This window comes from Paraglaciecola sp. QJM3NY_14 (assembly GCF_056173245.1).
The window spans coordinates 2,595,215-2,652,885 of the sequence record NZ_CM149664.1; the positions used below are offsets into that span (position 1 = coordinate 2,595,215).

At 43.6% G+C, this 57,671-nt stretch carries 47 protein-coding genes (2 of these 47 running past the window's edge); 15 read left to right on the top strand and 32 right to left on the bottom strand.

The window, feature by feature from the left end; all coding sequences use genetic code 11:
- Nucleotides 1-457, bottom strand: partial view of an NAD(P)-dependent oxidoreductase gene (locus AC0VYA_RS10940; RefSeq protein WP_475488256.1) — the 5' portion only. It extends 416 nt beyond the left edge of the window; 457 of the gene's 873 nt are visible here — the first part of the coding sequence; the start codon lies at nucleotides 455-457; its stop codon lies beyond the left edge, outside the window.
- Between the two features lie 76 nt (nucleotides 458-533).
- On the opposite strand from AC0VYA_RS10940, the gene AC0VYA_RS10945 reads away from it, so the two are divergent.
- A complete protein-coding gene (locus tag AC0VYA_RS10945; RefSeq protein ID WP_473480602.1) occupies nucleotides 534-1,019 on the top strand; it encodes a glutathione peroxidase in 486 nt (161 codons plus the stop codon).
- Between the two features lie 14 nt (nucleotides 1,020-1,033).
- Here AC0VYA_RS10945 and AC0VYA_RS10950 read toward each other — a convergent pair whose 3' ends face one another.
- The 6 genes from AC0VYA_RS10950 to AC0VYA_RS10975 form a co-directional block, all read right to left on the bottom strand.
- Nucleotides 1,034-1,792 (bottom strand): methyltransferase domain-containing protein, encoded by a 759-nt coding sequence (locus AC0VYA_RS10950; protein ID WP_475488257.1) that lies wholly within the window; start codon nucleotides 1,790-1,792, stop codon nucleotides 1,034-1,036.
- Nucleotides 1,793-1,829: 37 nt separating this feature from the next.
- On the bottom strand, nucleotides 1,830-2,591 hold the full coding sequence (locus AC0VYA_RS10955) for a Nif3-like dinuclear metal center hexameric protein (protein WP_475488258.1): 762 nt from the start codon (nucleotides 2,589-2,591) through the stop codon (nucleotides 1,830-1,832).
- 160 nt (nucleotides 2,592-2,751) lie between these two features.
- Nucleotides 2,752-4,197, bottom strand: coding sequence for a cryptochrome/photolyase family protein (locus AC0VYA_RS10960; RefSeq protein ID WP_475488259.1), 1,446 nt, complete (start codon nucleotides 4,195-4,197; stop codon nucleotides 2,752-2,754).
- Nucleotides 4,198-4,420: 223 nt separating this feature from the next.
- Nucleotides 4,421-7,030: a TonB-dependent receptor plug domain-containing protein gene (locus AC0VYA_RS10965; protein ID WP_475488260.1), complete on the bottom strand. Its 2,610-nt coding sequence runs from the start codon at nucleotides 7,028-7,030 to the stop codon at nucleotides 4,421-4,423.
- Nucleotides 7,031-7,397: 367 nt separating this feature from the next.
- Complete coding sequence (gene sohB, locus AC0VYA_RS10970) at nucleotides 7,398-8,432, bottom strand: protease SohB (RefSeq protein WP_475488261.1); 1,035 nt, start codon at nucleotides 8,430-8,432, stop codon at nucleotides 7,398-7,400.
- Nucleotides 8,433-8,528: 96 nt separating this feature from the next.
- Nucleotides 8,529-11,147, bottom strand: coding sequence for a VolA/Pla-1 family phospholipase (locus AC0VYA_RS10975; RefSeq protein WP_475488262.1), 2,619 nt, complete (start codon nucleotides 11,145-11,147; stop codon nucleotides 8,529-8,531).
- A gap of 258 nt (nucleotides 11,148-11,405) precedes the next feature.
- Here AC0VYA_RS10975 and AC0VYA_RS10980 point away from each other — a divergent pair, with 258 nt between their 5' ends.
- Nucleotides 11,406-12,149: a YciK family oxidoreductase gene (locus tag AC0VYA_RS10980; RefSeq protein WP_475488263.1), complete on the top strand. Its 744-nt coding sequence runs from the start codon at nucleotides 11,406-11,408 to the stop codon at nucleotides 12,147-12,149.
- A gap of 111 nt (nucleotides 12,150-12,260) precedes the next feature.
- Here AC0VYA_RS10980 and glnS read toward each other — a convergent pair whose 3' ends face one another.
- Nucleotides 12,261-13,937: a glutamine--tRNA ligase gene (gene glnS, locus AC0VYA_RS10985; protein WP_475488264.1), complete on the bottom strand. Its 1,677-nt coding sequence runs from the start codon at nucleotides 13,935-13,937 to the stop codon at nucleotides 12,261-12,263.
- 285 nt (nucleotides 13,938-14,222) lie between these two features.
- Between glnS and AC0VYA_RS10990 the strand changes: the two genes are divergently transcribed.
- Nucleotides 14,223-15,242 (top strand): LacI family DNA-binding transcriptional regulator, encoded by a 1,020-nt coding sequence (locus tag AC0VYA_RS10990; protein ID WP_475488265.1) that lies wholly within the window; start codon nucleotides 14,223-14,225, stop codon nucleotides 15,240-15,242.
- A 44-nt stretch (nucleotides 15,243-15,286) separates the two neighbouring features.
- Here the strand turns inward: AC0VYA_RS10990 and AC0VYA_RS10995 are convergent, their stop codons facing one another.
- The 5 genes from AC0VYA_RS10995 to AC0VYA_RS11015 form a co-directional block, all read right to left on the bottom strand.
- The gene (locus tag AC0VYA_RS10995; protein WP_475488266.1) at nucleotides 15,287-17,017 is read right to left on the bottom strand and encodes an alpha-amylase family glycosyl hydrolase; all 1,731 of its coding nucleotides are present in this window, start codon (nucleotides 17,015-17,017) and stop codon (nucleotides 15,287-15,289) included.
- A gap of 22 nt (nucleotides 17,018-17,039) precedes the next feature.
- On the bottom strand, nucleotides 17,040-18,548 hold the full coding sequence (locus AC0VYA_RS11000; RefSeq protein ID WP_475488267.1) for an MFS transporter: 1,509 nt from the start codon (nucleotides 18,546-18,548) through the stop codon (nucleotides 17,040-17,042).
- Between the two features lie 360 nt (nucleotides 18,549-18,908).
- Nucleotides 18,909-19,997 carry a GGDEF domain-containing protein gene (locus AC0VYA_RS11005; protein WP_475488268.1) on the bottom strand — a complete coding sequence of 363 codons (1,089 nt, stop codon included), beginning with the start codon at nucleotides 19,995-19,997 and terminating at the stop codon, nucleotides 18,909-18,911.
- A gap of 212 nt (nucleotides 19,998-20,209) precedes the next feature.
- Complete coding sequence (locus tag AC0VYA_RS11010) at nucleotides 20,210-20,656, bottom strand: acyl-CoA thioesterase (RefSeq protein ID WP_475488269.1); 447 nt, start codon at nucleotides 20,654-20,656, stop codon at nucleotides 20,210-20,212.
- Nucleotides 20,657-20,858: 202 nt separating this feature from the next.
- Nucleotides 20,859-21,629: a rhomboid family intramembrane serine protease gene (locus AC0VYA_RS11015; RefSeq protein ID WP_475488270.1), complete on the bottom strand. Its 771-nt coding sequence runs from the start codon at nucleotides 21,627-21,629 to the stop codon at nucleotides 20,859-20,861.
- A 229-nt stretch (nucleotides 21,630-21,858) separates the two neighbouring features.
- Here AC0VYA_RS11015 and AC0VYA_RS11020 point away from each other — a divergent pair, with 229 nt between their 5' ends.
- From AC0VYA_RS11020 to AC0VYA_RS11035, 4 genes are read left to right on the top strand one after another with little or no spacing between them, the layout of a single operon-like run.
- Nucleotides 21,859-22,203, top strand: a complete 345-nt coding sequence (locus tag AC0VYA_RS11020; protein ID WP_475488271.1) for an ArsC family reductase — start codon at nucleotides 21,859-21,861, stop codon at nucleotides 22,201-22,203.
- Nucleotides 22,200-23,330 carry a succinyl-diaminopimelate desuccinylase gene (gene dapE / locus AC0VYA_RS11025; RefSeq protein ID WP_475488272.1) on the top strand — a complete coding sequence of 377 codons (1,131 nt, stop codon included), beginning with the start codon at nucleotides 22,200-22,202 and terminating at the stop codon, nucleotides 23,328-23,330. Before AC0VYA_RS11020 ends, dapE begins: the two co-directional genes overlap by 4 nt.
- Entirely contained in the window at nucleotides 23,327-24,028 is a 702-nt protein-coding gene (locus AC0VYA_RS11030; protein WP_475488273.1) for a M15 family metallopeptidase, read from the top strand. The genes dapE and AC0VYA_RS11030 overlap by 4 nt, the downstream gene beginning before the upstream one ends.
- Nucleotides 24,025-24,186 (top strand): DUF2897 family protein, encoded by a 162-nt coding sequence (locus AC0VYA_RS11035; protein WP_475488274.1) that lies wholly within the window; start codon nucleotides 24,025-24,027, stop codon nucleotides 24,184-24,186. Before AC0VYA_RS11030 ends, AC0VYA_RS11035 begins: the two co-directional genes overlap by 4 nt.
- A 68-nt stretch (nucleotides 24,187-24,254) precedes the next feature.
- Here AC0VYA_RS11035 and AC0VYA_RS11040 read toward each other — a convergent pair whose 3' ends face one another.
- From AC0VYA_RS11040 to AC0VYA_RS11085, 10 genes are all read right to left on the bottom strand, one after another.
- Nucleotides 24,255-24,581: a heavy metal-binding domain-containing protein gene (locus AC0VYA_RS11040; RefSeq protein ID WP_006993363.1), complete on the bottom strand. Its 327-nt coding sequence runs from the start codon at nucleotides 24,579-24,581 to the stop codon at nucleotides 24,255-24,257.
- 116 nt (nucleotides 24,582-24,697) lie between these two features.
- Complete coding sequence (gene astE / locus AC0VYA_RS11045) at nucleotides 24,698-25,750, bottom strand: succinylglutamate desuccinylase (protein ID WP_473480640.1); 1,053 nt, start codon at nucleotides 25,748-25,750, stop codon at nucleotides 24,698-24,700.
- A gap of 104 nt (nucleotides 25,751-25,854) precedes the next feature.
- On the bottom strand, nucleotides 25,855-27,177 hold the full coding sequence (locus AC0VYA_RS11050; RefSeq protein ID WP_011574997.1) for a putative bifunctional diguanylate cyclase/phosphodiesterase: 1,323 nt from the start codon (nucleotides 27,175-27,177) through the stop codon (nucleotides 25,855-25,857).
- A 161-nt stretch (nucleotides 27,178-27,338) separates the two neighbouring features.
- Entirely contained in the window at nucleotides 27,339-29,834 is a 2,496-nt protein-coding gene (locus tag AC0VYA_RS11055; RefSeq protein ID WP_475488275.1) for a glycogen/starch/alpha-glucan phosphorylase, read from the bottom strand.
- Between the two features lie 252 nt (nucleotides 29,835-30,086).
- Nucleotides 30,087-31,736 carry a phosphoglucomutase (alpha-D-glucose-1,6-bisphosphate-dependent) gene (gene pgm, locus AC0VYA_RS11060; protein ID WP_475488276.1) on the bottom strand — a complete coding sequence of 550 codons (1,650 nt, stop codon included), beginning with the start codon at nucleotides 31,734-31,736 and terminating at the stop codon, nucleotides 30,087-30,089.
- 13 nt (nucleotides 31,737-31,749) lie between these two features.
- Nucleotides 31,750-32,274, bottom strand: coding sequence for a Negative modulator of initiation of replication (locus AC0VYA_RS11065; protein ID WP_475488277.1), 525 nt, complete (start codon nucleotides 32,272-32,274; stop codon nucleotides 31,750-31,752).
- A gap of 163 nt (nucleotides 32,275-32,437) precedes the next feature.
- A complete protein-coding gene (gene rlmM / locus AC0VYA_RS11070; RefSeq protein ID WP_475488278.1) occupies nucleotides 32,438-33,508 on the bottom strand; it encodes a 23S rRNA (cytidine(2498)-2'-O)-methyltransferase RlmM in 1,071 nt (356 codons plus the stop codon).
- A gap of 3 nt (nucleotides 33,509-33,511) precedes the next feature.
- A complete protein-coding gene (locus AC0VYA_RS11075; protein ID WP_475488279.1) occupies nucleotides 33,512-33,883 on the bottom strand; it encodes a DUF423 domain-containing protein in 372 nt (123 codons plus the stop codon).
- Nucleotides 33,884-33,984: 101 nt separating this feature from the next.
- Nucleotides 33,985-34,608, bottom strand: a complete 624-nt coding sequence (locus AC0VYA_RS11080; RefSeq protein WP_475491060.1) for an alpha/beta family hydrolase — start codon at nucleotides 34,606-34,608, stop codon at nucleotides 33,985-33,987.
- Nucleotides 34,592-35,503 (bottom strand): transcriptional regulator GcvA, encoded by a 912-nt coding sequence (locus tag AC0VYA_RS11085; protein WP_475488280.1) that lies wholly within the window; start codon nucleotides 35,501-35,503, stop codon nucleotides 34,592-34,594. Before AC0VYA_RS11085 ends, AC0VYA_RS11080 begins: the two co-directional genes overlap by 17 nt.
- A gap of 219 nt (nucleotides 35,504-35,722) precedes the next feature.
- On the opposite strand from AC0VYA_RS11085, the gene AC0VYA_RS11090 reads away from it, so the two are divergent.
- On the top strand, nucleotides 35,723-36,007 hold the full coding sequence (locus AC0VYA_RS11090) for a hypothetical protein (RefSeq protein WP_475491061.1): 285 nt from the start codon (nucleotides 35,723-35,725) through the stop codon (nucleotides 36,005-36,007).
- Between the two features lie 140 nt (nucleotides 36,008-36,147).
- On the opposite strand, the gene kdsA is transcribed toward AC0VYA_RS11090, so the two are convergent.
- Nucleotides 36,148-36,999 (bottom strand): 3-deoxy-8-phosphooctulonate synthase, encoded by an 852-nt coding sequence (gene kdsA, locus AC0VYA_RS11095; RefSeq protein ID WP_475488281.1) that lies wholly within the window; start codon nucleotides 36,997-36,999, stop codon nucleotides 36,148-36,150.
- A gap of 432 nt (nucleotides 37,000-37,431) precedes the next feature.
- On the opposite strand from kdsA, the gene miaB reads away from it, so the two are divergent.
- From miaB to lnt, 5 genes are read left to right on the top strand one after another with little or no spacing between them, the layout of a single operon-like run.
- The gene (gene miaB, locus AC0VYA_RS11100) at nucleotides 37,432-38,865 is read left to right on the top strand and encodes a tRNA (N6-isopentenyl adenosine(37)-C2)-methylthiotransferase MiaB (RefSeq protein WP_033185277.1); all 1,434 of its coding nucleotides are present in this window, start codon (nucleotides 37,432-37,434) and stop codon (nucleotides 38,863-38,865) included.
- A 28-nt stretch (nucleotides 38,866-38,893) separates the two neighbouring features.
- Nucleotides 38,894-39,931 carry a PhoH family protein gene (locus AC0VYA_RS11105; RefSeq protein WP_475488282.1) on the top strand — a complete coding sequence of 346 codons (1,038 nt, stop codon included), beginning with the start codon at nucleotides 38,894-38,896 and terminating at the stop codon, nucleotides 39,929-39,931.
- Nucleotides 39,928-40,386 (top strand): rRNA maturation RNase YbeY, encoded by a 459-nt coding sequence (gene ybeY / locus AC0VYA_RS11110; RefSeq protein ID WP_011575009.1) that lies wholly within the window; start codon nucleotides 39,928-39,930, stop codon nucleotides 40,384-40,386. The genes AC0VYA_RS11105 and ybeY overlap by 4 nt, the downstream gene beginning before the upstream one ends.
- Nucleotides 40,387-40,419: 33 nt before the next feature.
- Nucleotides 40,420-41,280, top strand: a complete 861-nt coding sequence (gene corC, locus AC0VYA_RS11115; RefSeq protein WP_011575010.1) for a CNNM family magnesium/cobalt transport protein CorC — start codon at nucleotides 40,420-40,422, stop codon at nucleotides 41,278-41,280.
- Between the two features lie 14 nt (nucleotides 41,281-41,294).
- Entirely contained in the window at nucleotides 41,295-42,788 is a 1,494-nt protein-coding gene (gene lnt / locus AC0VYA_RS11120; protein WP_475488283.1) for an apolipoprotein N-acyltransferase, read from the top strand.
- A gap of 116 nt (nucleotides 42,789-42,904) precedes the next feature.
- On the opposite strand, the gene AC0VYA_RS11125 is transcribed toward lnt, so the two are convergent.
- Nucleotides 42,905-43,798: a DMT family transporter gene (locus tag AC0VYA_RS11125; RefSeq protein WP_475488284.1), complete on the bottom strand. Its 894-nt coding sequence runs from the start codon at nucleotides 43,796-43,798 to the stop codon at nucleotides 42,905-42,907.
- A gap of 550 nt (nucleotides 43,799-44,348) precedes the next feature.
- On the opposite strand from AC0VYA_RS11125, the gene AC0VYA_RS11130 reads away from it, so the two are divergent.
- Complete coding sequence (locus tag AC0VYA_RS11130) at nucleotides 44,349-44,909, top strand: type 1 glutamine amidotransferase domain-containing protein (RefSeq protein ID WP_011575013.1); 561 nt, start codon at nucleotides 44,349-44,351, stop codon at nucleotides 44,907-44,909.
- A gap of 159 nt (nucleotides 44,910-45,068) precedes the next feature.
- Here the strand turns inward: AC0VYA_RS11130 and greA are convergent, their stop codons facing one another.
- From greA to putA, 6 genes are all read right to left on the bottom strand, one after another.
- A complete protein-coding gene (gene greA / locus AC0VYA_RS11135) occupies nucleotides 45,069-45,545 on the bottom strand; it encodes a transcription elongation factor GreA (protein WP_011575014.1) in 477 nt (158 codons plus the stop codon).
- Between the two features lie 99 nt (nucleotides 45,546-45,644).
- Nucleotides 45,645-48,863 (bottom strand): carbamoyl-phosphate synthase large subunit, encoded by a 3,219-nt coding sequence (carB, locus tag AC0VYA_RS11140; RefSeq protein WP_473480670.1) that lies wholly within the window; start codon nucleotides 48,861-48,863, stop codon nucleotides 45,645-45,647.
- A 38-nt stretch (nucleotides 48,864-48,901) separates the two neighbouring features.
- A complete protein-coding gene (carA, locus tag AC0VYA_RS11145) occupies nucleotides 48,902-50,047 on the bottom strand; it encodes a glutamine-hydrolyzing carbamoyl-phosphate synthase small subunit (RefSeq protein ID WP_475488285.1) in 1,146 nt (381 codons plus the stop codon).
- 290 nt (nucleotides 50,048-50,337) lie between these two features.
- The gene (gene dapB / locus AC0VYA_RS11150) at nucleotides 50,338-51,141 is read right to left on the bottom strand and encodes a 4-hydroxy-tetrahydrodipicolinate reductase (RefSeq protein ID WP_475488286.1); all 804 of its coding nucleotides are present in this window, start codon (nucleotides 51,139-51,141) and stop codon (nucleotides 50,338-50,340) included.
- Between the two features lie 89 nt (nucleotides 51,142-51,230).
- Nucleotides 51,231-51,704, bottom strand: coding sequence for a winged helix-turn-helix transcriptional regulator (locus AC0VYA_RS11155; protein ID WP_006993387.1), 474 nt, complete (start codon nucleotides 51,702-51,704; stop codon nucleotides 51,231-51,233).
- Between the two features lie 176 nt (nucleotides 51,705-51,880).
- Nucleotides 51,881-55,687 (bottom strand): bifunctional proline dehydrogenase/L-glutamate gamma-semialdehyde dehydrogenase PutA, encoded by a 3,807-nt coding sequence (gene putA, locus AC0VYA_RS11160; protein WP_475488287.1) that lies wholly within the window; start codon nucleotides 55,685-55,687, stop codon nucleotides 51,881-51,883.
- Nucleotides 55,688-56,105: 418 nt separating this feature from the next.
- Between putA and AC0VYA_RS11165 the strand changes: the two genes are divergently transcribed.
- Nucleotides 56,106-56,795, top strand: coding sequence for a cytochrome b/b6 domain-containing protein (locus AC0VYA_RS11165; RefSeq protein ID WP_475488288.1), 690 nt, complete (start codon nucleotides 56,106-56,108; stop codon nucleotides 56,793-56,795).
- Between the two features lie 185 nt (nucleotides 56,796-56,980).
- On the opposite strand, the gene AC0VYA_RS11170 is transcribed toward AC0VYA_RS11165, so the two are convergent.
- Nucleotides 56,981-57,671, bottom strand: partial view of an SIMPL domain-containing protein gene (locus AC0VYA_RS11170; RefSeq protein ID WP_475488289.1) — the 3' portion only. Its footprint extends 11 nt past the window's final position; the window shows 691 of its 702 coding nt (coding positions 12-702); its start codon lies beyond the right edge, outside the window — the gene reads right to left on this strand; the stop codon is at nucleotides 56,981-56,983.

Here is a 57,671-nt window from a genome sequence, read left to right on the forward strand (position 1 = left end):
TGATAGGCTCCACTTGAGTAAAACTCGATTCGTCACCACCTAGCATGATTGTTAATTGCCCGTTTTCAGCCCCAGCTTGCCCGCCAGAAACGGGGGCATCTAAAAATGCTACCCCTTGGTGTGCCGATAATGTTGCAATTTCACGCGCCACATCTGCTGAAGCCGTTGTATGATCTACGATAATAGCCCCCTCTTTTGCGGTTGCTAAAATCCCTGTTTCTCCACAAACTACCGAACGCAAATCATCGTCATTACCAACACATATAAATATGATGTCAGCGTCTTTCGCCGCTTTTGCTGGGGTACTTTGTGATAGACCATCAAAACGCGCTAACCACTCCTGTGCTTTTGATTGAGTACGATTGTATACCGTGACTTTATAACCGGCTTTGGCAAGATGTCCAGCCATTGGAAAGCCCATTACACCGAGTCCAATAAACGCTATTTTTGTTGTCATAATGATGCTTTAAATCCTTGATAGTTTTCGTAAAAATGCCACTATATTACATCGCTTTGAAAACCGGAATTAAACCGTGAATAACATTTACCAATTTGCTGCCAAACACAACAACGGCCATGCCCTTTCAATGGATATATATCACGGTAAGGTGCTCTTGATTGTGAATACAGCAAGTAAGTGTGGATTTACGCCGCAATATGATGGATTGCAATCATTGCAGGAAACCTATGCCACGCAAGGGTTCGAGGTGCTGGGCTTTCCGTGTGATCAATTTGGGCATCAAGAGCCAGGTAATGATGAGGAAATTGAACAATTTTGTACAACTCAGTTTTCTGTTTCTTTTCCGCTATTTGCCAAGGTTGAAGTGAATGGCATTAATGCACACCCCTTATTCATGTACTTAAAGAAACATGCCCCAGGTATTTTCGGATCGACCCGCATCAAATGGAATTTCACCAAATTCTTAGTCGATTCACACGGTAACGTGGTTAAGCGCTATTCGCCTAAAACCAAGCCGGAACAGATTAAAAAGGACATTGAAGCGCTATTAAGCGCATAACAGTAACTTACTCTTCAGGCGTCTCTGCGCATAAGAATGTGGAAGTATTTGCCTAACCACATATAAGGCTCTTTATCACCGAATGCCATCTCGGCTTCTTTGAGTTGTTCATAGTGACTTTGTTGCATTGTGGGGTCTTTTAAGTAGTCGTGAAAGCAGCGGATCCCCCCCGTAGATATAATCGAAATGGGTTGTTTCTGCAAAAAATCAATCACAACTCTGGGTTGAAGCGGTTTGTTCGGACTCAGGCGTACCCGATTCCTCACCTTCATGCCTTGTTTAACGTAATCAAAATTTCCATAGAGTAAGTTGCCAAGCATTTGCGCATCTTTGTTAAAGAACGTTAGCGAGAAATAGCCGCCAATTTTCGTCATCGAAATTAGTTTTCGAACATTAACATAAGGATCATTTAACCATTCGAGTACAGCATGGCAAATGACTAAATCATATTCACAATCAGGTAAGCCTAATATATCGCTATGGATCACTGAAAGCGCGCTAGACTCACTGCATTTTTGCTTAGCGATGGCTAGTGCCTCATTTGAAATGTCACTCAAGGTTACATTCACCCCCGACTGAAGCAGTACCCGTGACATTTCACCTGTGCCACCACCGGCGTCAAGGGCGGTACTTAATGTTGAAAAATCAATATTTTTGCGTAAATGATATTGAAGTAACTCGTGGCGCAAGCGCCCTTTGCTTGTTCCATAAATGTTCTTTTCAAACTTATCTGCAATTGCATCAAAATTTTGATCACGCTTTTCGCTGTGCATCCGTATTCTCGTTAAAATGTGGTCAATCTATTAGGTGCTAAGCGGGATTGGGTATATCAATAAACTCTGCGTTCAGTTGTGTTTTGGCGTCGAGATACTCAGCTATCGCCTTTGCGCCATAGCGCTCTGTGGCATGGTGCCCAGCGGCATAAAAATGAATACTCATTTCTCTGGCGCTATGGATAGTTTGCTCAGAGACTTCTCCGGTAATAAATGCATCAATGCCCGCACTTGCTACCGCTTCAATGTACCCTTGCCCACCGCCCGTGCACCAGGCAACACTATTAATCAGGTCAGAGTCAGCACCTTCATGTAGCGGTACGCGCCCTAATATACTGACCAACTTGTCGGATAAGGCTCGCGCCGACATAGCGGGTTCGAGCCGTCCCTGCATAACGATCCCCTCTGGAGACTCAGACGGTAACGGACTGATTTGTGCCATATTCAGCAGTTTTCCTAGTTGAGCGTTGTTGCCCAATACGTCGTGTATATCGAGAGGTAAGTGGTAGGCATATAGGTTGATATCGTTCTTAATTAACGCTGCTATGCGCTTTTTCTTCATCCCACAGATATTTGCCGCTTCACCTTTCCAAAAGAAACCATGATGTACAAAAATCGCATCGGCATTTAATTGTATTGCTTTATCAATGAGTGCTTGTGAAGCAGTCACACCACACACTACTTTTTGAATCTGCGTTTTGCCTTCGACTTGTAATCCGTTTGGACAAAAATCTTGCACTCTTTCGGGCTTTAAAAGTTCATTTAAGTAGCTAAGTAACGCCACATTAGTCATGCTCATAAATCACAAACCTATACAAAATTGCGTTCGACTATGACAGCACTCAATGACTTAGTGAGTCACTGAGTGCTGTACGAATGTGGCGCATTATAGGGTAATTTCCCCAAAGAAACAGTAACCGTAACGGACTTGAAATACGAAATAATAACAAATACACAGATCACTTTAAGGCGGCTAAAAAGCCTTTAAATTGTTCTTTTGTACGCATAACAGATGCTTTATGCTCAACAATAGGTAATGCATAGCCTATCCGTTGGACGTCACAGTGTTTACTGGGTTCATGTATTTGCTTAGGACTTAAATGTTCAAGTTCAGGCAACCACGTTTTAATAAACTCCCCTTTGGGGTCAAATCGTTCGCTTTGGGTAGTAGGGTTGAAAATTCTAAAGTACGGCGCTGCATCAGTGCCAACCGATGCACTCCACTGCCAGCCACCATTATTCGAAGCATAATCACCGTCAATCAACTGACTCATGAAATAGTCTTCAGCCCACTTCCAAGGTAATAAAAGGTGCTTACAATAAAAACTCGCCACTATCATACGTAAACGATTATGCATCCAACCGGTTTCTCGCAACGCGATCATTGCTGCATCGACAATCGGATAACCTGTCTTGCCTGCTTTCCATACGTCGAAATGGTGTTGGTTACTTTCCCATTTAAAGTGTTGATAATGCTTTTGAAAAGGTAACCCACGGCTGACATGGGGGAAGTGATACATTACATAGCGATAGAAATCGCGCCAAGCAATTTCTTTTATCCAAGTGTAAGCGCCATGTTCTGGTGACAGAGCATCATCGCCGTACTCTTGTAATACATGAAATAGACACTGCGCTGGACTCAGGGCCCCGATAGACAGGTATGGTGAAATTTTACTGGTACCGTCTACCGACGGAATATCCCTATTTTTTGGGTATACTGGGGAAAATTCGATGATAAATGCATTGAGTTTTTTGGTTATTTTAGCCGCGGTGGTTGGCCAATTGGTCGAAAATTCCTTACTGATTTCTATCTCATTTGTTTTTAATAATGAATCGATTTGGATGCTGTCGTTTGCTGATTGGCTCAGGCCAGTATCACTGGCTTTATGATTATCTGGTACACCGGGTAATTGCTGTAAGGTCGTGTCTAACCAACGCTTAAAATAGGGCGTGAAAACTTTATACGGCTCATTTTTAAGGTTCATTATTTCAGTGGGTTTCACTAAACAAGTGTCGTGAAACATGGCGAGGGGGATATCAATCTTTTTAAGAATATTCTTAACAGCCAAGTCACGCTGGCGTTCATCCCATTCATATTCAGCGTTGCAATAAACATGAGTGACGCCATTTTTGGTGCAAATATCCTTGAGGCGATCGGGGATCGCTTGGTAAAGACTCCCCTCAATAACCTGCAATTCTATGTTACGTTCGGCCAACTCTTTATGCAGATTTACTAAACGCTGATATATGAGGGCTACCTTGTGGCTGGACAGATTATAAGTGTCCCATTGCTCCTTGGTGGTAAAGTAAACCGCCGTCACATTATCGTGATTATCAACTGCATAATCTATCGCGCTATTCCACTTACTTCTTAAATCAGTTCTTAACCAAACTAGTGCACTCACGTCCGTCCCTTTCTAATCCAAATTAAACGATTTCTCTAACGGACATACGAAACTTGATCAAAACACGATCACTTCAAATAGCAGAATTCTATTATCGTATAGTACCTACTATATTTTCCATCACATCATAAAAACGATTTGAGTGAAATATGCTCGTAAAAAATGCAAAAAAAAACCTTGTTACGGATTATCGTAACAAGGCTTTTTATAAGCTACTGTATGTTTAGAAGTTATACTTTGCTTTTACGTAGTAGAAACCGCCATTGTAATCGAAAGGTCCACTTTCATAATATTGACCACCTACTGCCGCAAACGAGCTAGCTGGAAGCTCCTGAGCATCATTATCGAACAAGTTGCTAGCACCTGCTGATAAGGTAATTTGGTCGGTTACAAAGTAGCTTACTTCTGCGTCAACCGTTGCGCTGCTGCCGGCGTCCTCATTCCAGCCACCTGGTTCAGCATCATCAGCGTGAACGGCGAAGTACTCTCCAAAATAATTAACGCGAATAAAGGCACTAACTGTATCCCAGCTTTGCGATACAGTGAATGTCGCTCTATGGTGAGGAATTCCTTCTTCAAGTAATTTTACTTTGCCTACGCTCGTTGTATCAGGATTGAATTTTTCGACTTCAGTTTCATTCCAGTTGTACGCTAACGAGAACTTGGTATCACCAGATTCGAAGATTGGATGCGTGTAGTTAGCCACTAAATCCAAACCTTGGGTTTTAGTATCAAAGTCATTAGCGAAATACGTAACAGCAGAAATAAGCTCAGGATTTTGAACACCTAGTGTTCTTAGTTCTTCGTAGTCATCTGGATTTACGTCAATTTTACTAGACTGGGCTATACGATCTTCAACGGTAATGCTGTATAAGTCAGCACTCATGAAGAAGTCCCCACTTTGATAAACCGCACCAATTGCGTAACTTTGAGAGTCTTCAGGAGACAACTCTTTACCGCCGTAAAATGCTGACAATGTATCAGTCGGTGGCGCCAAGAAGCTTTGAATCAAATCACCACCAACGATAGACGTTTGTGTATTAACCACATTCGCTTGCCCTACAGTAGGAGCTCTAAACCCAGTGCTGGTTGATGCACGCAAAGAAAGCTCATCAGTGACGGAATACTGGGCCGTCAACTTATAGTTAGTGGTATCGCCAAAGGTCGTAAAGTCCTCGTAACGAACCGCAGCACCGAGCAATAAGTCTTCGGTAATATACGCTTCTACGTCAATATAGGCCGCTACACTGCGACGAGTATTAGTGCCTTGTGCTTCAGGGCCGAACCCTTTAAAACCATGAGAGCCAATGTTGAACCCTTGTGATGCATAATCACCAGCTTTCCAAGAGGCCTCTTCACCCGCAACAATTTCAAATGACTCTTCACGCCATTCAAGACCACCTGCTAAGTTAAGTGAATCAATGCTGTCAACGTCAATTTGCTTAGATAAATCTAAATTGAACATTTTCTCCAACTGGATATATTTACCCGTATCGAACTCAGTTGGGGTATCAAGACCTAGCGAAGGATTAAGGGTATTTGTTAAGTTAAACGATGATTCACTGCGACCAACAGAACCACTCAAATCGAAGAACGCGCCAGATAAGAAACCACTTTTCAATTCGCCTTCAACACCAATAACCAAAGAGGTATCAGTGATGTTTCCGCCGAACGCGGGTGTATAACCACCAGGGAAAATTTGATTCATTGAGAAGCAATTAGGATCGGCAGCCATCTGTTGATAGGCAGCGGTATCTAACACATTTCCGTCAACAACCGTTCCGTCAGCTAGCGTCACTTTAGGAATAGCAACTGTTGCACAAGTGCGTTCTGCCCCTGCGGCCTCAGCCACATCGCCTACTAATAGCGTTTCGCCTTCATCATTTGAATAGACTTGACCACGGTTGTGGGGGTTTCGGTAGTAAAAGCCGCCGACAATATCACGCTCAGAATAGTTACCGAACATGTAGAATTTCTTGTCATCGCCAAGATCAAGCCCTACGTTACCAAAGAGGCTGATGTCGTCGTTGATCTCAGGGTTACCCCAAATTTGTGCAGGATCACCAACAGCAGTATTACCTTGAGCAATTAGATTAGCCGCATCGGGGCGCTGTACACTGCGACTGGTTGCGTCGGCGTTTTTAAGCTGAAAACTCAGGTTAGCGTAACCATCTTTAGTGAACGGTAAACCAACATTACCTTCTACAGTGGTTGTTGCGCCGTCACCTTCGTAGTACTCACCGCGTTTAACCGATAGAGAGCCGCCGTCAGCGTCATCTTTTAAAACAAAGTTCATTACACCTGCTATCGCATCAGAGCCATATTGAGCAGCTGCGCCGTCGCGTAGTACTTCGACCTGTTTTAACGCTGAACTAGGGATAACTGAAATATCTGGGCCTTGAGCTCCATCATTAATGCCACCACCTTGGAATGCAATAACAGACGCACGATGGCGCCGCTTACCGTTAACTAATACGAGAGTACTGTCTGAAGACAAACCACGTAGGTTAACAGGACGAATAAGGGTTGCGGCATCAGAAATAGGCTGTGCGCGAGCAGTAAACGACGGAACCGTACTTACTAACATATCAAGCATGTCAGTAGAGGCTGACTTACCGAGCTCATCGCCGCCGATGATATCGATAGGCACTGGAGAATCTGCAACTGAACGTGGTGCTGAGCGGCTCCCTACCACCGCAATTTTTTCTACCTCCGCACTATCGTCTTTTACTTGTTGAGCATAGACAGGGCTTATTGCGGTAACCGCAACAGCTGTCGATGTAGCAATAACGTAGCGAATACTTTTCGTTAATTTGTTTAATGACGTGTTCATTTTATTTCCAACTTTATTTGTTTTTTTAATTATGCACGCCCCTGTTTTATTATTATTTTTCAGTGTGAACTGATAGGCGCTGCACGGTTAATAACTCAGTAGAAACTGTCCGGTTTGCATTGAATTACATATTATTTATAACGATAAAAAGTTGAACTTACAAACAGATTAAATGGTCCAATAGTGTTAGTCGTCACTAACAGTGATTTACACTCTAAAATTTTATTTCACAGCGCAATCAAGCAGATTTTTTTGATTTTTGCGATATATTCTATAGATAAAAATTGCACAATGATTTTTCTTAAACAAAAAAATACCGGCATTAAACCGGTATTTTTAAGCAAAAATTAATCATAAGTCTAATTGCCTATTTGGCAATAACTTGGGTCTTACTCAATACCTTAATCAACGATTGCACCACGCCTTTGGTGACTGATATGCCAAATTTTTCAGCTAGATTCTTTTTGACCGAATATTTCACTGAATAAATTTTCTTAACGTTGTTCGCGTCAAGCAAAAAGTCATCAGATGTTTGTATGGTATCAACCAATCCAAGATCTAACGCTTTACTGCCGTACCAATATTCACCCGTAGCGACAGTATCAATCGCCAGCGCAGGTCTGTGCTCTTGCACAAAGCCTTTGAACATTTGATGCACGTCTTCTAATTCATCACGGAATTTTTCACGTCCTTCATCACTGTTTTCGCCAAACATGGTCAACGTACGTTTGAATTGCCCGGCTGTGTGTTGCTCAAACTCAATATCGTTTTTCTTTAATAATTTATTAAAGTTAGGAATTTGGGCAATAACCCCAATAGAGCCAATAATGGCGAATTTTGCGGCTAATACGTTATCTGCAACACAGGCCATCATATAACCACCACTTGCCGCCACTTTATCAACAGCAACAGTTAACGGTATATCTTTGTCTTTTAGGCGTTGTAATTGCGATGCTGCAAGACCATAGCCATGCACAACCCCGCCACCGCTTTCAAGTCGAACGAGCACTTCATCTTTAGGCTTCGCAATGCAAATGATGGCGGTTACTTCTTCCCTTAAGTTATCGACTTCATGGGCATCCATCGAGCCGTTAAAGTCAATCACATAAAGATTACCCTTTTCATCATTGTCGCCTTTGTTTTTTGCCTCTTTTTTAGCGGCTTTGTCCGCTTTTTTCTGCTCTTTGTTTTTCTTCTTTAACTCGTCTTTGCTGCAAATGAGATGATTAACATTGTCTTTAATGTCATCTAAGCGCTCTGAAATTGAGTCAATTTCAAGGTTTCCCTTGGGTTGCTTCTGTTTACTGATCAACCCTACTACGCCTCCAACGACTAACAATATAGCGATTACTATGGTCACTGCTTTGGCTATAAATAAGCCGTATTCGTACAAAAATTCCAATTCTGTTTACTCCTTAATAACTGACTTAAGCGATATTGGGACTAAATCGCAAAAAAAAAGCTAGGCGAGGCCTAGCTTTTGTCTTTCAGGGGAAATTTAGTTCGCCACAACAGACTCATCTGAAATAACAATATCTTTTCCTTCTGAATCGAAGTATTTGGCTGCTTGATTCTGCATCTCTACCGTTGCAGCAACACTCGGGGTTGGCACAAACAAAGATTGGTGCGCCCCAGCCGAGAAATACACAACGCCATTTTGCGTAGTATCACTCTGTTTTGTGGCCGACACTTGCTCTAAGCCCATCACTTTAGATAAGGGAATACCGCCGGATAATGGCAATGAGGTAACAACAGGGTTAACCTGATCTGTCAACGCCGTTGTGCCATCATCATTCACTCCACCACCGACAACAAGTTGCATTAGCGTTGGTGTATTGCCCGCCATTTGTTGAGCATAATTAATGGGGTCACCTGCATCTAATATTGTCTGCGCCGCGAATACAAACTGACTGAAAGTAGCATCAATCTCTGCTTTAGGTGCATCTTCTAATGCACCATAAAATGCGGTAAAGGCAGGGCGAATAGCCGCTTCTGCGGTAAGTCCGTTGGCCGCCGCATATTGGCCTAAAAAGGCGGCAAAGTCTTCTGATGAAGCGGCTAATAAAGAGCCTTTAATCAGTGGCCCAAAGTCAGGTGACTCAAATAAGAAATTTGCCACGCCGCCTGATGGCACGTTTAACACGGCGGTGTCTACATTATACATATCGCTAAAGGGAGCAAAATCCCCCTCGAACGGCGTATTAGCGTTAGCGAGTGTGTTCATACCAGAGATAGAGCCTAAGCTTTGAGAGATGAAATGAACTTTAGATGTATCAACATCCACTATCCCTGAAGCATCATTTATGGCATTCAACGCCAGGCGCAAACCTAGGGTATCAGTCGCGCTTTGACGTAAATTATCACGAGCAGTAATTAAACTTGCAAGGTTCATGTAATCCGTAGGCGAATTGGTAGACGCATTTACGTTCGTTCCATCGGCTAAGGTAAAACCGCGAGCTCCGTGTAATGGGTGATCAATAGCTACCGTTGCAAAGCCCGCAAGAGAGAACGCGGCTGCGACGACCAACGCATTTTCTTTTTGACCAGTAATACCGTGCTGAACGATAATGACTGGCCAGCCAGCTTCAGGTTTCGTCGGTACATCAATTGCGCCCCCCGTTGCCGCCGATAGCATGGCAATCACTGACTCATCAGGTACGGTAAACTGCACGCCTAACGTTTCAGTACCCGCTTCGTTGAATGGTGTTGACTCGTCATCATCATTCGTTCCCTGCGCCATAGGCAAAGGATTAAACTTGGTCAAATTGCGTGGGTCGTCGATACCTAAAGACGATAAATCTAAATCCCGCAACTGCCCTTGAGATGCGACTTGGCACAGCTCATCATTTGGCCCGACAGCCCCAGCTTGGATTAATGAGCCCACTGTTTCAGCGCCCATTAGTTGCATCGTAGCGCCACTGGTACACATTGCGCGCCACCAGTCGCCTAACGGATTGGTGGTGCTCAAATAATAAGGTAATTTTACCTCACCTTCGATGCGAGTAGCTGCACAGAAAGGACCGGCTGTTTCAAACGTTTGCGTAGCCACCTCGTTTAAAGCAGAGCTGGTGTCCATGATATTCGTTACAAGGCCGGCACAGGTATTTAAACCCACAGCCGTTAGTTGTGCTAACTCGGCTTCAGATAGCAATGCTGGAGCCAAGACGTCAAATGCTTTTGTAATACCCTCAGCCGATACATTTAGTTGAGGTAAGTAGTCTCGAGCAACGGTTGCTGCCGTTGCAACGTTACCGCCTGTCGCTGCCATCGTCGCGCCAAACGCAGTGGCATAACCGGCAATTTGCAGTTTTTTAACAGAATCCATCACGGTGCCAGCAGAGACCGTAGAAAAATATGCTGCATAAGAAATCGTTTCACGCTCTATACCAGAGGGGATCACCACATCCACCAAACTATTAACTAATGTTTGTAATTGCAGCTGCTCTTCGGTGGCAAGGGGTAAGGTATTAATATCTTGACGTGCGAGCTCCCACGAACTTGAGCCTTTAACGCTCTTTCCATCGGTATCAAGCAAAGCATCAGTTACCACCAACATATGGCCTTGGCTAGATGCCAACGGCTTAAGAGGTATAACGGCAATTGAGCCTGAACCTTCATTGGTGTAGGAAGCGACAAAGTCGACCCCATACACTAGTTCTTCACCTAGTTCACAGGGTACACCTGGTGCTGCGGCTACTGCGGCTATGGCCTGACACGTTGCCGAGGTGCCTTCTAGGGCTTGGGTGGCTTTAAATAGCTTGATGGACGCGCCATTTACACTGCTTGCGTCAATATCAAGTCCAGTAGGTAGGGTTACTCTGATTGAAAATGGATTTTGTGTTGACCATCCATCTAGCGCGCTTAGTGCGTGTTCTGGGTTGCCGCCATCAAATACGGCATCGCCTTCGGTATTTAATGTAAAGTCGAAAAAGTTACCACTTGGTAACATTAACAAATCGTTGGGCAAATTAAGATCGCTGTTTGCAGGGTCAAATACTACCCGAGCGAATGGTTTTTCGACGGGGGTATTGGTCTCTATATCTGCTACGGAGTCTCCATTACAGCCTGTAAGTCCCAGCACAGCTGCGATACTCGCACTAAGCAAAAGTTTATTCATTGTATTTCCCTACCTCTTTATTATTCAATTGGCTTTGCATGTTCTCGGAATCAATTAGACCTATGCACATTTATTATCAGTATAAATAACACGTTAGACCAGTTACTCCCTGACCCATCTTATGTAGTTTGATATTGATTTGCAAAGGTTTGTTAATCACTTGTAACGTAAAACAATCTCGTCTTCCAAGACTAATTCGGTAGGATATTTTCACATCTAAATGATAAAATCAGCAAAATTTACTTGAATTAGACATATATGCTCGATTTTCAACCAATATCTGGTTTATTAGCCTCAAAAACCATTCTCGTTACGGGTGCTGGCGACGGCATAGGTAAAGAAGCAGCCCTACAATTCGCAAAGTACGGCGCTACCGTTATTCTGTTGGGCAGAACAGTGAGTAAGCTCGAAGCGGTATACGATAAAATAGTCGATAATGGAGGCCCTGAGCCGGCTATTATTCCTTTGGACTTACAGGGTGCAACGGCGCAACATTATCGCGATATGGCTAACACCATTGATGCTCAGTTTCCTAGCCTAGACGGCGTATTACATAATGCTAGCCTGCTAGGGCATTTAGAGCCTTTGCAGCAGATAAGCGAAGAAGACTGGAATAAAGTCATGCAGGTGAATGTGAATAGCCAATTTTTTATGACACAAGCTCTAATCCCAGTTTTAAAAAAATCAGACAAAGCTTCGATTGTTTTTACCACCTCAAGTGTGGGGCTCAAAGGCCGTGCTTACTGGGGCAGCTATGCAATTTCTAAATTTGCGACCCAAGGGATGATGGAAGTCATTGCGGATGAAAATGAGAACACATCAATACGCGCCAATTGCATTAATCCCGGTGGAACACGCACCAATATGCGTGCTCAGGCCTTTCCTGGTGAAGATCCTGAAACCTTGAAAACGCCGGCGGACATCATGCCACTGTACTTGTATTTAATGAGTGACGAAAGCAGGCACGAGACAGGTCAAACCTTTCATGCGCAGCCTAAATAGCTAACTTTATTGTCCTCGAACTATCTCAGCAATCATAAAGAAAGCCCCTGTTAATCATCATTAACAGGGGCTTTTCTATTTCGCTCGGATAAAAGCGTCTGGCTTGGCTAATTAGTCCCCTATTTTAGCCCATGTGTCTCGCAAACCGACGGTGCGATTAAAGACCAACTTACTTGTTGTACTGTCTTTATCGAAACAAAAATAACCAGTACGCTCAAACTGAAATGCTTGAATATTTGCTTCATCAATATCAACTTTGGCCAGGCTGGGTTCAACCCAACCTTGTTTGACTGTTAATGATTCAGGATTAATACACGCCACAAAATCGTCTTCGGCTGCTGGGTTAGGCACAGTAAAAAGACTGTCATACAGGCGAATTTCAGCGGCAACCGCATGAGCAGCTGACACCCAGTGGATAACCCCTTTTACTTTGCGGCCATCTGCAGGATCTTTTCCTAACGTGTCACCATCGTATTCACAAAATATGGTGGTCACGTTCCCCTGCTCGTCTTTTTCAACACGCTGCGCTTTGATGACATAGGCATTACGTAAACGCACTTCTTTACCTAGTACCAAGCGTTTAAATTTCTTATTGGCTTCTTCTCTGAAGTCTTCAGCTTCAATATAAATTTCCCGTGCGAAGGGCACTTCACGACTGCCCAATTCAGGGCGGTTGGGATGATTGGGCGCCGCAAGTAATTCAACACCATCTTGTGGATAGTTTTCTATCACTATTTTAACTGGCTCGAGCACGGCCATAGCGCGCGGAGCATTTTCATTCAGTTCGTCCCGCAGAGGCGCCTCTAACATGCTCATTTCAACCATGTTATCCATTTTGGTCACGCCAATACGTTTACAAAATTCACGAATCGAAGCAGCAGTAAAGCCTCGGCGACGAAGACCCGCAATGGTAGGCATACGCGGGTCATCCCAACCACTCACAAATTCTTCATCCACTAATTGGATGAGCTTGCGCTTACTAAGCACTGTGTATTCAAGGTTGAGCCGAGAAAATTCATATTGGCGCGGTACCACATCAATAGTGACGTTTTCTAACACCCAGTCATACAATCGACGGTTGTCTTGAAATTCCAACGTGCACAATGAATGGGTTATGCCTTCAATCGCATCAGAAATACAATGGGTAAAATCGTACATAGGATATATGCACCACTTATCGCCAGTCTGATGGTGATGCGCAAACTTAACGCGATACAACGCTGGGTCGCGCATACACATGAACGGCGATGACATATCGATTTTAGCCCGCAGCAAACACTCGCCTTCTTTATATTCTCCGTTGCGCATTTTCGCAAACTGAGCAATATTTTCCTCGATTGACGTATCACGATAAGGGCTATTGGTACCTGGAGTTGTCAAAGTACCACGCATTTCTCGTACTTGTTCTTGGTTCGAAAAGTCCACATAGGCTAAGCCTTTCTCTATTAGCTCAACGGCATAGGCGTGCAGTTGATCAAAATAGTTAGACGAGTATCGTGCTTCGCCCTGCCATTCAAAACCTAGCCAGGTTACGTCATTTTTAATCGCATTAACGTAATCAATGTCTTCTTTATCAGGGTTGGTGTCATCAAACCGTAAGTTGCACTGACCTTGGTAATCCTGCGCAATGCCAAAGTTTAAGCAGATAGACTTAGCATGACCTATATGCAAATAACCATTTGGCTCAGGTGGAAAACGCGTATGAATCTGCTTATGCAAACCTGATTGCAGATCTTTATCGATGATTTGACGAATGAAATTGGTCGGACGACTCTCGGTCTCGGCCATTAATACTTACCCCTAACACTTATACGTAGAAAACAGCGGATATTATACCAGTATTCAGCCCCCGAAAAGTCCTTTTATTGCCAATTTTAACGATCTATCCGTCTGATCACTTTCGACCTTTGGGCTTTTTAAATACTGCAAATCAGTTACTTAAGTTTCCGTAGCTTTAATTGAGGCAAACGTAACATCTTTTGATAAAATGAGGGATTTCAATGGCAGGCTAGTGTATAAACCTTAATAACAAAGGGTCTATCGTACTAATTTTGTAGAATAAGGTTTGAAGTAATGAAAGCAAAAGCAACATCGTTTGATATCGCTCATCAAGCTGGTGTATCGCAGTCGACCGTTTCCCGTGCTCTTCGTGATAGTCCATTGGTCAATAAAGAAACCCGTGAAAAAGTGCAAGCTATAGCCCTAGAGCTTAATTATAAAGTCGATAAAAATGCCAGTAACTTGAGGCGCCAACACAGTAAAACCCTAGCGCTTTTATTGTTTGAAGACCCAACCTCTGATAACTCGCTGATAAACCCATTTTTTTTATCTATGCTTGGCAGCATCACACGCGCATCGGCAAAAGCTGGTTATGATTTACTTATTTCATTTCAAAATCTTAGTGATGATTGGCATGCGGAATATGAAGATTCTAATAAAGCTGATGGCATCATCTTACTAGGCTACGGTGACTACACCGAATACCGCACGAAGCTGAGCCAATTAGAGGCACAAAACACACACTTTGTACGCTGGGGAGCATTAGACGATGAACACCCCGGTGTGTCCATTGGTTGTGATAATTTTCAAGGTGGCTTTGATGTGACTCAACATTTGCTCGGCTTGGGTCGTCATCAATTCGCGTTTATCGGCGGAGCAGACACCCGCGCCCCTGAATTTTTTGCGCGCTACCAAGGTTATCACAAGGCGCTGACACTGGCAGACGTTGCTCAAAGCGCAGTGCAACAAGACGCTATTTCGACTGAAGATTCAGGGTACAGTGCGACACTTGCACTACTCAAACAGCATCCTGATATCGACGCGATTGTATGTGCTAGCGATCTTATTGCGATTGGGGTGTTAAGGGCATTAAGAGATAGCAATATACCTATCCCTCACCAAATCGCCGTCGTAGGTTTTGACAATGTCCCTGTGGCCGGTTTTGCGACACCTGCCTTGACTACCGTCAAGCAAGACACCATTTTAGCGGGCGAGATATTAGTCGACAGCTTACTTAAATTAATCGAAGGTGAAAAAGTTGAGCATTACTTAATGCCCGTTGACTTAGTTATTCGCCAGTCAAGCGGCGCCTAGCAAACCATAGTTGCCAGCGCCGTTGAAATGGCTGCTAATACGGATCATTTAAACGCCATTAATCGCGTTAATTCGGCGTTAAGGGACTCGTTCATGACTTTTGCGTCTCTGACCCACACATGAACACTGTGACCTGGTACCTCAGCGACTAACGATTCTCCTTGCTCGATAACTTGCGTACCTTGCTTAAAGCGCATTTCAGTCCAGGTGCCTGCATCCAAATACTTAGAAATAGTAAAAAGATGTGTCTCATCGCTCTTGTTCAACAATATAAGCGCCGTTTGAGCGATATCACCTTTTTGTATAACCCGATAAAACGCTGCGAAATCGTCTTTGAACTCAAGGTTGACCTGCAAACCATTTTGTAGCGCAGGCGTGCTTTTGCGCACATTAGCAATTCCAGTGAGGGCATTGTGGATTGGATGGGTTTTGGCTAAATCAATGTTGGCTTGGCCAAGGTAATTACGGTTACCTTGATGCTCCGCCTTACCACGCATAAAACCAATTTCAGACCCTTGATAAACGACTGGGATCCCGCGACTGGTAAACAACCAATTATTCGCGTCAATAAAACCCGTATCGCTGCCGTTCATTCTAGGCATATCGTGATTGTCGTAAAATGTGGTTAACTCGTAGGGATTCGCATAGGGCCCATGAGTCAAATGCAGATAAGGCAACAAGTCGGAAAAATCACTACTTGATGATTCAAAAACATCTGTAATGGCTTTTTGGCCCGGAAAGTCTAAAACACTTATCCCGCCGTTTTTAGGCAAGGTATGTTGAGCTATAAAGTTGGCATTGTAATCATAACTTTCAGCAAACATAAAAAAATCAGGGTGCAATGCCCTAACCCGCGCAGCCATTTCCTGCCAAAAGTGATGTGGCACGTGTTTTATGGTGTCGATCCTAAATGCATCTGCCCCCTGCTCTATCCAATATAAATAGGCGTTGATTAAGTAGTCGCGTAATTGTGCATTATCTTCATTCAGGTTAGATAGCTGCATAATATCCGGTTCGGTGTGATAAAACTGATGCAAAGGATTATTTGGGTCGAGCTTCTCAGGCAGTACGTTGTGATGATCCGCCACAAGCTGATCGTTTTCATCATACAGTTTACCAAATTTTTCCTGCTCAACCGGCATGGTAAAAGAAGGTGAGCCATGATTGGCGACCACATCAAACACCGTTTTCAAACCGTGTTGTTCACGCATAATGCTGGTGTATTTTTTATAATCAAGATCGCTAGAAGGATAATGTTCGTCGATTTTATAAAAATTTGAGGCCCAATAGCCGTGGTAAGCGGATTTACCACCGTCCTTAAATGCGCCTTCGAAGCCTATGGCTTCGCCGCCTGAAAATTGCTGGTCAGGGTTATCCACTACAGGCGTTAACCAAACTGCGGTAAACCCCATATCGCTGATATATCGTCCGTTATCAAGCACACCGCGTAAGTCCCCCCCCAAATAACCCACATTAGCTGTTTCACCGTTTTCACCGTATAAGGGCAAATTGAAACTAGGCAGATTACCACCTTGTTCAGGGTAGTTATTTGCCTTATCGCCATCAACAAATCTGTCTGTCATAACAAAGTACACCGCTTCTTTTACAAACGGATTATCGGTGCCATAAAACTGCTGTGTTGTGCTGTTAGCTGACTCTGTGACCTGACTGTTATTGGTAGGAGCACAACCAGCCATAGCAAGCACAACTGATATGGTAAGTGTACGCATGCAATATTGCGCAGTATTGGATGAAGACGGACTTAAAATTTTCATAAATAAAATGGTCTCGTATTGCTTATTGAGGAATTTTCACACGTAACGTCATCACGCCCGCTATCAACATGCTACAACCGCCTATCACAAGCGCGAATATAGGCTGATTATCGAACACCTTAGTGATCAAAAAACCTAAGATACTGGCAGCAAGGATTTGAGGAATAACAATAAAGAAATTAAAAATTCCCATGTATACACCAATTTTGTTGCTGGGTAACACGTTGGCTAAGATGGCGTAAGGTACTGAAAGAATCGACGCCCAAGCAAATCCGACACCGACCATTGCTAAGACAAGCCAAGCTGGGTCGCGAATAAACCAAAAGGAAATAAAGCCAATCCCCCCCAACGATAGATTGATTAAATGTGCATATTGCAAATTGAGTTTACGAACGACAAAAGGAATGACGATGGCAGCGAAAATAGACACGGCATTATAGGTCGCCATCAGGATTGACACCCAATCGGCACCTTCATTGTACGCAATTGAGCTGGTATCTCGACTGGCATAATGGTGAGATGTGACGGCTGAATTGGTATAAATCCACATCGCGAACAAAGGAAACCATGAGAAAAACTGCACTACTGCCAACTGACGCATGGCTTGGGGCATAGCAAATAGATCGCCAAGGACTTGCGCGAAACCATTTTTGGTGCGTTTTTGGTGCACCATAGAGGCCCCAACTAACTGACAGATGCCAAAAACAATCAGCCCGCCGGCCAAAATATATAAATTTTTATCAAGTTGGTCGATGTTGAGGTAAATCAGTACAAGTAAGGCTAGCCCAATAACGCAAAAAAAACTGCCTCCTTTAACGTACTGCCCTGCTGTTCTAGTGTGCGTAATAGTGAGAGATTGTTTGTCTTTCTCCGCTTGAGCAGCATCAAACGCAGCTAATTGCTCCGGGGAGTACTCTTTTGTTGAAATGACCGTCCATAGAACCGCAAACAGGAAGATACTGCCGCCAGCATAAAACGAGAATTTAACAGAATCGGCAACGGTGCCAGGTGCAGCAATATTCGAAACATCAAACCAGTTCGTCATCATCCAAGGCAAAGCAGACGCCACCACCGCACCAACACCAATAAAGAAGGTTTGCATGGCATAGCCGCTAGCACGTTGTTTAGGGGGCAACATATCACCCACGAACGCACGAAACGGTTCCATTGAAACATTAATTGAGGCGTCCATGATCCACAGCATACCTGCAGCAAACCACAAAGTAGGTGAATTTGGCATTATGAACAACGCACCACTTGCGGCAATAGCGCCCCAAAGAAAATACGGTCGTCTTCTGCCTAAACGATTCCAAGTATTGTCACTCAAATAGCCAATAATCGGCTGAACCACTAAGCCAGTAATAGGCGCGGCTACCCACAAGACCGCCAAATTACTGTAATCAGCACCAAGGGACTCAAATATTCGACTGACATTAGAATTTTGCAAGGCAAAACCAAATTGAATACCGAGGAAGCCAAAGCACATGTTCCAAATCTGCCAAAAGCTTAATTGTGGTTTAGTTTGCTGCATGAAGGGGTCTCTTATTTATTATTGTGTATCGACAAAGTGCTTACATTAGCTACAGCTACCGATGAAATTGATTGCTGTAGCATCTTGTACATTAACATCAGGTAGCCACGAATTTGGCGTAGTGAGGTATGTAAACAAGCACGTCAATTATATGATGAGTTAGATTATCCTTTGTAACAATATCTAAACAAGTGCTTGCATACGTATTCAGATAACAACAGGTACTGATGCAGGATTCTGAAACGTTAGTTTTGCAACGTTAATACAAGAGGGGGTTAGATGATAATGCACGGACTTGGGGAGTCATGTACCTAACCAAGGACCGAATAAGCATTGTTCTTGGCTCTGTTTAATGTTAACTCAAAGTACTATTTTGTAACCCGCTTGTTTTTTAGCAAGATACATTTTCTGGTCCGCTAAATGGATCAACTGTTTAACACTGACAAATTCCGATGCTCCTGTTTCAGCGATCCCCATACTAAACGAATAAGTCGGGTAACGGGATTGAAAAGTAGCGATCAGTTTTTCACATACTTTCTGCGCTTCAAGTGCATTACACTCCAGTAACACGACACAAAACTCATCACCACCGTAACGGCATGCTATGTCCGTTTGACGCACGCACTGGCGCAGTGTTTGACCTATTTCTTTAAGCACTTCATCTCCTTTTAAGTGCCCTTCGGTGTCATTTATACGCTTAAAGTGGTCAACATCAAAATACACTAACGACAACTTTGTGTGCCGACGCTTCGCTAATGCGAGCTCTTTATCAAGCATTTCTTGCATCGCACTGATGTTATATATTTTAGTCAGCGGGTCCAATCGCACCTGCTCCATCAAATCTTTTGTGCGCTGGGCAATTCTAGCTTCAATATTTTTGCGTAATTCGTTGTGTTCTTTTCGCAGTTCCTCGATATCAGCGTGTAAATGTGCCACGTTAATGTCAACACACAACTCAAGGTCGAACTGCAGTAATTGGCGCATGGCCAAGCTAATTGGCTCTTTTATAGAACTCAAAGCCGGTATCTTCTCAATATGTTGGAGTAATACATGGCGCAAAGTATCGATAAACTGAATGAAGGTTAACGCTGGTACACCAATATTTTTGTAATGTACAATTAACGCGATACGGTTACTGATGTACTGCTCGTCATACTCATTATTGACCAATAACTCCTTGATATAGGCCTTAAGAAGATATCGCAAATCTGTAGAGAGATTGAACTCATCAGTCTGCAAGGCCACATCTGCCATCTCTGGGTGTGACGCATAGATCTCATCAATAATCGCAGGAAGTTGTTTTTCAAGAGGGGAAAGGCATTGATTCAATGCCTTAAGATTAATATTGGGTTGATTGACTAAAGCGGACAAACGCTCCACGGTTAAACTTGATCGAATGCGCAAAGCGTCAAACAACGCAGTGTCACTTTTCCTATTCTGAGGCACCATTACAAACCCTTTATTATGATTATTATTTTTAGGTTATTTATTGTTGTCACGCCATAGCGCATTCATTGTTCTGGGTTTAAATATTAACCTAACCAAGAACTTACCAGCCTCTTATGCTTGTGCTTCGCAGCAACTGATGTAGTAACACTATAAAAGTATATCGACTAACTGAGTATGCTACTAAAGTATAATCTAGAAGAAAAAGAGCGAAACTACGCTCCTTGAATCTCACCTGCGTGGTTAATAGCAGGCAATTGTTTTTGCTGTAATAGCCCACTGCGTAAGCTTTGCGGAACAGCCTTTTTGATAAACGTAGTCGCATCAACGCAAACATAGGTAATTTGTGCATTGGCGATTGCTCTACCACTACTTTGATGCACTAGGTTTACTTCGCAGGTAAAAGACGTATTCCCGACCTTCATGACACTCACAGAGGCTGCAATAACGTCATCAAAGCGCGCTGAAGATTGCCAACTAATATTGAGGTTTACCACTTGGGTTTCGTACCCTTGGCTTAATAGATTGTCGAAACCACCATAAAATGCTCGAAAAAATTCGGTCATTGTGATGTCAACATAGTCTGCGTAGCGTGCATTAAATACTACGCTTTGTGCATCACACTCACCGTAACGGACGCGAAAATAGTAGTTAAATTCCATATCTTTTGATCTCACTTGTTTGGGGTTACTTGGCATATGCACAAATTTTTATCTTACGTGCTTCAAGAAAGGACCACGAATTAAAACAATGAGTAACTAACTATTTAGCTGATTGATTGGAATGTCATTTGCGTTAACTTGATGCTCAAAAAAGAGTGTCAATAGCTACGCGTAACCGTGGAATCCCTTAATAAGCGAAGAGTTAATCTTTACGCGCCATAATTATTAAATGAGATGAAGTGCTCTTTTCTACCTTTTCTCCACCTTTATCTAAAGCAGTGTTCAAGTCATCATTTTTTAAATTACTGAGTTTTTCACTTGGATCACTTGAATTAACCGCAACACGCCATTCATCTTTGATGATAGGGTCTTCTTCATCGGTGCTGTGCTCCCATGGATAACGCTTCACGGCAGGTTTAGGGTCTAATCTGTGCCAAAGTAGTCCTGCAAAAGCACCGGCTAATCCACCAAATAAATGATATTCGAACGAGATGTCAGGCTCACGGGGAAAGATGCTCATGGTCATTCCGCCATACATAAAAAATGCGATCATCATAATAGCGACCGACGATTTATCACGACGTAAAATCCCAACCACTAAAAGATAAAAAAATATGCCGTGGGTCACCCCGCTTGCGCCTAAATGATAAGCATCACGCGCGAAGAACCATACACCAACTCCTGACAGCAACCACACGCTGATAAGCACCCGAGTGCGTGTTTTAGGGTATCCATAAAAAAGCGCCGTGAGTAACACTAACAAGGGTAGGCTGTTGCTAAAAATATGTTCCAACGAACCGTGAATGAGGGGCGCTGTGATGATCCCAAGGCTTCCGTTAAGTGTCTGGGGATAAACTGCAAACATGTGCATATCAATCGAGAATAGTATTTCAGCTGATTTTATACACCATAGAGTCAATACAAATGCAGTACTGGCTAAAATGCTATTGGACAAGCGCTTTGAAAAGTTCATCGTTTTAATGTGTGGTATAAAACTAAAATTAAAAGGCTCGCCCAAACTTATATTATGAATTATTTGTGTGAACAGCTTTCTCTACGGCATATAAAAATACACTGAAAGCACGTGTAATGGTGCTTGCTATTAATCAATTCACGCCAATTGTCTGTTTCCTCTTTACCCTACCCGCACAGTCTCGCTATAGTGAGCGGCTAGTTAATTAATGCGGGTAACGAGTAATTTCATGACGAAAATGTACGGTATCAAGAACTGTGACACGATAAAAAAAGCACGTAAATGGCTAACTGCGAACGAAATAGAATACACATTTCATGATTATAGAGTAGACGGTATCGAGCTAAAATGGCTTGAAGAAGTTGAAGCCATCGTTGGCTGGGAAACCCTACTAAACAAACGCGGTACAACGTTTAGACAATTGACTGACGAACAGAAAGAGAACCTAAATCGAGAAACCGCTTTAGCGTTAATGCATGAAGCACCGGCCATGATAAAGCGTCCATTACTTATTCATCAAGATCATCACGTAGTCGGATTTAAAGACGCCCAATACCTAGAGATATTCAAATGAGTTGTGAAGTACTTGCGTTAACAGAAGAATTAATCAATCGACAGTCAGTCACACCTGAAGATGCCGGTTGTCAGCAATTAATGGCTGAGTATCTGGCCCCGTTAGGATTTGATATTGAATCTATGGTGTTTGACGATACAACCAACATGTGGGCCCGAAAAGGCACAGGCGGACCCGTATTTTGTTTTGCTGGGCACACAGATGTTGTGCCCAGCGGCCCTGCTGAAAAGTGGACATTTCCACCCTTTACCGCCACCCAGCATGAAGGTCAGTTGTACGGCCGTGGTGCTGCGGACATGAAGGGCAGCCTAGCGGCGATGCTTGTTGCCACTAAAGCGTTTGTGACCAAGCATCCTGAACATTCAGGTTCGATCGCATTTTTAATTACCAGCGACGAAGAGGGTCCATTTATTAATGGCACTACTCGCGTAATTGATACCCTAGAAGCTCGCAATGAAAAAATGACATGGTGCCTCGTTGGCGAGCCTTCCAGTACTACGCTGATTGGTGATGTCGTTAAAAATGGTCGCCGGGGTTCACTCACCGGTGATATCACAGTGAAAGGCGTGCAGGGTCACGTTGCATACCCTCACTTAGCTAAAAATCCAATTCACTTGTCGGCACCCGCTTTTGCTGAGTTAGCGCAAACCCATTGGGACAGTGGAAATGCCTCCTTCCCTCCTACTAGCTTTCAAGTCTCTAACATCAATTCAGGCACAGGCGCCGGTAATGTTATCCCTGGTGACTTATCGGCATGTTTTAACTTTCGCTTTTCAACAGAAGTCACCGACAAGCAACTTATTGAGCGCGTAACGACGATACTCGATAAATACGATTTCGAATACCACATCGACTGGACATTCAATGGGCAACCTTTCTTGACCGATTCTGGAAAATTAGTTGAAGCCACACAAAGCGCCATAAAAGACGTAACGGGCCGGGAAACAGAACTTTCTACGGCCGGCGGCACATCCGATGGGCGCTTTATCGCTCCAACTGGTGCGCAAGTTATTGAATTGGGGCCCATCAACGCAACTATTCATAAAATTGATGAAAATGTGAATATTAACGATCTTGCACAACTTGCGAAAATATATGAAGGGATTTTGCAAAGGCTATTGGCTTGATAAATGTTGAGCATGCCTTAGGTCTTGATGCCTCACATTTGTGTGAGGCACAAGATGGCCATCGCCTTGAAGTTAACACTTTCTCTGCCTTTAGCGCCATGCAGCGAAGTGCAGCAAAAGACAACATTTACATCAATATCGCCAGCGGTTATCGCGACTTTGCCCGGCAAAAATTGATTTGGGACAATAAATGGCGGGGATTACGCCCCCTGTATTCCAAGACCGGTGAACCATTAGATGCAACCACACTGACCTCTGAACAAAAGCTACACGCCATACTCACTTGGTCAGCATTGCCAGGGGCAAGCCGTCATCATTGGGGCACCGATCTCGATGTATATGACAAGTACGCCATGGCTCAAGCCGGTCAAACGTTACAACTTATCCCGCAAGAATACAGCGAGGGTGGTCCCTGTTCAGCACTGAATAAATGGTTAGTAATGCATGCGGCTGATTTTGATTTTTACATGCCATATCAGAATTTTACCGGTGGGGTCTCCGTGGAGCCTTGGCATTTAAGTTACCGTCCTGTGGCTGAAAACATGCTTAGCTTGCTGACATTACAAACTCTTCAAGCACTGCTCGATAAACAGGATATCCAAGGTAAAGCTGAGGTGTTAAATCGATTGCCGATGATCTATCACAGGTACATACTAAACAAAGGAATATCAGATCGTGAGCATCAGGAGGTTAAATGAATATTTGGATAGTCGTTGCCATCATTGTGGTCGTATTGGGTTTTATCATTGGCAATATATTGCTATTACAACAAAGTGCAAATGAGAAACTGCCTAAACCAACGAAAGACAATAATAAAAATTTTGATGACGAAGACGATAATTGGGGTAAAAAATAATAGCCTAAGTACGTCAATCACATTGCGCCTTAAGCAACTTCCAACACAAGTTGCTTAAGAACACAGAACTAAAGGTCGCTGCAGCTTACCGCCGTGCCGCTGATGCTGACCATCAACATACTACCGCCCTTGCCTACCACTTCGTAATCAATATCAATGCCTACCACAGCATTAGCGCCCATAGAGCGCGCCTCAGCTTCAAGCTCACGAAATCCTATTTGTCGAGCGTTTGTTAGTTCATCTTCATAAGCACCGGAGCGCCCACCAACAACATCACGAATGGCGGCGAATATATCGCGAAACACATTGGCCCCCATCACAGCTTCCCCTACAACTATTCCGCAATAACGTTCGATTTTTTTGCCTTCAATACTGGGGGTAGTAGTCATAATCATTATATTGTCCCTTGTTAATCCATTTGGCCTATTGAACGTTAGCAAAATTTTTTCTATTAACGTACTGAAATTACGTTCGTATTTGTAACAAATACAATCTTATTGAGGTGCACCTATCAATCGAGCGTAGTGGGGATTACGGTTAAAATCGCACGCTGGCCAATTGCCACGTTTGCGTTAGGGAAAACAACCGCTTCACCGTCAAACTCAGCGCGGTATTCATTGCCTGTTTCATGCGCCAATAAGGTGCCCTTGGGAAAGTCACTAAAGTTCGGTAAATCGTCTGAAAAGTCCAACTCAAAGTCTTCCGCATGCTTATTGATCACCTGATTTACTTGGTAAATCAACACATCTTGATCATTAAACGATTTCAGGTTCAATGGTTGACCGCAAATAAAGCGTTTCAAGGTGTCGTTAACCTGGGTGAAACGAGACATATCATTTTGACCGAACGCTTGTACCTTCCCTAGTTCCACCGTAAAGGCATGGGCCCCAAATTGACGACTGGAATAATAGCTGAAAGTGGTTGTAGGGCTACCAGAGAGTAGAAAGGTATCGATGCCGCAAGCAAGCAAGAAACTAATTTGCTCTTTGTCGTGCTTCTCGCCATGTAAAAAGGGATACACAGCAAACTTTTCATTTTTCGATGGGCGGATAGCCGTATGGAGATCGTAATGATAGCGCGACTCCTCACCGTGCCCTGATCCGTAAAACTCAGCGACCGCCTCTTCTATTTCTTTCGCGCGAGCACATTCGTAGCTGTTTTGATCGACCGACTCACTTGCATGAGCATGACTGAACAAGCGATTTAGGTTTTCATCTACAAAGCGTGTGGCTCTATCCATTGCTGGCAAGTTGCCAAAAATGAACAATATCCGATGAGCAACACGTATTTTACCCGTCAAAATATCTATGACATATTGGTCGCATATTTCAATAGGGGCTGTCTCATTGCCGTGGATCCCGCTCGATAGCACAATGGCTTTGTCACTCTTTATTTTGGGTGAAAATGAAATAATACCAGGGGAGATAATACTGACCTGCGTGTGCTCATAAAGTGTGAAAGAAATAGGGTTTTGTACTAATTCGCCAGAGCGACGCGATAGCGTTAAAAACTGTCCCTGCTGTTGTAAATGACTAATGAGTTTATGCGTATTAACAGTTTGCATACGTTACCTTTGCGCTTTAATTTTGACTGGCCGACAATGATGTTTACAGTGTAAAAAATATTTTTTTGGCGTCCAAAGAAGAGTGTTATCTGGAATGCCAATGGCTAGGCACTATCAAGACGACTTAACCGTGCATGGGAATCTCCTACGATGAAGTCTTGTTGAGTTAATCCGATAAATTCTTGCAATGGCACTGCCCGTGAAAATAGAAAGCCCTGCCCCTCAGCTACACCTATTTCACGCAGCACATGTAGCTGGTGAATATTTTCGATACCCTCTGCGACTAATTCGCAATTGGCTGCGGTTGCGATCAATTTAGAGGCTTCTATTACTGCACGATTAATAGGATTTTCAGCTAATTCCATCACAAACGTTTTATCGACTTTTATAGTATCAAGTTCAATATTACGCATATACGCTAAATTCGAATAGCCCTTACCAAAATCATCAATCGCAACAGATACCCCCAGCGCTCGTATACGCGTCAACTGAGAGGTTACAACAAACGAATTTGATAACGCCACGTCTTCCGTTAGCTCAATCTCAATCTGACTTAAGTTAACCGCGTATATTAGCGCAAAGTCAGCAAGCTGGTCGACAAAGTTTGGATCGTACAACTGGGTTGGTGACATATTGACCGAAAGCTTTAGATGTATATTGGCCTTACTCAGTTCTTTTGCCCCTTTAAAGGCGGCTTCCAAAACCCAGTAGCCCATCTCGTTCATCATATTGTATGACTCAGCAGCTTCAATTAACGCGCCGGGAAACAGCACACCATCCAGCGGATGATTCCAGCGTAACAAGCATTCAGCGCCAACAATTTGTAATGTGCGCAGGTTCACCTTAGGTTGGAAATATATCTCAAGTTCATCTCTTGACAATGCGCGTTTCAAATCAGCTTTTAATGTTATCGAACGGCTATTATTTGGCTTATCGATAAGGCTCATATAACAAAAATTATCGTAGCGATTTTGTTTAGCTTGCTTTAGTGCTGCTTCAACTCGGGTAAAGAATTGACTAGCCGCGATGGCGGATTCTTCGTTAGAAACCGCACCCACGTTAAAATCAGCAATAAATGAATGATCACCTACCCCAATTGGGGTTTTAAAATGTTCAATTAGGTGAATATAAAAGCGTTGAAGTTGGACTTGGCTGAATTTACCTGGAATGACTAAACCGAAGATATCGCCACTGATACGCCCTAAGTGAGCACCATGGCCATCAAACAAATAGCAAATTCTATTGGCAATGTTGAGCAACAACTCGTCACCTAATTCATAACCAAAGCTGCTACTGACATCTGAAAAACGTACCACATCAATCAAAAGCATCGAATGATGAGGATGACTTTTTAGCATATCGTCTATTTGTCTTAAGAAGACGTGACGATTCGGTATTGTTCGCAATGAATCATGAACAGGCTTCATGCAAATAGATAAACCCCAAATACTTCTGACACTGTGTGTCTATTTTGATTAGGAAAAACAAGGCGCTAAGCATAGTTAGCGCCTTGCATATAGGGTAATAGTCTACAGGAAAATGGCTGGGGTGAAAGCCATTAGGCTGCTAAAATTACAATGCATAAATACTACTCAACTTTGCAAGGATCAAGCTTCCAAATGCGCTCAACATAGTCTTTGATTGAGCGGTCAGAAGTAAATTTCCCCATGTGCGCCGTATTGAGTATCGCCATTTTGGCCCATCTTTGTGGCTCTTTGTACGCTTTATCAGCAAGTGATTGTGCTTCGCAGTAGGACGTAAAATCAGCCAGTACCTTATAGTGATCTCCCCCTTCCAACATACTGCGTTTTAATGAAGAAAGCGCTCCGGGCTTACCTGGCGTAAAGTAATCGCTGTCTAACCAATCAAGTACTGCTTTTAACTCGCGATTATTATCATAATAATCAAATGGGTTATAGCCCTTCTTATCTAACGCTTCTACTTCGGCTACTGTCAGGCCAAAGATGAATATATTTTCATCTCCGACTTCTTCGGCTATTTCAATGTTTGCCCCGTCTAACGTCCCCACCGTGAGAGCACCATTTAAGGACAGTTTCATGTTGCCTGTACCAGAAGCTTCTTTACCTGCGGTGGATATCTGTTCCGAAATATCTGCGGCAGGGATCATCTTCTCAGCCAAACTCACGCGGTAGTTAGGCAAAAATACCACTTTCAATTTGTGATTAACCCGTGCGTCATTGTTGATTTTTTCTGCCACTTTATTAATAGCGAAGATGATGTCTTTAGCAAGCTTGTAACCAGGAGCTGCTTTGGCACCGAACAAGAAAACGCGAGGATGCATGTCATAGTCAGGGTTCTCTAATAGACGACGATACAACGCCATGATATACAGAAGGTTTAAATGTTGACGCTTATACTCGTGAAGACGTTTAATCTGTACATCAAATATCGCATCTGGGTTAATCTCAATACCTGTCAACGCCAACACTTCGTTCGCCAGTTGCACTTTATTATCACGCTTGATTTTCATGAACTGCTTTTGAAACTTAGCGTCATCGGCAAATTCGGCTAAACCTTTCAGTTTATCTAAATTTAAGGGCCAATCCTGACCAATCTTACCGTCAATTAACTGTGACAATGCAGGATTACACGCCTTCAACCAACGACGCGGTGTGATGCCGTTTGTCACATTGGTGAGTTTACCTGGCCACATATGATTAAATTCAGGGAATAAATCTTTCTTAACCAGCTCCGAATGGATTTCTGCTACCCCGTTAACGGCGAAAGAGCCAATGACTGACAAATTCCCCATGCGTACCATTTTGTCTGGCCCCTCTTCGATAATAGACAGTTTACGCTTGATCTCATTATTACCTGGCCAAACCGCTTCCACTTCTTCCATGAAGCGACGGTTAATTTCATAAATAATTTCCAAATGGCGAGGCAATATCCTTTCAAACATACGAGCAGGCCACTTTTCTAATGCTTCAGGCAACAAGGTATGGTTGGTGTAGGCAAACGTTTTACTACAGATACTCCATGCATAGTCCCAATCAAGTTCAGCACGGTCGATTAATATTCTCATCAACTCTGGGATAGCAACAGCAGGATGGGTATCGTTTAATTGGATAACCACTTGATCAGAGAAACGGCTCCAGTCATCCCCATGGGCCCGTTTATATCTGCGGATAATGTCTTTTAGGGAGCATGCGCTAAAAAAGTACTGTTGGATAAGACGTAAATCTTTGCCCGCTTGGGTTTCGTCATTTGGATAAAGCACTTTTGAAATGGTTTCCGCTTGGACGTTTTCTGTTTGAGCATCCACGTAACCTCCGGCATTAAAAACATCCCAGTTGAAGTAATCTGAGGATTGGCTTTGCCATAAGCGCAAAACGTTTACGGTTTTGCCACCGTACCCCACCACTGGAATATCCCAAGGTAAACCTTTAACAATATGACCAGGATGCCACTCTTTATTAATGCGCCCATTCTCACCGTATTTAGTTTCTACGTAGCCAAATAATGGAATATCTTGTATCGATTCAGGTCGGCAAATCTCCCACGGATTGCCATAGTCTCGCCAACTGTCAGGGCGTTCAATCTGTTCACCATTTTGGATCTCTTGACGAAATAGCCCGTGCTCATAATGTAAGCCGTATCCCACAGCTGGTAAGTCTAATGTTGCCAGTGAATCGATAAAACAAGCAGCCAGGCGACCTAGACCACCATTACCCAATGCCATATCGGGCTCTTCTTCCATAATATCGGTTAAATTCACGCCTAATTCATTTAGCGCTTTTTCAGTCTGTTCGAACAACCCCAGATTGTGTAAGTTGTTAGACGTCAAACGACCCATTAAGAACTCTGCCGAAAAGTAATGTACGGCACGGGTATCATTTAGATAATGCGATTTTTGGGTTTTACGCAGTCCTTCTAAAACGTGTTCTTGCACAGAGGCACAAGTCGCCTTCCACCAAGCGTGATTGTTTGCTTTGTTTTCATCTGTACCTAAAGAACAGTGTAAGTGTTTTACAATCGATGCCTTCAATTCAGCTTTATTCATCATCGTTTTGCTTGATGAGGCAACCTTCTTGGTTGCTCGTTTGGTGGTTTTGGTGGTCATTTCTCTACCTCAGTGGTATTTGTTAAAATTCAGTTAACATCCTAAGGACATAAACCGTAATTAAATTACAAAAATAAACTGAGAGTAGTTTTAGCAGGAATACTCAAATAAATCTGTTAAAAAAAGGTTAACAAAATAAAAAAGGCGGTTGAATACGTATTCAACCGCCTTAACTTAAAATTAATCACTACATTAAATACACTTTATTTTTACATAAATATCACAAGTGATTACGGAAATGAAAAAATGTCGCTACTTCACGCTTTCGAATATACGCGCCACCAGATTTTGTGCTTCTTTGATCAAAAGCTGTAAATGTTTTTCACCATTAAAGCTTTCTGCGTAAATTTTATAAATTTCTTCGGTGCCTGAAGGTCGTGCAGCAAACCAACCATTTTCAGTCGCCACTTTCACCCCGCCGATCGCGGCGTTATTCCCTGATGCATGAGTTTGAATGGACACAATTGGTTCACCAGCTAATTCAGTGGACGTAATTGCGTTTTTGTCCGCTTTGCTTAACGCCTGTTTCTGTGCGTGAGTCGCAGCAACATCAATACGCGTATATAAAGGTGCGCCGAATTTTTTGGTGAAAGCTTGGTAATGTTCACTTGGGTCTTTGCCCGTAACAGCAAGAATTTCTGCAGCCAATAAACATAAAATGATGCCGTCTTTGTCGGTTGCCCATGGCTTACCATTGCGACGCAAAAAGATACCGCCGGCACTTTCCTCGCCAGCAAAACCAATTTCACTTTTCAGCAGACCTTGAACAAACCACTTAAACCCGACCGGCATTTCTGCCACGGTGAGATTGGCATCATGAGCGACGCGGTCAATCATACTGCTTGAAACCAAGGTCTTACCGACCTTTAGTCCTGTGGGCCAATCCGGACGATGAGCATAAAGATACTCAATGGCAACCGCCAGATAATGATTAGGATTCATCAAGCCATTGGTTTTTGTCACTATACCGTGACGATCGAAATCGGGATCATTACCAAACGCTAAATCAAAACGATCTTTAAGATCAATTAAGCCAGCCATTGCATAAGGTGAGGAGCAGTCCATACGTATCTTGCCATCTTTATCTCTGCGCATAAAACCAAATTGATGATCGACTTTTCGATTTACCACTTCGATGCTCAAATCGTATCGTTTAGCAATCTTATCCCAGTAATGTAAACCTGCACCGCCTAGAGGATCTGTACCCAGAGTTAACCCTGCTTGTGCAATGGCTTTCATATCGATGACTTGATCTAACTGCTCGATATAGTTATCAGAGAAATCAACTTCTTCGACTAGGCCGGTGTCATAAGCTGCCTGATAAGACATGCGCTTCACATCCAGAAGATCGTTATGGATGAGTTCATTAGCGCGGGCTTGAATTTGATTGGTCACATCACTGTCAGCAGGGCCACCATGAGGAGGGTTATATTTGAATCCCCCATCTTCGGGTGGGTTATGGGAAGGTGTAATGACCACACCGTCACTTAAACCGGACTCTTTGCCCTCATTATAATCAAGAATTGCATGGCTTATCACGGGCGTTGGCGTATAGCCTCGGTCTTGCTGAACAACAAGCTTGACCCCGTTTGCTGCGAGTACTTCTATGGCAGTGGTAAAAGCAGCTTCAGAAAGCGCATGTGTATCCATCCCCACATACATGGGACCTGTAATACTATTGGCTTGTCGATATTCTGCTAATGCCTGACTAATCGCTGCAATGTGAGTATCAGTGAAGGTGTTTTTAAACGCACTTCCGCGATGCCCTGATGTACCAAAAGTAACACCTTGACTGACGTCACTTTTATCAGGTTTATTGTTGTAATAGGCACTAATTAAATGCGCAACGTTTACAAGTTGCGCTTGTGACGCTGGTTTACCTGCTTCTGAGTGAATAGCCATGTAGATCCTTTAGTTAGTCTTCATATAATTCCGGGGCAAATAATGCGGCAAGACGTTGTCCATCGTTCGCGTTGTAGCCTAATACTTCTGCTACTTCCTTAATTAATGACGCTTTCTTAGCCGTGTTATTGTTGGTCATAACCCAAAACGTAGATTCACCGATCTGTTTTGGGTTTGTCACACTACTGGCTTGCAACAACGTCTCTTTGTCTTTAGCAAAGTACACGCGATTTCTGCCACTGAGTGTGAGCACTTCATCGAACTGAGCACCATGCATGCTCTCAAGTACCGATAAAATCTTTAAGAATCGCTCAACCATTTTCGGATATTCACTTAATTCGTCAGTGGTTATCTGACTAAAAACATCACCTGCTGGTTTTTTCGTTGTTGCGCTTGGTTTTCCAGCGACAACCGTTTTCACTACTGTGTTTTCTGGCATAACCAAACGACGCAGAATATCTGAGGCCGTCTCACCAATGTGTTGTGTCTGAGACGCTATGTATGCGTACAAATCATCTTCTATTTCAATGTTCTTCATTTATGGTCACTACTGTCTATGTTCTGTTCATTATTATACTGATCGCTTACACCTTCGCACGGTTTAATTTATATTAACGAATATATAATCGCTTTGCGCACTACTTATAAGCTTTTGTTTTTTATTGCTTTAATGTTACTAAGTGAAAAATTCTAACGGCCTATTATGTGTTTAATCGCATGTGCACAGTTACCTCTTCACGATCATGATAAAGGTGTTTAACTTTCAGATCATACGGCCCTGCGCGATGTTGATCAATACACTGATCGATGATTTGCAATGCTTCTTTAACGGATTCATAACGCTTTTTCATCGGCAATTTGAGATTAAATACGGTTTCTTGGCAACGCTTAGTGGCTATCCAAGTGGCCATTAGTTTCGCCACACGCTGAGGTTGCTCAATCATGTCACACACCAACCAATACACATTGTTTTTTCTTGGCTGAAATTTGAAACCATCTTCTGGGCAATAGCGTACCTGCCCTGTCGCCATAAGTGCATCGTCCATGGCGCCGTTGTCCACTGCTTCAACAAACATGCCGCGTTTCACCAGTTGGTAAGTCCAGCCGCCTGGACAGGCACCTAAATCAACGGCATGTAAGCCACCCGATAAACGTTTTGCCTGTTCTTTTTTGGGAATAAATAATTGAAATGCTTCGTCCAGTTTCAATGTGGAGCGACTAGGCGCTTCATTGGGAAACTTCAAGCGTAAAATGCCCAACGGATAGGGCGAGTTATTAGCTGGATAAGAATAACCCACAATAGCGGTGGTGCTGTCTTCAAAATACACATGACAGACAGGCAGATTACTGCGCTCCAGCGGCGTTAAAATGCGTTTTCCCCTGAGCGCTTGGCGCAGCGGCACACTTATTTTTCGGCAAAATTTTGAAATCTCGCGCCCTTGTGTGCTGTCTGCATGTTCAACGCGTAATTCGCCACATTCAGGAAATTCAATACAACCATTTAGAATTGGGCCGATCCTATCACTGGTATCGAGTTGCTCACATCGTTCGCTAAACGCAAAGAGCTGACGGGCGAATATTAATGTAGTTAAAGGTAATGTTTTAGCTAATTTGTCTGCGTCCTCTGCTTGGTAGCAATGAAACAATACCAAGCCGCTATTTGTTTTTAGCTCTGGGTAGCCGTACACATTAAGCTCAGCACATTTTTCAACCACTTCATTGGCTAAGTCTTTCTCAAAGCCGGTACGACAATATAATGCTAATCCTGTCATTATCTATTTTAACCCTTTAACTGCTGCATAAATGAATAACGCCCACGCGATGATAAAGCACAGCCCCCCTAACGGCGTGACTGGTCCAAACCATTTAATCCCTGTGATGGCCAATAAATATAAACTACCACTGAATAACACTATGCCTGCGCTCATAAAACCCGCTGACCACACTAGCTGCGGACTCGGCATCAACTGAGCCGTAAGTACCAATAAAATAAGCCCTAGGCTATGGTACATTTGATACTGAACTCCCGTTTGAAAGACCCCTATCAGGCTCTCAGACAGTTGGTTTTTCAATCCGTGGGAGGCGAATGCCCCCAGTATAACCGCAAGCATCGCACTCGCGGTGCCTACGATGAGATAAATCTTCATTTTGTGTTCCTTTCATTCTCGACGAGGTCATATTGCACCGGTTTGTGATACATTTCTTTGGTGATAACCCAGTATATTTGTTGTTGAACTTATCCGAGATCTCATTCACTGGTTACAAGCTGGCGAATAAATTCAACACTAGCGTCGACGCCAGCAATAATATGCGCCTCTTCGGTATAACCTGAGCGTTTGCGTGGTTTTAAACTGTGATCGCCATCAGGCAAAAAATACGTTCTAATGGTGCTAGGCAAATCATAGCTTGCCACTTCTTCTTGGGTGCCAAATGTATCGCGACTTCCCTGTACCACTAAAAGTGGCTTGTTTAATATTGCTAAGTGCTCTGTTCTTAGTTTGTCCAACTTACCTGGCGGATGAAATGGGTAACCAAAACATATCCCTCCCATGGCATCTGATTCATCCAACAACATGGTCGCCACTCGTCCTCCCATTGACTTGCCGCCAATAAAAAGCGGTAAGCTAGCGTCTAACTCGGCGATAATATGGCCAAAGTAAGCCTGAAGCTTAGGCATTCTATCTGGCGGCTGTCTGCGGTTTAACGCACCTGCTTTTTGCATATACTCGAAATCGAATCGCGTTACCGTGACGCCCCGCTGAGCGAACAATTCAGCAACTCGCACCATAAACGCACTGTGCATACCAGCCCCTGCACCATGAGCAAGTATTAAATGCGCAATCGGATCCTGTGCTTTATTGGTTAAAATCATCATCTTCCTGTTCGTCTTCTACTTGGCTTTGCAGCCACTGTAAGAATGCGACTATCTTGCCTAGCTCAGCTTGTGACTGGTGGCATACCGCATAATACGCATTGGTGGCGATGAGTCTTTCATCAAAAGGACACACTAATCGACCTGATTCAATCTCAGGCCGTGCTAAAACACTATGCCCTAATGCAATACCTTGCCCCAATGCGGCGGCTTGTAGCACCAACATGGAGTGACTGAATATGGCCCCTTGGTTTACATTAATACCTGGGATGCGAAAGTGCTTAATCCAGTTTTTCCACGCTTCTCTTGATGAGTCATGTAGCAATAGGTGGTGTTTCAAATCTTCTAATTTTTCAAGCGGCTTTTGGCCTTGAAATAAAAGCGGTGAACACACAGGGGTTAAATATTCAGTGTGAAGTTTCTGGGCGTATACATTCGGCCACTTGCCACGACCATAGTAAATGGCGACATCCACATCGTCTGTTAAAAAACCCTCATCAAAATCCACCGCTTTGATCCTAATATCGATATCAGGGTTGGATTGGCTAAATTGATTCAGACGCGGAACAAGCCACTGAATAGCGAAACTTGGTGGCAGAGCAACCGTGATCGCGCCTTTTTCTCCTCGAGCGAGTAGCCGCTGAGTCGCCTCATGTAGTGCCTGAAAAATATCTTTGAGATCTAAGTAATAGCTCTGACCTTCCTCAGTGAGTAACAAAGAGCGGTTTTTACGCATGAAGAGTTTCATCGATAGAAACTCTTCAAGGGATTTAATCTGATGACTGACCGCCGCTTGTGTCACAAAGAGTTCATCAGCAGCGCGGGTAAAGCTCAAATGACGCGCTGCGGCTTCGAAGGCTTTTAGAGCGTTAAGTGGGGGCAATCTGCGGTTCATAACATCAACAAGAATAAGATTTGAGCAAAGTTTACCATCATTAGTTTTTCTAATCCATCGCCATACTTATTGTCGTTTTTATAAACAACCTAAATTGTATATTATTCGAACCGTCAAAGGTAAAAGCCCTTTTAAAACAAGGGTTAACATAATGCGTATTTATTTAACAATTAGGTAAATATGTTTACATTAAACATTAATATACTTTAGGTGATAATGATGAAAAATCGTAAAAATATAATTTTAAGCAGTTTATTTGCATTAGTATTCAGTCAGCAATCTTTCGCTCAAGAATTTGATCTAACGTCTATGTACGTAACAGAGCAAATCGAAGCTAACTTACAATCCATGTTAGCGGATATGAGTAACAACGACAGTTCACCGGCATTACAGGTTATCCTTGCTGGCCTTGAAAAAAGTCTCAGCCATAGCCAACAAGACGTTGCTCTTACAAATGACAAACGTGGCGGAAATGCGCCGCAAACAGCTACATTGTCCGAATAGTAAAGCGTTATCCATTTAAAGCATTAACGCATTTTTATCTAGACGTTCTGGGCACACAGGTTACTCTGTGTGCCCAAAACCTCTCAGCTATATTGTATTGTGTCAGTCTTATGCTATGTCAGAATAACGTTATGCAGGTCTTAGTTTGCGCTGGTGTCTAACGGTGCGAAACCTTTCACCAACTCATCTAACGCTAACATTTGCTGTAAATACGGTTCCAGTTTGTCTAATGACAACGCGCATGGACCATCACATTTCGCTTCATTTGGGTTCGGGTGTGCTTCTATAAACAACCCTGCTAATCCTAACGCCATACCACTTCTTGCCAACTGTGCTGCTTGTGCACGTCGACCATCAGCGGAATCCGTTCTGCCCCCTGGCTTTTGCAATGCGTGTGTGGCATCAAAAATGACAGGAGCATACTGCTTCATTTCATCCATACCTAGCATATCAACAACTAGGTTGTTGTAACCGAAACTAGAGCCTCGTTCGCACAAAATTATTTTGTCATTTCCGGCTTCCATAAATTTAGTAATGATGTGGCGCATTTCATGTGGGGCTAAAAACTGTGGCTTTTTCACGTTGATGATGGCATTCGTTTTAGCCATAGCCACAACCAAGTCTGTTTGACGCGCTAAGAATGCGGGTAGTTGAATAACGTCAACCACCTCAGCGACAGGTGCGGCCTGAGCAGGTTCATGTACATCGGTAATTAATGGCACATCAAAGCTCGCTTTGATTTCTGCAAAAATTTCTAATCCCTTATCCATACCCGGCCCACGATATGAATTCACCGATGAACGATTGGCTTTATCAAATGAGGCTTTGAAAACGTATGGGATCCCGAGTTTGCTGGTAATTTCTTTGTAGTGTTCAGCAATACGCATGGCCATATCTCGGGATTCTAAAACATTCATACCGCCAAACAGTACGAAAGGTTTGTCGTTAGCAACCTGAATGTCACCAACAGCAATATTGTGTAAATTGTTCATGAACTACGCCTTTGAAATATTCTAGGGCGCAAGAATAGCAAGGCTGTATGCGCTTGGATAGAGTGCGAGTAAGGAGAACGAAGCCTAATTGATGTTGATACAAGTAGAATTCTTATTGCTGCGAACAGCGTCATTGGCTAAGGCTAAATGAATAATTATGCACTGATATATCAGCTTTATTTGTTCGCCGGTGACCGGTAAAGCACTCAGTACGTAGCAATTCGTTTACAAGGCCTTAAATTCTGCAGAATTTTGTGTCATTCCAACAGGATAAAACTAGCCTAGCGTCACAATAACCCGTAAAATACGCGGTTCGATTTTGCTCCAATTTTTCGACTAACCTCTATAGGTTGTTCCCAATTAAGAGCATTAACAGATTGCATTGCTTTTCTATGAGCAAAGATTTCACATCAAAGGTAAGTACACGGCGTTATGACTAAAAAACTTTTTATTAAAACTTGGGGCTGTCAGATGAACGAGTATGACTCGCAGAAGATGGCTGATTTATTGGATTCGACCCATGGATATCAAGTTGCTGACACCGCGGAAGAAGCCGACATCATTCTACTCAATACGTGTTCTATCCGCGAAAAAGCCCAAGAGAAAGTGTTTCATCAATTGGGACGCTGGAAAAACCTAAAACAAGATAAGCCTGAATTGATCATTGGTGTTGGTGGCTGCGTGGCATCGCAAGAAGGTCAGGTGATTCGTCAGCGTGCGCCATTTGTAGATTTAGTATTTGGTCCGCAAACGCTGCACCGTTTGCCAGAAATGATAAATCAGATCAAAGGTGGTAGCTCCTCCGTTATTGATATTAGCTTCCCTGAGATAGAAAAGTTTGACCGCTTGCCAGAACCCAAAGCGGAAGGCCCGACTGCCTTTGTTTCTATTATGGAAGGTTGCTCAAAATATTGTACTTTCTGCGTGGTACCTTATACCCGGGGCGAAGAAGTCAGTCGTCCAGTCGATGATGTATTACTTGAAGTCGCACAGCTAGCAGAACAAGGTGTACGTGAAGTCAATTTGTTAGGCCAAAACGTGAATGCGTTTCGTGGCCCACATCATGATGGCGCGATTTGTACCTTTGCTGAGTTACTAGAAATGGTTGCTTCAATCGATGGTATTGACCGTATTCGTTACACCACATCACATCCCGTTGAGTTCACTGACGATATCATTGATGCTTACGCGACCATCCCTGAATTAGTTGATCATTTACACCTGCCGGTACAGTCAGGCTCAGATCGTGTCTTGAATTTAATGAAGCGAGGCCATACTGCAATAGAGTACAAGTCGAAAATTCGTAAGCTTAGGAAGATTCGTCCCAACTTAAGTATGTCATCAGACTTTATCATAGGATTCCCAGGTGAAACTGACGCTGATTTTGAAGCGACAATGGATTTGATTCAAGCGATGGATTTCGATTTGAGCTTTAGCTTTATTTACAGTGCGCGTCCGGGTACGCCGGCAGCAGATTTACCCGACGATGTATCTGAAACAACGAAAAAAGAGCGTTTACAGCTATTGCAAAATCGCATCACCCAGCAAGCATTGCGCATTGCTCGGAATATGATTGACAGCGAACAACGAGTATTAGTAGAAGGCCCATCTAAAAAGAATCCGATGGAGCTTTCTGGGCGTACTGAAAACAACCGAGTGGTTAACTTTGAAGGCACTCCGGATATGATTGGCGGCTTTGTAGATGTAAAAATCACAGATGTGTTTGCCAACTCATTGCGCGGAGATGTTCTACGCAAAGAAGCCGACATGAATTTACGTATCAATGTGGCGCCTCAGGCCATATTGGCCAAGCAAACAAATAAAACCGACGCCTTAGGCGTCGCTCAGTTTGTGCCAGCACATTGATAAACATTAAATAACCGAGAGATACCGATTGAGCAAACTTACCAGTAATGAAATCGTGTTAGAGCCATCTGACTTAAAACGTTTGGCCAGTTTATGTGGACCGTTTGATGACAATATTAAACAAATTGAACGCCGCCTAGGGGTAGAAATTACTTATCGCAGTAATGAATTTAAAGTGACAGGCCAACCACTACAATCCAGTGGTGCGGCCCAGTTACTTAAGTTGTTGTATATTGAAACTCAGCCTGTGCGCGGCGAAATCCCTGATTTAGAATCTGATCAGGTTCACCTCGCGATCCAAGAGGCTAAATGTCTCGAGCGCGCAGAAGCAGGCCATTACGGCAAAGAAGTACATATCAAAACCAAACGGGGTGTGATTAAACCGCGCAATCCAAACCAGTCGAAATACGTATCTGATATCTTAACCCACGATATCAGCTTTGGTATTGGACCTGCCGGTACCGGTAAAACCTATCTCGCGGTTGCCGCAGCAGTCGATGCTTTAGAGCGTCAAGAGATCCGCCGTATTCTGCTCACTCGCCCTGCGGTGGAAGCCGGCGAAAAGCTAGGCTTCTTACCTGGTGATTTATCCCAAAAAGTCGACCCTTACCTGCGCCCGCTTTATGATGCCTTGTTTGAAATGCTTGGTTTTGAAAAAGTCGAAAAATTGATTGAACGTAATGTTATTGAGGTAGCCCCCTTAGCTTATATGCGTGGGCGCACACTTAACGATGCTTTCATTATTCTAGATGAGAGCCAAAACACGACCGTAGAACAAATGAAGATGTTTTTAACGCGTATTGGTTTTAATTCTAAAGCGGTGATCACGGGGGACATTACTCAAGTCGATTTACCACGAGGAACGCGCTCAGGTCTTCGCCACGCCATCGAAGTATTAAAGGACGTTAACGATATTTCATTTAACTTCTTTAACGCCAACGATGTAGTGCGCCACCCTGTGGTTGCCCGAATCGTTATGGCCTACGAAGACTACGAAACACAGCAAGAACGTATTCGTCTTCAAAAGAAAGCAGAACATACTCAGCAACAAAGCGACAATTCATGAGTGCAATTGTTGATCTGCAAGTTGCCAGTGATGCTGCCAATTTACCCAGCGCTGATGACTTTCAGCGCTGGTTGAATGCGGTTCTTGCACATCAACAACTGTCGGAGCATGAACTTACCGTGCGGATCGTTGAGACACAAGAAAGCCAAGAACTGAATCTTACCTACAGAGGGAAAGACAAACCGACTAATGTGTTATCTTTTCCTTTTGAAGCGCCACCGGGTTTAAGCTTAAACCTATTGGGTGATTTAGTCGTTTGCGCCGATGTTGTAGCGCACGAAGCCGACGAACAACATAAAAAATTACACCATCATTGGGCGCATATGATCGTTCACGGAGCCTTGCATTTATTGGGCTTTGACCACATTAACGATGATGAAGCAAAAGAGATGGAAGCGTTAGAGGTTGATATACTTAAACAGTTTTCGATTGACGACCCTTACCAAGATCAATGATGATAGCCACTCAAACCATAATTTAACGAGATCATGAGCGAAGATAACCCCCCCTCTACTAGCGGTTCTGCCAACAAAGGTTGGTTGGATAAAATAGTCCAATCATTCACGGGAGAACCGAAAAGCAAAGACGAACTCTTCTCTGTCATCACTGATGCAGAACAACGAGAAGTCATCAATCAAGAAACTCGCGAGATGATCGAAGGCGTCATGGAAGTCAGTGAGATGCGTGTTAGAGAGATCATGATCCCTCGTGCTCAAATGACCACTATTGATATTACCGAGACTGTAGATAAATTTTTACCGATCATGCTAGATTCAGCGCACTCCCGTTTTCCTGTCATCAGCGAAGACAAAGATCATATTGAAGGGATCATCCTCGCTAAAGATTTACTAAAATACGCATTTCTTCCGGGCAAAGAGTTTGAGCTCAAGCAGGTACTTCGCCCCGCAGTGATCGTGCCTGAAAGTAAACGGGTTGATGTGCTACTGAAAGAGTTCCAACAAAAGCGCTTTCATATGGCCATTGTAGTGGATGAATACGGCGGTGTTTCAGGTTTAGTGACTATCGAGGATATTCTCGAGCTGATCGTCGGTGAAATTGAAGATGAACATGACGCTGAAGAAACCAATACCGATAATATACGTGCCTTAAACAAACACACTTATTCAGTCAAAGCGCTTACAGAATTAGAAGATTTCAACGAGTTCTTTAAAACTGATTTTGACGAAGAAGAGGCCGATACCATAGGTGGGATTGTGCTAAAAGCGTTTGGTCATATGCCCATGCGCGACGAGAAAGTCAGCATCAATGGTTTCGTTTTTACGGTTACCAACTCTGACTCCAGACGCCTTATTCAATTAAAGGTTACCCTTCCCCACAGCGAAGATTAGGTGCCATAACGCGCATGCTATATATTTTATCATTATTACTTGGAGCGAGCTTAACCCTAAGCTACGCTCCTTTTTCGTATTGGGCAGTGATGCCCATCGCCCTCACGGCATACTTATGTGTCTTATACAAAGCCCGTCCAGAGCAAGCAACCAAATTAGGCTTTAGTTTTGGTTTAGGCTGGTTTGGCGTAGGTATCAGTTGGGTACATGTGAGCATCGCCGATTTCGGTGGCTTGCCTCTGGTAGGCTCAATCGGTTTAATGGTATTACTGTGCAGTTATTTAGCCCTGTACCCTATGCTTTTTAGCAAATTAGCAAAGCGTTATTTTACGCCAGCAGTATGGGGCCTTGCGCTGCCTTTCGTTTGGTTGCTGTGTGAATGGGCAAGAGGCATATTTTTAACTGGTTTTCCGTGGCTTTCCATAGGCTATAGCCAAGTATCAAGTCCTTTGGCAGGTTGGATCCCTGTAATAGGCGAGTTTGGTGTTACCGCTTTACTCATGGCGCTTTGCGCTGCATCTGCTGTGTGGTTTATGAATAAGCGTTACATGGCGCCTGTCGTGTTGGCGATGTTCGTGTACCTCAGTGGCTGGACGTTGAACCAATATAATTGGGTCTCCTCTGTTGATAAGCCAGTTAAAATAGCCATGGTGCAAGGTAACATAGCCCAAGATATACGTTGGGCACCAGAGCAAGACTGGCCTACTATGCAGAAATATCTTGAGCTAACAGAAGCGCATTGGGACAACCAAGTCATTATTTGGCCTGAAGCTGCGATACCGCAACTTGAGCCGATAGCGGTGGATTACCTGATGCAACTCGATCAAGAGGCCGCAGAGCATCGCGTAGGTTTGCTTACTGGCATCGTTAACTACAATTTTGAAACACGTCAAGCGTACAACAGCATTATTGGTGTCGGCCTCAAGGAGGCTACGGATAGCGACGGGCATTATCATTATCCTCAATCTAATCGGTTCGATAAACACCACCTATTACCCATAGGTGAATTCATTCCGATGGAAGATTGGTTGCGAGGCTTAGCGCCCATATTTGATCTACCCATGTCGTCATTCACCCGTGGCGATTACCAACAAGCGAATTTAATGGCCAATGGCTATCATTTTGCGCCTGCACTGTGTTTTGAAATCGCGTTTCCCGGGCAAATCCGACAAAATCTGTACGCCGATACTGACTTTATTATTACTGTCAGTAACGATGCATGGTTCGGTCATTCCCATGGCCCTGCGCAACATTTAGAAATTGCACAGGTCCGTGCAAAAGAATTCGGCCTGCCAGTACTACGTTCAACGAACAACGGTATTACTGCGTTTATCAACGCAAACGGCGAGGTACAAAGCCGATTACCTCAGTTCGAGACCGGCGTGTTAAATGATGAAGTACAAAAAGTCACTGGGACCACACCCTATCGTTATTTTGGTGACCTTGGGGCATGGCTGTTGAGTGTGTTTGGGCTTTTGATCGCCATTCGATTTAATCACACGGCTTAGTGAAGCGCTCAACTTATACTAAATTATTTCGACACGCAGCGCGTTTTATTAACGCGCTTTCGTTGGGCCACTTTCGGCCGGATGCCAAATTAACCACCTCCAACTCACCTAACGACCTACCCTAACCAATTTCTAACTTTTGCTAATGGGGTGAGTACAATGGCATTTCCTACTAGTACTAATACAAATCCAAATACCGTGTTAGCGTGCCATACGAAACCTTCGAAAACAGTACTCAAGAGCACAGCCACAATTGGAAATAAAACGATGGAATAACTGGCTTTTTCAGGACCAATGTCACGCAATAATAAAAAGTAGCACGCAAAGGCAATCACTGTGCCAAATAACGAGAGATAAAGCAGTGAGATAACGTAGCTAAGTTCCATAGAAAAAGTAAATTGAGCATCACTGAGCAACACCACACAAACGAGTGCCACCGCACCGTACAGCATTCCCCATGCGTTACCTTGCATAACACCGACCTGATGGGATGAATTGCGCACACTGGCCATGTTACCCAATGATGCTAAAAAGGTGCCGCCAAGTGCAAGGCCCAACCCAAGCATGGCATCACTGGTAAAATCGAGGTCTTTTATGTCAGGCCAAAATAATGCTCCTAACCCAGCGACGCCAAGCAAGGCTCCAATATATATACGATTAGCGATGCGACGGCCAAAGAACAGACGCGTATTAATAATATTCATCAGAAGCAGGGTTGAAAATGCAATAGAAGCCATGGCTGAGGTGAGGTAATTTTGCGCCCAATATAAGATTAAATAATTCAGACCAAAATTGCACAAGGCCAGCACCATAAAAAAGCCATGATCTGTCTTTGAAAACCGCATATTCATACCTTTAAACACGCAGTAGCACCACATAACAAAAGCGGCGATAGCGAAGCGATAGGCTAAAGACACCTGTGCTGGCACATCCCCAAGCTGAAACTCAATCGCCAACCAAGTCGAGCCCCAAATAAGCACGGTCAAAACATACAACATAACGCTTTTCAAAGTAGCGAGTCCTCAAATGGTGTCAGAAAATAGCTGCGCGGAAGGTAACACAGTCAACAGGATTGTATATGATAACGTAACAGAGATAAGGGTCTGTCGATTTTTGCGGTGCTGCGCCAAACACTTGGCGCAATCCAGTTCCTTTCGAGTAAAAACCCTCGACATTTGATATCGAGAACGTCAGCTTTGTTAACAATATGCTGTATTAGCCCGTTAAAGGGTAAATTAAACATCCTAAAATAGACGTTCTGGTAAATATACCTACCGTAAGTGCTTTTTTGCTGTAAATCTTTGTGACATAAAAGCCAATATTCTGCGACTAAATTTACATAACTTTCTACTATTATTACTAAACTAAAAGTAAATTATTCAATCTAACTTTTCACTACTAGCAATTTTTCATTATAAATCAAAGGTTAATATAGACTTCTGATAGATCACTAATGCCGATTTAGTTGGTTTGATTATTGCTTAACAACGTTAAATGCATTTTTTGCTACTTTGAACCATTAACGGATAAAAGTATCAGTGCAGCAATAAGGAGCAACGGATGTTGACGACGCTAACAGATAAAAAAACTGCAGCCATACTCGCCAAGGATGGCTTTGAACAATGTGAATTAATTGAAACCCGTGACGCCCTTATTGAGGCTGGGGTTGATGTGCACATTGTCTCCCTTGAGCCTGGGACTATAATAGGCTGGAACGGCAGCAAATGGGGTATAGAAGTGGATGTAGATAAAGTCGTGTCAAAAGTGTCAGCTGATGATTATGACGCACTCATTTTACCCGGCGGATTATTTAACCCAGACGCGCTGTTGCAAGACAGAGACGCAGTAGATTTTGTAAAGGCATTCTTTGTGGATGCTAAGCTCAAGCCTGTGGTTGCCATCAATCAAGGTACGTGGATGTTGCTTGAAGCAGACGTTTTGAGAAACAGACTCGTTGCTTCATTTCCAACTGTTCTCAATCGCTTGCGAAACGCTGGTGCGAAGGTCGTTGACCGGGACCTCGTGGTCGATCAAGGTTTATATACCAGCCGAAGCTCCCACAATCTGGCTGCGCTGAACCAACAAGTTATTCAGCAGCTCACTAAGCCACGCGTTCACTAGTGTCATAACCTTGTGGATGCTATTGAGCTAGATTCAATTTGTATGACTTTATCAACTTATCATTAAACGAAAAAAGCGTGCAGTAAGCACGCTTTTTCATTATTTTTGACAATAAATTTGTAAATGATGTCAAGCATCACTCAAAGGAGCAGTCTTAAACTAGACGTACTCTACCTCAATGATTTCAAATTCAATCGCACCCTTGGGCGTTTGAATGGTGACCACATCGTCTAACTGCTTACCGATTAGACCTCGGGCGATGGGCGAACTGACTGAAATAAGGTTATTTTTAATGTCAGCTTCATCATCACCCACAATCTTATAAGTAATTTCTTCATCACTTTGTAGATTTAATATAGTAACTGTCGTGCCAAATATAACCTTCCCAGTGTTGGTCATTTTGGTTACATCGATAATTTGTACGTTGGATAACTTACCTTCGATATCTTGAATACGCCCTTCACAGAAGCTTTGCTGCTCACGCGCTGCATGGTATTCAGCGTTTTCTTTTAAATCTCCGTGTTCACGGGCTTCCGCAATCGATTTAATAATTTCTGGACGTTTTACTGACTTTAAATGTTGTAGCTCTTCACGCAACATTTCTGCGCCTTTAGCCGTCATAGGATATTGAGTCATTGATCAATAGCTCGCTTTATTTTTGATTGTTGTTCTACATGGATAATAAATAAGTGCTGAGCGTAATAAATCAACGCCCAGCACCGAATTAATAAACGATTAAACTAAACGTTTATGTAATTCTTGTACTGAATGCACTCTGGCACGGTCGTCAGCTTTATTTGCATTAACCGTGGCAAACGCCGCATTCATAGTGGTGGTATAAGGAATTTTATTTAGCAGCGCTTCACGACGAATATACACAGAATCATCGATTGCTTGACGTCCTTCGGTGGTATTGATGATATAACAATATTCACCGTTTTTAATCGCATCTACAATATTAGGGCGACCTTCGGATAGCTTGTTCACAATAGAGCAAGGCACATCGGCTTTATTCAGCACTTCAGCCGTTCCGCGCGTTGCTTCAAGATTAAATCCTTTTGCGACCATGGCTCGGCCTAATTCGATAATACGATTTTTATCGTTAAGACGAACAGAAAGCAATGCTTTCCCTCCTGCTGGGATGGGCTCGCCAGCACCTAAATTTGCTTTAGCGTAAGCTTCCACGAAGGTATCACCTACTCCCATCACTTCGCCGGTAGAGCGCATTTCAGGGCCAAGTAAGGGGTCTACGCCTTGAAACTTAGCAAAAGGCAACACCACTTCTTTAACGCTATAAAACGGAGGAATGACTTCTTTGCTCAGACCTTGCGAAGCAAGAGACTGACCAGCCATAGCGCGAGCACCAATTTTGGCAATGGCCAAACCTGTCGCTTTAGACACAAACGGCACAGTACGAGCAGCACGAGGGTTTACTTCAATTAAGTATACCTCCCCGTCTTTGACCGCGAATTGCGTGTTCATCAAACCGACCACACCTAATTCTAATGCCATGGCTTTAACTTGCTCGCGCATGACGTTTTGAATGTCCTCGCTCAGCGAATAAGGAGGAAGCGAACATGCTGAGTCACCTGAGTGAACACCTGCTTGTTCAATGTGCTCCATAATACCGCCAATCATGACTTCTTTACCGTCACAGATAGCGTCTACATCCACTTCAATTGCGTCATCTAAGAAACGGTCGAGTAATACAGGTGAGTCATTAGAGACTTTAACCGCATTGTTTAAGTAACGTTTCAAATCTTTTAGGTCATACACGATTTCCATCGCGCGTCCACCAAGTACATATGAAGGGCGAACAACCAATGGGAAACCAATTTTCTCAGCCGCTAGCAAAGCTTCTTCAAGATTGCTTACCGTCGCATTCGCCGGTTGCTTGAGGTTTAACTTGTTGACCATTTTCTGGAAACGCTCACGATCTTCCGCTTTATCAATAGCGTCAGGTGAAGTACCAATGATGGGTACCCCTGCAGCTTCTAAATCACGCGCTAACTTAAGGGGGGTTTGACCACCGTATTGAACAATAACGCCAACGGGCTTCTCGATACGGACAATTTCCAGCACGTCTTCTAAGGTCACTGATTCGAAGTACAAACGGTCTGATGTATCGTAATCAGTGGAAACCGTTTCAGGGTTACAGTTAACCATGATAGTTTCGTAGCCATCTTCACGCATTGCCAAAGCAGCGTGAACACAACAATAATCAAACTCAATTCCTTGACCAATGCGGTTAGGCCCGCCACCAATAACCATAATTTTATCTTTATCAGTGGGATTTGCTTCGCATTCTTCATCGTACGTTGAGTACATATATGCAGTGCTAGAGGCAAACTCAGCCGCACAGGTATCAACGCGTTTGTAGACAGGGTGAATATCAAAGCCACGACGTATCTCTCGCACATCACCTTGGTCGACACCGGTCAAATCAGCGATACGCGCATCAGAGAACCCTTTACGCTTCAATCGGTTCATCAATGTGGCATCAATACCAGATAAACCAATGTTCGCGACGTTTTGTTCTTCTTTAACCAGATCTTCAATTTGCACTAAGTACCAACGATCAACATTCGTTAGGGCAAATATCTCTTCGATGTCCATGCCCATTCGCATCGCATCTGCTATGTACCAAATGCGCTCTGCTCCTGGCTCGCGAAGTTCACGAATGATGGTCGCTTTGTTCTCTGGATCGGTATAATCGATAATAGAATCAAAGCCATTAACGCCAACTTCTAGTCCGCGTAATGCTTTTTGCAATGATTCTTGTTGGTTGCGGCCAATTGACATCACCTCACCTACTGACTTCATTTGAGTCGTTAGGCGGTCATTGGCACCAGCAAATTTTTCGAAGTTAAAACGCGGAATTTTAGTGACAACATAATCGATGGCCGGCTCAAACGACGCAGGTGTTAAACCACCTGTAATATCGTTGGCAAGTTCATCCAAGGTATAACCAATGGCTAGCTTTGCCGCTACTTTTGCAATCGGGAAGCCCGTCGCTTTAGATGCCAAAGCAGATGAGCGAGAAACGCGCGGGTTCATTTCGATAATAACTAAACGACCAGTTTGGGGGTCAACACCAAACTGAACATTTGAGCCTCCCGTTTCAACACCAATCTCACGCAATACTGCCATAGCGGCATTACGCATAATTTGAAATTCTTTATCGGTAAGCGTTTGGGCTGGCGCAACGGTAATCGAATCACCGGTATGAACACCCATAGCGTCAAAGTTTTCGATAGTACACACGATAATGCAGTTGTCTGCTTTATCCCGTACTACTTCCATTTCATACTCTTTCCAACCAATCAATGATTCATCAATCAACAGTTCAGACGTTGGTGACAAATCAAGACCACGACGACAGATTTCTTCAAACTCTTCGACGTTATAAGCAATACCGCCACCGCTGCCACCCATGGTGAAAGATGGGCGAATAATACAGGGGAAACCGATACGAGTTGAAACATCGAACGCTTCATCTAGGCTATGCGCAATTTCTGCACGGGGGCATTCAAGGCCAATTGATTTCATCGCCTTATCAAAACGTTCGCGATCTTCGGCTTTATCAATGGCATCTGCAGTGGCGCCAATCATTTCAACGCCGAATTCAGTCAGCACGCCGTGCTTATCTAAATCTAACGCACAGTTAAGTGCGGTTTGTCCGCCCATGGTTGGCAAAATGGCATCAGGGCGTTCTTTTTCAATAATTTTTCTAACCACTTCCCAATGGATAGGCTCGATGTAAGTGGCATCGGCCATTTCAGGGTCGGTCATTATAGTTGCAGGGTTAGAGTTAACTAAAATAACTCGATAACCTTCTTCACGCAGTGCTTTACACGCCTGCGCACCTGAATAGTCGAATTCACAGGCCTGGCCGATGACGATCGGTCCAGCACCAATAATTAAGATACTTTTTATGTCGGTACGTTTTGGCATTGTGCTTGTTACTCTAAATTTGGGGCTTAAGGGTCGTCTTAGCGTGTTGCTTGCATCAATTCAATGAAGTGATCAAACAAAGGTGCCGCGTCATGAGGGCCGGGGCTCGCTTCAGGGTGTCCCTGGAAGCTAAACGCGGGCTTATCATTACGGTGTATACCTTGTAATGACTGGTCAAACAATGACACATGGGTAACATCTAAATTGTCCGGCATCGATTGTTCATCAACAGCAAAACCGTGATTTTGGCTGGTGATCATGACGCGCTGACCAAGTATGTCTTTCACTGGGTGGTTAGCACCGTGATGACCGAATTTCATTTTTACAGTTTTTGCACCACTGGCTAGCGCCAATAATTGATGCCCTAAACAGATACCAAATATAGGCAAGTTTTTATCGAGCAAGGTCTTAATCGCTTCGATCGCGTATACGCAAGGCTCAGGATCACCAGGGCCGTTGGATAAAAACACGCCATCTGGGTTTAACGCCAGTACATCTTCTGCTGTGGTTTTAGCAGGTACCACCGTTAATCGGCAGCCTCTGTCTACTAACATACGTAAAATGTTGTGTTTGGCACCAAAATCGTAGGCTACGACGTGAAACGGCAAATCAGTTTGCTTTTTGTTAAAGCCTTGGCCAAGCGTCCATGAACCGTCAGTCCAACTGTAGACTTCGTCAGTGGTGACTTCTTTGGCAAGATCCAAACCTTTCAAACCAGAGAACGCTTTCGCCTTCTCAAGGGCCAATTCTTTATCAAGCGCGATCTCAGAGCTTGAATCGACTGCGATGATGCAGCCATTTTGCGCGCCTTTATCACGTAAAATACGCGTTAAACGGCGAGTGTCGATATCTGCGATACCAAGAATGTTATTTACGCGAAGGTATTCAGACAACGATTGTTCACTACGAAAATTACTCGCTAGCAGCGGTAAATCTCTAATAATGAGGCCTTTGGCCCACACTTTTGTTGATTCACAATCTTCGCTATTGGTACCGGTGTTACCAATATGGGGATAGGTTAAAGTTACGATTTGTTCTGCGTAAGAGGGATCAGTAAGAATTTCCTGATAACCTGTCATTGAGGTGTTAAACACCACTTCACCAACAGACATACCAGTCGCTCCGATAGCCGTGCCATTGAAAACAGACCCATCTTCTAGCACTAAAAGGGCGGAATTAGCCAAGTCAACCTCCGAATATAGTTAACCTAAGGTGTTTACACGGGCAATGTGCAAAAACCTATAAAAAACGGGCTGTAACTAGTTGAATTACATCCCGCTTTACCGTATTTGCAGCTATTAATTCCATGGATTTACTAAAAACCCACTAAAATTTGGCAAATTCGCAATAATATACATGAAAGCCTGATTAAGGTCTATTCCCAATTAGAAAAACAGTTAAAATAGTGCTTTCAGCCACATTTACTGCATTAAGGGTTAAAACCCTAAGTTATGCTCACTTGATATGGGACGTATTAGGCAAGCCCCAATACATCTTGCATATCATAGAGCCCTGGGGATTTATTCTTAAGCCAAACAGCGGCTTTAACAGCACCATTAGCAAAGGTCAGGCGGCTTGAGGCTTTATGGGTTAATTCGATTCGCTCACCAATATCTGCAAACAGTGCGGTGTGTTCACCCACTATATCCCCTGCCCTGACGGTAGCGAAGCCAATCGTTTGTTGGTCACGCTCGCCCGTGTCACCTTCACGGCCATATACAGCACAGGTAGATAGGTCACGGCCAAGCTCATCAGCGATAACTTCACCTATTGCCACGGCAGTACCAGACGGCGCATCTTTTTTAAACCTGTGATGGCCTTCTATAATCTCGATGTCTGCCGTACCCCCCATAACACGCGCAGTTTGGCGGGCTAAGTTAAGTAATAGGTTGACCCCGATACTGTAATTAGCAGCAAAAACGATAGGAATATGCTGGCTCGCCCGTTGCAGAGCGTCTTTTTGCTGTTGGTTTAAACCTGTCGTGCCGATGACGACTGGCTTTTTTTGTTGGACACACAGGGCTAAATTAGCTTCGAGCGCATCAGGGAGGGTGAAATCGATGACAATGTCAATTTGCGAAAAGTCAGCGGAATTGGCGTCAGTGACAGTGAGTCCACGCTGGCCTATGCCCGCTAGTTCCCCAACATCAACACCCATCATAGAGGAGCTTGCTCTGACAAATGCCGCGTTTAATGTTGCATTTTGCGATTGATCTATCGCTTCAATTAATACGCGACCCATTCGGCCGTTGGCCCCAAATATTGCAATTTTATTCATGCTGCTTGTACGTCATAGGAATCTGTGGCGATATTGTGCCTGATTTACATCAGGCTTTCAGCCATACAAGCAGGTCAATCTATCATTTCTTATAATTGAATGAGATGAGTTGACTTAACTTCTTCCATTACGACGTAGGTGTGAGTTTGCGTCACGCCTTTTATAGAGGCTAATTTTGAACCCAAAAATTTACAGTACTCATCCATGTTTTCAATACGGATTTTAATCAGGTAATCAAACTGTCCTGCGACCATCGCGCATTCAACAATTTCATCAATTTCACTGACTTGTTGATTAAATTCTTTTACTGACTCTGTACTGGTACTAGCAAGTGAAAGCTGTACATAGGCCGTCAAATTAGCCTTTAACTTTTTAGGGTTTAAATGTGCAACGTATTTTTCGATATAGCCGTTTTTCTCTAAACGACGAACACGCTCTAAGCACGGTGTGGGGCTTAAATGTATTTGGTTGGCTAATTCTACGTTAGATATACGACACTCTCTTTGCAGTATATCGAGTATTTTAAGATCAGTGCGGTCTAAGGTGTCTTGGCCTTTTTTCATTGTATTTGCCTTGTAGTAACACGATTTTATCGTTTTTAGTTTTGTTCATGCTAATCATAGACAGAATTAGTGTCAGGTAAATTACCCAAAAGGCTTAATTTAAGCAGCATTAACACTAATCATCCAGTGATAAGTGCTGCTTAAATCAACAACAACGAATAATATCAACCTCAAGTTTACTCTTTAAGGTTTAGCAGCATCGCATTACCACCTGTGGCTACGACGTTATCCGTCTTGGTTTTTTCTGTGGCAAAACGCAGCAAACTATAATCAGCAGACATACTTCCCACAAACGGGATGATTGCCCCCTTTCTGGCACCCAAAGCGCTAATGAGTCCTGGGGCGTTACTTCCTGCCACGCCTGCTATACCGTCGCTTAATAACAATGCCATTAACGCTTGTTGTGAATCAATACATTGCACGTTTGCCATCGGCACAAAACTTTCTAACGCTTTGTACACCGAGCTGGCGCTGGCTGGCGTTTGCGCTAAATGAATAAGCACAATACTATTTCCTGCTAACAACGCTCCCATTGCTTGCAGTAAATTGGTTACTTCATCACCTTGTTTCAGCACGACTAAAAATACACCGCGGCCGTGAAGTGATAGCTCATTCGTTTCACCTGTTGGCCCTGGTAACGTTATGGCCTCGCCAAAATTGTGCCGCGCTTGGGCAAACATTCGCGAAGCTTGCTTTAGGCTATCCGCTGGCATTGCTGAAAATGCCGGTAGATGTTGCGCACCCGCGAAAGCATTCTCAATGAACTTAATGCGCTGGGTGATGGGCACATTTTGCCAAGTACTTTGCTCAGCTTTGGCCACGCGCAAACTCATTTGGGTATCTCTGCTAAGGGTAGACGTCTCTGATATTTCGCTAGGTAGTTGATCGATAACAGGCTCCGCAGCCCATAAATTAGTAAAACGTAATAAGTAGTGCGGACCTCCGGCTTTGAAACCAGTACCTGATAGACCATGACCACCAAACGGGTTTACCCCAACGACCGCCCCGACCATGTTTCGATTGATGTAGGTATTCCCAACATGTGTTTCAGCGTACACCTTATCGGCGAACTCTTTAAGGCGACTATGCACTCCCAGCGTTAAGCCATAACCTGTATCGTTTATGTCTTTAAGAACGCGGTCTAACTCTTTCGCGTTATAGCGAACAATATGTAAGATAGGTCCAAAGACTTCGCGTTCTAGTACATTGATATTTTCAATTTCAAACACCTTAGGACAAATATAAAAGCCTTTAACGTCTTTTGGTGCCTTTGCCTTGGCAACAAATTTGGCTTCTTTGGTCATTTTTTCACAATGTGCTTGCAATGTATTTAATGCGTTTGCATCGATGACTGGCCCAAGATCTGTACTTAGTTTCCAGGGTTGATCTATTTGTAAGGTAGCAAGTGCACCTTTTAACATGTCAATCAAGTTATCGGCGATATCATTTTGTACATACAATACACGCAGCGCAGAACAACGTTGCCCAGCACTTAAGAACGCAGATTGAATGACATCATCAACGACCTGCTCGGGTAGCGCTGTTGAGTCCACTAACATGACATTTTGTCCGCCCGTTTCAGCTATAAAAGGCGGCAAGGTAGTACCACGTTTAATCAACTCCTTTTGAATACTCTGTGCCGTTGCGGTAGACCCAGTAAATGCGACCCCTGCAACCCTTTCATCAGCCATTAGTACTGGACCAAGTTCGCGTCCAGAGCCCGTCAGTAAGTGCAATACATCTGTGGGCACCCCTGCATCGTGCATCAGTTTAATAGCTTGAGTCGCAATCAATGGCGACTGTTCCGCCGGTTTGGCCACGACTGTATTACCTGCCACTAACGCCGCTGCAATTTGACCAACAAAAATAGCTAACGGGAAGTTCCAAGGGCTAATGCACACGAAAACGCCCTGACCTTGTTTTAACTTGGGTTGGGTTGGGCTATCGGATACCAGATGGCGCACTTGTAACGCGTAGTAGCGACAGAAATCAACAGCTTCTCGTACTTCTGATATACCATCGTTTAAGGTACGACCCGCTTCAAAACTGATGAGTGCGGTTAGCTCTTCTGTTTGTGCTTCCAATAAATCAGCAACCTTTTCCATGATTTGTGCACGCTGATTTACTGGCGTTGCTTGCCAAGCTGGTTGCGCTGCAGACGCCGCATTCATCGCAATGTCTACATCTTTTGCAGAAGCATCGGTGCAGTACCCTATCAGGCTGTCAGTAGCGGCTGGCGAATACAAAGGGTAAGCTTTGTCGGTGTTCATCACGCCGTTGATGATCGGTCCTGCCTGCCATTTTTTTTCAGAAAAAGCAGTTACTTGATGGGCAACCGTAGCAAATGCCAGAGGATCGTCTAAATCGATACCCCGGGAGTTATCACGCTTTTCACCGAAGGCGTTAAATATGTCCTGAGCCAGAGGGATTTGGCTATTGCGGCTTCCCTGAGCCTTGCCGATTGTTGTTTCAACACTCTGCACCAGATTCGAGGCGGCAATTTTACCATCCAAGAATTGATTAACAAATGAACCATTGGCGCCGTTCTCAAGTAATCGACGCACTAAGTAAGGGAGTAGGTCTCTGTGAACACCCACTGGCGCATAGACTCTTAGAGGTAACTCACGCCCGGTGGTTTCTCTAATTTGGCCGTAAAGTAAGTCACCCATGCCGTGCAGGCGCTGGAACTCAAAACTATTGGTGTCGTCTCCCGCCATTTCCATTATGAGCGCAACAGTATAAGCATTGTGTGTTGCAAATTGAGGGTAGATACAATCTCGGTTATCGAGCAATTTGCCAGCACAAACTTGATAACTCAAATCTGTGTGTACTTTCCGAGTAAAGACCGGAAATTCACTCAACCCCATTTCTTGTGCATGTTTAATTTCTGCATCCCAATATGCGCCTTTAACTAAGCGCACCATTAATGTACGTTCACTGGCTTTCGCTAACTCGACCAGCCAGTCCACTACAAAAAGTGCACGTTTCTGATAGGCTTGCAGCACAAAACCCAATCCGTTCCAATTGGCTAATTCCGGCGCAAACGCCAGTGCTTGAAATACATCGAGTTCAATGTCCAAGCGAGCTGCTTCTTCTGCATCAATGGTAAAACCAATATTGAATTTTTTGGCTTCAAGCGCCAAAGACAAAACGCTTGGCAGTAATTCATCGATCACTAAATGATGATGACTGAATTCATAACGTGGGTGCAACGCACTGAGTTTTACCGATATCCCGTCCGCTAAATTAACATCGCTCTCATCGTTACTTTGCCCAATGGAGCGGATAGCTGATAAATAAGCATCATAATATTTATTGGCATCTTTGTAGGTTCTGGCCCCTTCCCCTAACATATCAAATGAGAAGCGAGTGCCTTCAACATTGCCTTTTCTACCACGCTTTGCCGCTTCTTTAATATCTCGGCCCAATACGTATTGCTGCCCCATAAATTTCATGGCCTGCAACGTCGCACCGCGCACAACAGGCTCACCTACTCGTTGAATAAGCTTACGGAACCAGTTGCTTGGCTCATCATTGCTGCCCTGCTCATTACTCTGGCCTTTACTCTGTTCTTTGCCTAGTATTTTACTGGTAAGCGATAAGCCTACGCTTGCAGCATTCACTAGTAACTCTTCAGAGTTACCTATGTGCTCACCCCACTGGCCAAGATGAATTTTTTCAGCGATAAGACGGTCAACAGTATAGCTATCAGGTACCCGCAATAGTGCTTCAGCTAAACACATCAACACGACACCTTCATGGCTCGATAAACTGTATTCTTGTAGGAAGGCATCAAATAACCCCTGCTTGTCGGGATTCGCTCTGCACTGCTCTACAAATGATAACGCCGTTGCATGTACGTTATTGCGCGCCTCTTGACTCAATGGATTAGTCTTGAGCATATATTCAACACTATCCCCCTCATTGAGGTAGGTATTAGTGCGAATAGTCTGGCGTATTGATGGTAAATTTGCCTGCAACATAGGAAATCTCAGTCGTGTTAATAAGGTGATAAATTGGCTGCAGCAGTCACTCTTTGGTTTATGTGCTGAACCTTGTTGTTTAAACCCAGTTAATGTAATAAAAAGGTCATAGTAGTTTTGCGCGCATTTTATGCTTGAAAATAGAGAATATGCTACTTTATTTTCCTTAAAATCAGCCAAATAACAGCGTAAAAAGGGAATTTAGCGGATTAATAAACTGGTAAGAGGTGTTCACCATGGTGAAACTGACTAATTGTCGCTCAACTGTGAGGTCATTTACTCCTAGCGACACAGGCAATAAGGACAAAAACTAGACCACCACCATGACAAATACACAATTCCTCTTGAGTTGTGCTTTATCGTTAGTAACAATATTCTGTATATTCCTTTTTTTAGTATTCATTATTCGAGCCAAAATATGACACATCACAAAACATTGGTCTGGGATCTCCCCTTACGCATTTTTCATTGGGCCCTCGTACTGCTGATTTTTGCGCAGTGGCTAACGGCTGAAGTATTAGATGGCTACATGGATCTGCATGCTAAATTTGGTTACGGTTTATTAGGCTTGGTAATATTTCGAATAATTTGGGGATTTGCTGGGCCAAAGCATGCCCGGTTTAGTTCTTTTTTACGTGGCCCTAGCGCCATTTTACACTACACAAGTACACTTTTTAGCCGCCACCCATCAACGTACACGGGGCATAATCCACTCGGCGCCCTAATGGTGCCCGCTATTTTGATTGTGGTCGGCGCTCAGGCATTAAGCGGTCTGTTCGTTACCGATGATGTGTTATTTACAGGGCCTTATTACTCAAGCGTATCTGATGAGACGCAGGGTATCATGCAGTGGCTGCATCACACCCTGTTCGATGTATTATTGGTGATTATTGGTTTACACATTAGTGCTATTTTAAGTTACGAATTATTGCTTAAGAAGCCCTTGATTGGTGCGATGCTTCATGGGCATAAAAATGTGCAATCGAAAAGCGGGATTAATCATTCAAGACTGATATTAGCTTTAGTGCTGGCGATGGTTATTTGTGCCTTCGTATATTGGTTGGTCGTTATTGCTCCGCCCGAAGTAGAACTTGATTATTACTATTGAAAATTGACTTTTCACGAAATCAATTAAGTAGATAAACGAATACAGCATCCATGGGTAAGCTGTATTCGCTAACCTCTTTTTCCTAAACCATTTAAAATTAATCCTGCACGGTATAGCTAATCAAGCACGTTTTTGATAACAATATTAAGCTCTCATTTTACTATTAGGCATTTAAGCGCCTCACTTTACTCAACCAATTCGAATGTCACGTTTACCTGCGCAGCGGTGTTGATTTGGCCTGGTAGTGAATCACTTGATTTGCTCATCATCATCACTTCACGACCTCTAGGCATGGGTGAATAGCCGCTATTTTCGCTGATTGATATAACCTTACCTAGTTTGGCGCCCAAGGTTTCTGCCATACGAGAGGCCCGTAATTTTGCGTCCTTCAGTGCCAATTCTAACGCCGCTAAATACTGCGGCTGTGGATCTTCGACAACATAATTGAAGCCATCGATACGGCTCGCTCCCGTCGCCAATACCGCATCAATCACTTGGTCATACAGGGCAATATCGCGCAAGGTGAAGTTAATTTCTCTTGAGAGCTTGAAGCCTTTTTGAATGCGTTGGTTATTACTGTGTTCGTACCAAGGATTAAGCTGAACACGCATTGATTGCACGTCTTTTTTGTCAACACCAAAAGCCAACACACTGCTGATAATGGTTTGGGTTTTGTCTGCGACTACACTGTTTAGATTTTGAACCCGCTCTCCTTGCTCCTCTACATAAACACTGAACTGGAACAGGTCTGGCACACTTGCCACATTCGCTTGGCCACTAACGCTGATTTGATGCACCTTGTCCTCAGCACTGGCGGCGCTGATTGGACTAAAACTTAATGCGGCGCTTGACGCCAACAGAGTAACAATAGCAAAC

Excerpts from the sequence above, each read along its gene's own strand:
- AC0VYA_RS11050 (WP_011574997.1), bottom strand. The coding sequence starts at position 27,177 with ATGAAGCCTGTTCATGATTCATTGCGAACAATACCGAATCGTCACGTC.
- AC0VYA_RS11155 (WP_006993387.1), bottom strand. The coding sequence starts at position 51,704 with ATGAAAAAAGGCCAAGACACCTTAGACCGCACTGATCTTAAAATACTC.
- AC0VYA_RS11000 (WP_475488267.1), bottom strand. The coding sequence starts at position 18,548 with ATGCAGCAAACTAAACCACAATTAAGCTTTTGGCAGATTTGGAACATG.
- glnS (WP_475488264.1), bottom strand. The coding sequence starts at position 13,937 with ATGGCCGAGACCGAGAGTCGTCCGACCAATTTCATTCGTCAAATCATC.
- AC0VYA_RS11130 (WP_011575013.1), top strand. The coding sequence starts at position 44,349 with ATGTTGACGACGCTAACAGATAAAAAAACTGCAGCCATACTCGCCAAG.
- AC0VYA_RS11040 (WP_006993363.1), bottom strand. The coding sequence starts at position 24,581 with ATGATTATGACTACTACCCCCAGTATTGAAGGCAAAAAAATCGAACGT.
- carB (WP_473480670.1), bottom strand. The coding sequence starts at position 48,863 with ATGCCAAAACGTACCGACATAAAAAGTATCTTAATTATTGGTGCTGGA.
- dapB (WP_475488286.1), bottom strand. The coding sequence starts at position 51,141 with ATGAATAAAATTGCAATATTTGGGGCCAACGGCCGAATGGGTCGCGTA.
- AC0VYA_RS10955 (WP_475488258.1), bottom strand. The coding sequence starts at position 2,591 with ATGAGCATGACTAATGTGGCGTTACTTAGCTACTTAAATGAACTTTTA.
- AC0VYA_RS10980 (WP_475488263.1), top strand. The coding sequence starts at position 11,406 with ATGCTCGATTTTCAACCAATATCTGGTTTATTAGCCTCAAAAACCATT.
- AC0VYA_RS10965 (WP_475488260.1), bottom strand. The coding sequence starts at position 7,030 with ATGAACACGTCATTAAACAAATTAACGAAAAGTATTCGCTACGTTATT.
- ybeY (WP_011575009.1), top strand. The coding sequence starts at position 39,928 with ATGAGTGCAATTGTTGATCTGCAAGTTGCCAGTGATGCTGCCAATTTA.
- AC0VYA_RS11015 (WP_475488270.1), bottom strand. The coding sequence starts at position 21,629 with ATGAACTTTTCAAAGCGCTTGTCCAATAGCATTTTAGCCAGTACTGCA.
- miaB (WP_033185277.1), top strand. The coding sequence starts at position 37,432 with ATGACTAAAAAACTTTTTATTAAAACTTGGGGCTGTCAGATGAACGAG.
- AC0VYA_RS11010 (WP_475488269.1), bottom strand. The coding sequence starts at position 20,656 with ATGGAATTTAACTACTATTTTCGCGTCCGTTACGGTGAGTGTGATGCA.
- AC0VYA_RS11085 (WP_475488280.1), bottom strand. The coding sequence starts at position 35,503 with ATGAACCGCAGATTGCCCCCACTTAACGCTCTAAAAGCCTTCGAAGCC.
- putA (WP_475488287.1), bottom strand. The coding sequence starts at position 55,687 with ATGTTGCAGGCAAATTTACCATCAATACGCCAGACTATTCGCACTAAT.
- AC0VYA_RS11055 (WP_475488275.1), bottom strand. The coding sequence starts at position 29,834 with ATGACCACCAAAACCACCAAACGAGCAACCAAGAAGGTTGCCTCATCA.
- rlmM (WP_475488278.1), bottom strand. The coding sequence starts at position 33,508 with ATGACAGGATTAGCATTATATTGTCGTACCGGCTTTGAGAAAGACTTA.
- pgm (WP_475488276.1), bottom strand. The coding sequence starts at position 31,736 with ATGGCTATTCACTCAGAAGCAGGTAAACCAGCGTCACAAGCGCAACTT.
- AC0VYA_RS11005 (WP_475488268.1), bottom strand. The coding sequence starts at position 19,997 with ATGGTGCCTCAGAATAGGAAAAGTGACACTGCGTTGTTTGACGCTTTG.
- AC0VYA_RS11165 (WP_475488288.1), top strand. The coding sequence starts at position 56,106 with ATGACACATCACAAAACATTGGTCTGGGATCTCCCCTTACGCATTTTT.
- corC (WP_011575010.1), top strand. The coding sequence starts at position 40,420 with ATGAGCGAAGATAACCCCCCCTCTACTAGCGGTTCTGCCAACAAAGGT.
- greA (WP_011575014.1), bottom strand. The coding sequence starts at position 45,545 with ATGACTCAATATCCTATGACGGCTAAAGGCGCAGAAATGTTGCGTGAA.
- AC0VYA_RS10950 (WP_475488257.1), bottom strand. The coding sequence starts at position 1,792 with ATGCACAGCGAAAAGCGTGATCAAAATTTTGATGCAATTGCAGATAAG.
- AC0VYA_RS10995 (WP_475488266.1), bottom strand. The coding sequence starts at position 17,017 with ATGAAAATTTTAAGTCCGTCTTCATCCAATACTGCGCAATATTGCATG.
- AC0VYA_RS10975 (WP_475488262.1), bottom strand. The coding sequence starts at position 11,147 with ATGAATAAACTTTTGCTTAGTGCGAGTATCGCAGCTGTGCTGGGACTT.
- AC0VYA_RS11020 (WP_475488271.1), top strand. The coding sequence starts at position 21,859 with ATGACGAAAATGTACGGTATCAAGAACTGTGACACGATAAAAAAAGCA.
- astE (WP_473480640.1), bottom strand. The coding sequence starts at position 25,750 with ATGCAAACTGTTAATACGCATAAACTCATTAGTCATTTACAACAGCAG.
- dapE (WP_475488272.1), top strand. The coding sequence starts at position 22,200 with ATGAGTTGTGAAGTACTTGCGTTAACAGAAGAATTAATCAATCGACAG.
- AC0VYA_RS11080 (WP_475491060.1), bottom strand. The coding sequence starts at position 34,608 with ATGATTTTAACCAATAAAGCACAGGATCCGATTGCGCATTTAATACTT.
- kdsA (WP_475488281.1), bottom strand. The coding sequence starts at position 36,999 with ATGAACAATTTACACAATATTGCTGTTGGTGACATTCAGGTTGCTAAC.
- lnt (WP_475488283.1), top strand. The coding sequence starts at position 41,295 with ATGCTATATATTTTATCATTATTACTTGGAGCGAGCTTAACCCTAAGC.
- AC0VYA_RS10990 (WP_475488265.1), top strand. The coding sequence starts at position 14,223 with ATGAAAGCAAAAGCAACATCGTTTGATATCGCTCATCAAGCTGGTGTA.
- AC0VYA_RS11035 (WP_475488274.1), top strand. The coding sequence starts at position 24,025 with ATGAATATTTGGATAGTCGTTGCCATCATTGTGGTCGTATTGGGTTTT.
- AC0VYA_RS11090 (WP_475491061.1), top strand. The coding sequence starts at position 35,723 with ATGAAAAATCGTAAAAATATAATTTTAAGCAGTTTATTTGCATTAGTA.
- AC0VYA_RS11065 (WP_475488277.1), bottom strand. The coding sequence starts at position 32,274 with ATGAAGAACATTGAAATAGAAGATGATTTGTACGCATACATAGCGTCT.
- AC0VYA_RS11075 (WP_475488279.1), bottom strand. The coding sequence starts at position 33,883 with ATGAAGATTTATCTCATCGTAGGCACCGCGAGTGCGATGCTTGCGGTT.